This is a genomic window from Streptomyces sp. NBC_00887 (genome assembly GCF_045207585.1).
Map to the genome: position 1 here is coordinate 7,949,500 of NZ_CP108788.1, position 57,671 is coordinate 8,007,170.

The following is a 57,671-nucleotide window of genomic DNA, read 5'->3' on the forward strand; positions in this document are numbered from 1 at the left end:
CACCCACCAATGCGAGCATCGAGGCGAGCCGTGGGTCGTACGCGACGTCCCAGACGTCCGTGTCCTCGCTGAGTGTCCGAGGCTTCGGCGGCGGCACGATCTACTACCCGACGTCCACCTCGGACGGCACGTTCGGTGCGGTCGTGATCTCGCCCGGCTTCACCGCGTACCAGTCGAGCATCGCCTGGCTGGGAACGCGTCTGGCCTCGCAGGGCTTCGTCGTCTTCACCATCGACACCAACACGACGTCGGACCAGCCGGCCAGCCGCGGTGACCAGTTGCTCGCCGCGCTGGACTACCTCACCGAGGACAGTTCGGTCCGCACCCGGGTGGACGCCTCCAGGCTCGGTGTGATGGGCCATTCCATGGGCGGTGGCGGCACGCTGGAGGCTGCGAAGGACCGTCCGTCGCTGCAGGCGGCGATCCCGCTGACCGGCTGGAACACCGACAAGAGCTGGCCCGAGGTGAAGACGCCGACGCTGGTGATCGGTGCGGACGGCGACACGATCGCCCCCGTCGGCACGCACTCGGAACCGTTCTACAACTCGCTGCCGAGCTCGCTGGACAAGGCGTACCTGGAGCTGCGTGGAGCCACCCACTTCACCCCGAACTCGTCGAACACGACGATCGCGAAGTACAGCATCTCGTGGCTGAAGCGCTTCATCGACAACGACACCCGCTACGAGCAGTTCCTCTGCCCGCTGCCGTCGACCAGCCTGACGATCGCGGAGTACAGGGGCAACTGCCCGCACACCTCCTGACCGACAGGACCAGGGGCCGGGCCGCACCATGCGGCCCGGCCCTTCGTGCTGTCGGGCCACGCCGGCCACCGGCCGCCCGGGGCGAAGACCGGTGATATCGCCGATGTGCGCGCAGGGTGCGCACCGCGAAAGTGACGATCGTCAACGCATGACGGCGCTACCCACGCGGTGCACCCCCCGAAGGCCCCCGGACGAGGGGCCGTCGGCAGTCGCGGTGGTTCCGCCACAACCGAGAGGATCCCCAGTGCAGCAGCACCTCCCCTCCGGCGACATCTCCCCGCGCCGCCACCGGATGTCGAAGAGCCGCTCCCGCACCATCAAGCTCGGCCTGGCAGCCGCGGCCGCCACGGCCGGTCTGGTCACCGCGCTCATCCCCGGTGGAGCGCAGGCCGCCGCCAACCCGTACGAGCGCGGTCCGGCACCGAGCAACTCGAGTATCGAGGCGCTCCGCGGCTCGTACGCGACGTCCCAGACGTCCGTGTCCTCACTGAGCGTCAGAGGCTTCGGCGGTGGCACGATCTACTACCCGACGACCACCTCCGACGGCACGTTCGGTGCGGTCGTGATCTCGCCCGGCTTCACCGCCTACGAGTCGAGCATCGCCTGGCTGGGAACGCGCCTGGCCTCGCAGGGTTTCGTCGTCTTCACGATCGACACCAACACCACGGTGGACCAGCCGGCCAGCCGCGGTGACCAGTTGCTCGCCGCGCTGGACTACCTCACCGAGGACAGTTCGGTCCGCACCCGGGTCGATGCCTCCAGGCTCGGTGTGATGGGCCACTCGATGGGCGGTGGCGGCACGCTGGAGGCTGCGAAGGACCGTCCGTCGCTGCAGGCGGCGATCCCGCTGACCGGCTGGAACACCGACAAGAGCTGGCCCGAGGTGAAGACGCCGACGCTGGTGATCGGTGCGGACGGCGACACGATCGCCCCCGTCGGCACGCACTCCAAGCCGTTCTACAACTCGCTGCCGAGCTCGCTGGACAAGGCGTACCTGGAGCTGCGTGGAGCCACCCACTTCACCCCGAACTCGTCGAACACGACGATCGCGAAGTACAGCATCTCGTGGCTGAAGCGCTTCATCGACAACGACACCCGCTACGAGCAGTTCCTCTGCCCGCTGCCGTCGGCCAGCCTGACGATCGCGGAGTACAGGGGCAACTGCCCGCACACCTCGTAGCAGACGGGGGACGACGGGGCCGGGCCGCGCGTACCGCGGTCCGGCCCCGTCGTGCTGCCCGGGCCTCAGTCCTCGGCCAGGAACCGGGCGATGGACCCGGCGAAGCCCGGATCCCGTACGACGGTCAGATGGTCGCCGGGCAGCACGGTCAGCTCCGCCCCGTCGATCGCGTCGGCCAGCACCCCGGGCCGTATCGCGAGAGGATCGCTCTCGCCGGCAAGGACGAGCGTGGGGACCTTGATCCGGTCCAGCGGCAGCGCGCCCCGGTGCACCGAACGGATCTGCGCCGCCAGCGCGAACCGGTCCGAGCCCGACACATCGGCCAGCACCCGGAAACCCCGTGTCCGCTCCGGGGCGTCCGCCGCATCCTCGGCCGTGAGCGCCGCGGACACCAGCTCCGGAGGCATCGCCCGGGTGTCCAGACCACCCACCTCCACCGCGCCCGCACCGATCCCGCCGACCACGAGGCGGCTGATCCGCGTGTCGTCGGCCGCCGCGAGCAGCGCCACCACCGCGCCCATGGAATAGCCCGCGACATGCACCCGTTCCGCGCCGATGCGGTCGATCAGGAGGCGCACGTCACGGGCCATCAGCGACTCGCCGTAGTAGGTGTCGCCGTGCGGCTTGTCCGAGTCGCCGTGACCCCGCGCGTCCAAGGCGTACACCCGGCGGCCCTGCGCGACCAGTGCCCCGACGACCCCGGGGCCCTCCCAGTTCAGCCGGGCATGGGCGGCGAAGCCGTGCAGGAGCACCACCGGGGGCAGTGCGCCGGCCGGGCTCCCGGACCAAGTCCAGTACCGAAGGGTCAGACCGTCGTGTGTACGGAATTCATCAGTCATGCACCGACGTTACGGGCGGGTGCGGCACACCTGCCCGGGACTGTGCCCCCGCACAGCCCGCACCGCGTTCTGTTGGGAGCCCGCACCGCTCCGGGCCGCCCCGGGCGGGGGAGCGGACGCGAACCTTCCGACTCTGTTTACGCGGAAGTAACGTGAGAGCGTGACCCTAACGACGACCGTGCACAGTCCGCTCCGGCTGTACGGCCGCAGCGGTGAACTCGCCATCCTGGAAACTCTCTTGGGGCGGCTGCGGGCAGGGGACGGCGGAGCGCTCGTGCTCACCTCACCCCCCGGCCTCGGCCGCACCGCCCTCCTGCGCCGGGCCGCAGCCGACTACTTCGCACGACGCGAAGGGCCCGTGCTGTACGCCTCCGCCGCCCCCGCCGAGGAACGGCTGCCCTACAGCGGGCTGCACGCCCTGCTCTGCTCCGCGCAGGGCCCCCTGTCCGTCTCCCCCGACCGCGTACTGCGCACCGGGATCACCCCCGGCGGCCTGCTCGGCCTGCTGCGCGGCCTCGGCGCCGAACGGCCGCTGCTGGTCTGCGTGGACGACGCCCACGCCTGGGATCCCGACTCGCGGGCCGCGCTCGGATTCGCGGCCCGCAGACTCGGCGCGGGCAGCCGGGTCGCCGTGGTGATCGGCGCCGCCGACGAGACCGCCTTCGCCGGACTGCCCGCCCTGCGCCTCGGCCCGCTGGACGACGACGCGGCGACCGCACTCCTTGACCGGCTCACCGACGCCACGGGCGACATCGACCCGGTCGTGCGCAGCGAACTCCTGCGGGAGGCGGCCGGGAACCCCCGGCTGCTCGCCGGCCTCGTCGGGCGCCTGACCGCCGACCAGTTGGCCGGGCGCACCGCGCTTCCCTACCCGCTTCCCGGTGGCGAGAGCGTCCTCGACGCACATGCCGCCCATCTCGACGGGCTCGACCCGGACACCCACACCCTCCTCCTGCTGGCCGCGGCCGCGGAGGAACACGAACCCGACGGGGCAGGCGCGGACGCCGCCCTGCTGCTGCGGGCCGGAGCCCGCGCCGGGCTGCTCCCCGCCCACCTGGACCGCGTCCTGTTCGCACCCGCGGGCAGTGCGGGGGCACTCCAACGGGCGGGAAGCCGCGTGCACTTCAGCCACCCGCTGCTGCGCCGCGCGGTCCTGCACAGGGCGCCGACGGCCCGGCGCAGGGCCGTGCACGAACTGCTCGCCACACTGCTCACCGGGCCGGGATCGCCCCCGCTGCCCGCACTCGTCCAGCGGGCCTGCGCCGCACCCGGGCCGGACACCGAACTCGCCGGGCAGCTGGTGGCGGCGGCCGTCGCCCCCCGCCCGCACGCCGAACGGTCGGCCGCGCTCGCGCGCGCCGCCGCGCTCTCCACCGACGACGCACAGCGCGGCGCGCGCTTCGCGGCCGCCGCCGAACAGGCCCGGCTCGCAGGCGACACCGGCCGGGCCCGCGCCATGCTGGCCCGCGTCGGCGCCCACCCCGCCGGGGGTGTCGCACCCTACGTACGCGGCATGCTCGCCCTGCGCGACGGACCGGCGGCCGACGCCCGCGAGGCGCTCCTGAACGCGGCGGCACTGCTCGCGCCGCACGATCCGCGCCGTGCCCTGGACGCCCTGTTCGGTGCCGCGGAGGCCGCCTGGGCCTTGGGGGACGCCATCGCCTATCTGGACGCCATGAACCGTATCCCCGTCGCCCCGGCCGACCGGGCCATGGTCCAGTACCGCGCCGGGATGTGTGCCGTACTCGGCGGGCGCACCGTCGCGGGCCACGCCCTGCTGCGGTGCTGCCTGGACGGGGCCGACCGTGCCGAGGAACCCGACGAGCTGCTGAGGGCCGCGGTCTCGGCCCTGGTGCTCGGCGAGGTCGACGCGGCCTGCCGGACGGGGGCCCGCGCGCTCGCCGCCGTACGCACCCGTGGGCCCGAGGCCCTGCTGCCGCACGCCCTGGAGAACCTCGCGTACGCCGAACTGCGGGCCGGACGGCATGCCAGGGCCCGCGCCCACGCGCTGGAGGGCCTGCATGCCGCGCGGCGCACGGGACAGCCCAACGCGGCCACCCATCTGCACGCCGTACTGGCGCTCGCCGCCTCGGTGGAAGGGCCCGCAGAGGCATGCGCGGCCCATGCCGACGCCGCACTGGCCGGCGCGGGTCCGCACGGCCTGACCCAGGCGGCGACCCTCGCCACCTGGGCGGTGGGCCGTGCCGACCTCGCGGCCGGACGGCCCGGCGAGGCGGCTGCCCGGCTCGGGCCGCTGGTCCGGCCCGGACCGCGGATGGGGCACTTCGCCGTCCGGATGCTCGCCATCCCGTGCTACATCGAGGCGGTGGCCCTCTCCGGCCGTGCCGACGACGGCACGGACGGCCTGGCCGAGGCCGTCGAGGAGTTCGCGCTGTGGACCTCCCGGACCACCGACCCGCAGGCTCCCGCCCTACTGGCGCGCTGCCGGGCCCTCCTGGCACCTCCGGAGGAGGCCGCCGCGCGGTACGAGGAGGCGCTGGCCCACCACGACCGTGCGGGCGGCGACTTCGAGCGCGCCCGCACCCAGCTGCTCCACGGCCAGCTGCTGCGGCGCAGGCGCCGCACCCGTGAGGCCCGCGGCCCGCTGCGCGACGCCCTGGTCGCCTTCGAACGCTGCTCGGCCCGCGCCTGGGCCGACCGGGCGGGCGGGGAGCTGCGGGCGGCCGGGGAAGCGGTGGACGTGCCCGACCAGGGCGGGGCCGGGCCGCTCGCCGGACTGACCCCGCAGCAGCAGCGGATCGCCCGCTGTGTGGCGGAGGGTGCCACGAACCGTGAGGTGGCGGTGCGGCTCTCGGTGAGCCCGCGGACGGTCGACCACCACCTGCGCAACGTGTTCGCGGCGCTGGGGGTCAGGTCCAGGACCGAGCTCGCCAGGCTGCTGGACCGCTAGCGCCTCTCGTTCGGATCGTGCCAGGCCGGTTTCCGGTCCCGTCGCAGGTCCGAGGTGTGCCGCGGGCGGGCGGGACGCTCCGGCGCCGCCCGTGTTACTGCGAGGTTGCAGGACCGTGATGAGAAGAACGACGCAAACCTCTAGGTACCGACCGGGCGGTATGCCATTCTGCGGGCGTCAGGATCATTCGGTGTGCGCCCGCCCAATGGCGGGCCGGGCACGCACCGGGCCGACATATCCGCAGTCGGCCGATTCCCGGTGGAGGCCGCCATGCCACAGGTCGTACGTTCACGGATCAGGGCACTGCACGGGCCGCCCCCCGTAGCACCGCTGCCGCACCGCTTCCGTTCCCTGGCCGACCGTGAGGCCATCGCCGTACTCCACAGGGCCGCCCAGGTGCTGCTGGAGGCGCTGCCCGAGCTCACGGACCGGCTCGTCGAGCAGCTGCGGGAACAGGAGCCCGCCTACCGCACGGCCATCGAGAGCGACCCTGCCGAGATCTGGCAGGAGGTCCACCACTCACTCCGGCACAACGTCGCCTCCCTGATCCAGCCCCGGGAGTTCCGCGAGGCGGCCCACCGCACCTCCCGGTGGATCGGTGAGACCCGGGCCGAACAGGGCGTACCCCTCGACGCGGTCCTGCACGCCTTCCGGATGGGCGGGGCGATGGTCTGGCAGGACCTGGTCGACGAGACGGCGCGACGCCATCCCGAGGACATCCGGCTGCTCGTCCATGTCGCGGCGGACGTCTGGAACTTCGTGGACGAGCACTGCGGCGTGGTGGCCGAGGCGTACCGGCAGGCCGAACGGCGCCTCACCTGGCGCCGCGAGAACCAGCAGCGGCTGATGACGTCGGCCCTGCTGGACGGCACCGCCCGGATAGCCGACCTGCCGGACGCCGCGGTCATGCTGGGGCTGCCGGTGCACGGGCGGTACGCCGTGCTCGCGGTCGCCACCGCGCGCCGCGCCCCGCACGGTACGTCCCAGCCGCCGCTGACCCTCCCCGCGGGGACGCCGGTGCTCTGGCACGCGGGGGCCGACGCCGAACTCGCGATCCTGCCGCTGGGCGCCGGGCCGGTGGCGGCCGTCCCGCGCGAGGGGGACGCGGACACGGCTGTCACGGACAACGCGACGGCCGGGGCCCCGGTGCCGGACGAACTGGCCTCCGTGGCAGCCGAAATGACGGCTCCGCCCGGTACCCGGATCGGGATCAGCTCCGTGGTGGACGGGCTGGCGTCGGTCGGTGACGCGCGGCACCTTGCCGAGACCGCGCTGCGGGCCTGCCCGGCGTCCGGCGGCACCGTCCTGCTCGACGAGCACCTGCCGACCGCCCTGGTCGTCTCCTCGCCCGCGCTCGGCACCGCGCTCGCCGGCCGGGTACTCGGGCCGCTCGACCGGCTCGACCCCGCGGACCGGGACGTGCTCATCGAGACGCTGACCGCATGGCTCGACTCGGACGGTTCGGCTCAGCGTGCGGGGGCGCGGCTGTACTGCCACCGCAACACGGTCCTGAACCGGCTGCGGCGCTTCGAACAGCTGACGGGCCGCTGTCTCACACGGCCCTCCGACGCGGTCGAGGTATCCCTGGCGCTGGCGGCGCGGCGGCTGCTGGGCGGCTGAGATCGGCCCGAGAGGGGCGGGGGCTCCGCACGAGGCCCCCGCCCCTCACCTTGTGCGGGAGCACAGATCAACTCCGCGAGGGCTGTACGGGCGCCGCGCCCCGAACCCGGCGCCTGTCCCGCACCCGCCGCACCTGGTGCCCTGGTGCGCATGTCATCAGTCGCCCCTTTCGAGGCCCTCCCGACGGAGCCACCGCGGTGAGCGGCGCCGTCGACGCCCGGTCCCTGGCCGTGGTCATCTTCCTCGCGTTCGTCGCCGTGTCCCTGCTGCTCTGCGGACTCGCCGCAGCGGACCAGGACGACCCCGAGCACTTCTACGCGGGCGGCGGAGCCTCGCTCGGCCCCGTCGGCGGAGGGCTCGCCATCGCCGGGGACTACGTCAGCGCCGCCACGCTGCTCTCCACCACCGGATCCGTCGCGCTCGCCGGCTTCGACGGTGTGCTCTTCGCCCTGGCGACCGTCGCGTCGCTGGTCCTCGTCATGCGGGTCCTCGCCGAACGCCTGCGCCGAAAGGGTGTGTTCACCCTCGGCGACTTCCTCGCCGACCAGCTCGGCGACGGCTCCGTACGCCGGGCCCTGGGCGTCGCCACCCTCGTCGTACTCGCCCCGCTCCTGCTGGTTCAGCTGACCACCGCCGGACACGTCATGACGGCGATGTTCGGGCTCCCCGAAGGAGCGCTCACCGGCTGCACGGTCGCCAGCGGTGCGCTGATGGTGTGCTACTCCGCCTTCGGCGGCATGCGCGGCACCGGCTACATCCAGATCCTCAAGGTCGCCGTCGTACTGGCCGCAGTCACCCTGCTGGCGGGGCTGGTGCTCGCCCGGTTCGGCTGGTCACCGTTCGCGCTCTTCGACGCGGCCCAGGAAGGCAGCAAGGCGGGCGGCGCCTACGCGCGCCCAGGACTCCAGTTCGGCCACGGGCTCGCCGGCAGCCTCGACCTGATCGGCTTTCAGTTCACCCTCGTCCTCGGCGCGGCCTGCATGCCGCACATCATGATGCGGCTTCACCCGCTGCGCGACGGCTGGACCGCGCGCCGCGCGGGTGTCTGGGCCGTGGCCCCGGTCGCCGTCCTGTGCACCGGGATCGTCGTCGTCGGGCTCGGGGCCTCCGCCCTGCTGGGCCGGGACACCCTGCGCGCCGCCGACCCGGCCGGAGGCACCGCCCTGCTGATGGTGACCGGAGTGCTGGACCCGGGCGCCAGCGGGCCGCGCGACAGCCCGCTGTTCGCCCTCGTCGCCTGCGCCGCCTTCGCCACCACCCTGGCCGCCGTGGCCGGCATCACCCTGGCCGCCGCCTCGACCCTCGCCCGCGACTTCGCGGCGAAGGGCGCCCAGGGCGCCGGAAAGGCCTCCGACAGGGAGATCCGCAGGGCACGCCTGGCGGTGCTCGCGATCGGCTCGCTCGCCGTCCTCCTCTCGGCGTACACCCACGACCGCAACCCCCAGGTGCTGCTCTCGCTCTCGTTCGCCGCAGCGGCCTCGATCCTGCCGCCCGTCCTGCTGTACGCGCTCTTCCGCCCCGGATTCAACGCACGGGGGGTGCGCTGGACCGTGTACGGAACACTTCCGCTGATCGTCGGCCTGATGGTCCTGTCACCCGCGTTCTCCGGCACACCCATCGCGCTGTTCCCCGCATGGGACTTCCACGTGTTCCCGCTCCAGACACCGGGCCTGATCACGATCCCCGCCGGATTCCTCCTCGGCCTGCTGGGATCCAGGCCACGGCCGGACACCCCGCGGGAAGGCCCCCGGCACGGGGCCCGCTGGGTACCCGTACAGGCGGGACGTGACGCCTGACCGGCCGGTGAAAGCCTGTCTCTCCTCAGGCCGGATCAGGGAGCGGGGTCCGGCCTGATCCGGACGAGAGAGGCGCTACAGCCCCAGCTCCGCCGTGTGCAACCGGGCGAGCGCGTCCTTGTCGCCCTCCAGCTCCACCCGCGCGGCGTCCTGCCGGCCCGCGGCGAACAGCAGCAGCTCACCCGGCTCCCCGGTGACCGTCACCACCGGGGTGCCCTTGTGGGCCACCACCGTCTGACCGTCCGGGCGGCGCAGGACCAGACCCACCGGGGCCCTGCGGCCCAGCATCCGGGCCGACTTCTCGGTGCGTGACCACAGCACATCGGCGAAGACCGGGTCCAGGGTCCGCTGCGACCAGTCGGGCTGGGCCCGGCGCACGTCCTCCGCGTGGATGTAGAACTCGACCGTGTTGGCCGCCTCGTCCAACTGCTTCAGCCCGAAGGGTGACATCCGCGGCGGACCCGTACGGATGAGCTGGATCAGTTCCTCGTACGGCTTCCCGGCGAATTCGGCCTGCACCCGCTCCAGCCGGTTCTTCAGCGCACCCAGAACGATCCCGCCCGCCGCGTCCGCGCGGCGCTCACGTACCACCACATGGGCGGCCAGGTCCCGGGTCTTCCAGCCGTTGCACAGGGTCATAGCTTCGGGGCCCGCCGCTTCCAACAGGTCGGCGAGCAGAAGACGTTCACGCTTCGCATGGGTCGACATGCCCGCCAGCGTACGACCGACGCCCATGGTCCGCCCAGTGGACGCACACCCGGACGGCCGTCCCCGGCGCGGCACAATGGGGCGCATGACCAGCACGCCCGGCACCACCCCCGCCAGCAACCTCGACCCGGCCGTCGCGGCCCGCCTCAAGCGCGGACCCGACGGACTGGTCCCGGCCATCGCCCAGCAGTACGACACCGGCGAGGTGCTCATGCTCGGCTGGATGGACGACGAGGCGCTGCACCGCACCCTCACCACGGGCCGCTGCACCTACTGGTCCCGCAGCCGCCAGGAGTACTGGGTCAAGGGCGACACCTCCGGCCACATCCAGCAGGTCCGCTCCGTCGCCCTGGACTGCGACGCCGACACCGTCCTGGTGAAGGTCGACCAGACCGGTGCCGCCTGCCACACCGGTGACCGCACCTGCTTCGACGCGGACGTCCTTCCGCTCGCCCCGTCCCAGTAAGGTCAGCCGCCATGGATCTCGAGACCTTCCGCAAGCTCGCCGTCGACCGGCGCGTCATTCCCGTCAGCCGTCGGCTCCTCGCGGACGGTGACACCCCGGTCGGGCTCTACCGCAAGCTCGCGGACGAGCGCACCGGCACGTTCCTCCTCGAATCCGCGGAGAACGGCCGCACCTGGTCCCGGTACTCCTTCATCGGAGTGCGCAGCGCCGCCACCCTCACCACCCTGGACGGCCGGGCCCACTGGCTCGGCACGCCGCCCGTCGGCGTCCCCGTCGACGGCGACCCGCTGCAGGCCCTGCGCGCCACCGTCGAGACCCTGCACACCCCTCGCGACCTGGTCGGCGACGACGGCCTGCCGCCGTTCACCGGCGGCATGGTCGGCTATCTCGGGTACGACATCGTGCGCCGGCTGGAGAAGATCACCGAGCACGGCGGCGACGACCTGAAACTCCCCGAGCTGACGATGCTCCTCACCTCGGACCTCGCCGTGCTCGACCACGGGGACGGCACGGTCCTCCTGATCGCCAACGCCATCAACCACAACGACCTGGACACGGGGGTCGACGAGGCGTACGCGGACGCCGTCGCCCGGCTCGACGCCATGGAGCGGGACCTGTCCAGGCCGGTGGAGAACGCCCCCGCCGCCCTGCCGCCCTCCGAGCTCCCGCCGTACACCGCGCTGTGGGGCGGCCCCGCCTACCAGGACGCCGTCGACGACATCAAGGAACGCATCAGGGCAGGCGAGGCCTTCCAGGTCGTGCCCTCCCAGCGCTTCGAGACGCCCTGCACGGCAAGCGCCCTGGACGTCTACCGGGTCCTGCGCGCCACCAACCCGTCGCCGTACATGTACCTCCTGCGCTTCGACGGCTTCGACGTCGTCGGCTCCAGCCCGGAAGCGCTCGTCAAGGTCGAGGACGGCCGGGCCATGGTCCACCCCATCGCCGGGACCAGGCACCGCGGCGCCACCCCGCAGGAGGACCAGGCACTCGCCGACGAGCTCCTCGCCGACCCGAAGGAACGCGCCGAGCACCTCATGCTCGTCGACCTCGGCCGCAACGACCTGGGGCGGGTCTGTGAACCCGGCAGCGTCGAGGTCGTCGACTTCATGTCCGTCGAGCGGTACTCGCACGTGATGCACATCGTCTCCACCGTCACCGGACGCGTCGCCGAGGGCCACAAGGCCTTCGACGTCCTCACCGCGTGCTTTCCCGCGGGCACCCTCTCCGGCGCGCCCAAGCCGCGCGCCATGCAGATCATCGAGGAGCTCGAACCGACCCGCCGGGGGCTGTACGGCGGCTGCGTCGGCTACCTCGACTTCGCGGGTGACTCCGACACCGCCATCGCCATCCGGACGGCCCTGCTCCGCGACGGCACCGCGTACGTCCAGGCGGGAGCGGGCGTCGTCGCCGACTCCGACCCGGTCGGCGAGGACACCGAGTGCCGCAACAAGGCCGCAGCGGTGCTCCGCGCCGTGCATACGGCGAACCGGCTCCGGTCCCACTGAGGCGGTAAGGGATAGTGGGGTACGTGAGTGCTGTCCCCGTACCCCAGCCCCGTGCCCGTGCCGCCTCCGCGCCCGACAGCGCAGGCAGCCGCCGCAGCCTGGGCGCCGGCCTGCTCCTCGGGGCCGCCGGCGCCACCGTCGTCCTCCTCGCCTCAGGGCAGAAATGGGCCGAGGGCACGGCAGCCGTCGGAGGCGGAACCCTGCCCCTGACCGCGGACGGCCAGGACGTCACAGGCCTCCCGGCGGCCCTGGCCGTCGTCGGCCTGGCCGCCCTGGTAGCCGTCTTCGCCGTCCGGGGCGGCGGCCGGACGATCGTCGCCGGACTGCTGGCACTCAGCGGTCTCGGCGCCGGCCTGAGCTCCTACGCGGGCGCCTCCGACAGTGCAGCCCTCGACGAGAAGGCCGCCCGCACCACCGGCAACACCTCGGCCACCATCGACGCGCTCAGCCACACCGCCTGGCCGTACGTCACGGCCGCCGGCGGCCTGCTGATCCTGCTCGCCGGACTGCTCGCCCTGCGGTACGGCAGCCGGTGGCCCGCCATGTCGGGGCGGTACGAGCGCGACGGCACCCCGCGCCCCCGCAAGGCCGCTCCCGCAGCCCCGGATCCCGACCGGCCCGAGGACCTGTGGAAGGCCCTGGACCGCGGCGAGGACCCGACGCGCGAGGCATGACCCCCCGGCTCCGGTCCACCCGCACGTACGGGACAATGGCAGCGAGCTTTCTGCACAGCGATACCTTCAGCGCAACACCAACGAGGAGCAACTCATGGCGGGCAGCAGCCACGGACACACCCCGGCCGCCTGGACCGGTGTCATCATCGCCTTCATCGGCTTCTGCATCGCAGGCCTCTTCATGGTCGCGGCGAACCCGCTCGGCTTCTGGGCCGGACTCGCCGTCATCGCCGTCGGCGGACTCGTCGGTCTCGCCATGAAGGCCGCGGGCCTCGGCATGCCGAAGGAGTCGGCGGAGCTGGCGGCGGCCAGGGCCCGTGCGGGAGAGGCCCAGACCACCTCCTGACCGCACACCGGTGCACAGACACGACGCGAGGCGCAGCCCGGACCGGGCTGCGCCTCTCCGTACGAGCGGGGACAATCAGCGCGTGGACGCCTCAGCTTCTCCCGCCGCCCCGGACCCGGCCCCCGTACCGGGCACCCCCGGACCGCCGCACCCCCGCCCTGCCGCGGCCGGACCCGTGCTCCCCCCTGCCGCCGCGCCGGTGACACGGCTCAGGAGGCTCGCCGCCCCGGCCGGTGCGATGGCGGTCGTCGTCGGCGCCTTCGGCTACGTGGCCACGGTCGATCCCAACGAACCGGGCCACTACCCGGTCTGCCCCATGCTCCGCTTCACCGGAGTGTTCTGCCCCGGCTGCGGCGGGCTGCGCAGTGCCCACGCCTTCGCCCACGGCGACATCGCCGCAGCCCTCGGCTCAAATGCCCTGGCCGTCGTCGGCTACGCCGTCTTCGCCGTGGTCTGGCTGCTCTGGATGGTCCGCGCGAGCCGGGGCGAGCCGCTTCGGATCTCACTCTCCCCCGCCTACCTGTGGGGGGCCGGCGCGGTGCTGCTGATCTTCTCCGTCGTCCGGAATATGCCGTTCGGGTCAGGCTTGGCACCCTGAATGCCCAGGTAGTGGGACGTACCGCCGCCGGATGCGAGCCCATCGCCCTCCTGCGGATACCATCGAGATGGCTGATCCTGTTCCCTCATACACCGTTCCGGAAGGGGGCCGCTCGCGTGAGTGTGCTCGACGAGATCATCGATGGCGTTCGCGCCGACCTCGCAGAGCGGCAGGCGCGCGTCAGCCTCGACGAGCTCAAGGAACGCGCAGCCCGCGCTCCTCGGGCCAAGGACGGAGTCGCCGCCCTGCGAGGCGAGGGCGTGACCGTCATCTGCGAGGTCAAGCGCTCCAGCCCTTCCAAGGGGGCCCTTGCCGCAATCGCCGACCCCGCCGCGCTCGCCGCGGACTACGAGGCCGGCGGCGCGTCCGTCATCTCGGTCCTCACCGAGGAGCGCCGCTTCGGCGGCTCCCTCGCAGACCTGGAGGCCGTCCGCGCCAAGGTGGACATCCCGATCCTGCGCAAGGACTTCATCGTCACCTCGTACCAGCTGTGGGAGGCACGCGCCTACGGCGCCGACCTCGCCCTGCTGATCGTCGCCGCCCTCGACCAGGAGGCCCTCGTCTCCCTGATCGAGCGCGCCGAGTCGATCGGCCTGACGCCGCTCGTCGAGGCGCACGACGAGGAGGAGGCGGAGCGTGCCGTGGACGCCGGAGCGAAGATCATCGGTGTCAACGCGCGCAATCTGAAGGACCTCAAGGTCGACCGCTCCACCTTCGAGCGCGTCGCCCCCGAGATCCCCGACCACATCGTCAAGGTCGCCGAGTCCGGCGTCCGGGGCCCGCACGACCTCATCGCCTACGCCAACGCGGGCGCCGATTCGGTGCTCGTCGGAGAGTCCCTGGTCACCGGCCGGGACCCGCGGTCCGCGGTCGCCGACCTGGTCGCCGCGGGCGCCCACCCGGCCCTCCGGCACGGACGGGGCTGACCCGCACCGTGCCCGACTGTCCCGCGCCCCGCGTCCGGCCGGGCCTGCGCCCCGCCGGGGCGACGGCCCGGGACCCCCACGCGCCCCTGGCCCGCGGCTGCAGGCCGCGGGGCTGCCGCGCCCCCGCCCGCCGGGTGCACGGCCGCCGCGTCCGGTACGTGATCGGCGACGAACCGGGACAGGTCAACGGCATGCGATGGCGCACGGGGTCCGCGCCGTAGCGAGCCCCGGCCGTCGCACTCCTCCCCCCACGGGGAGGTCCGCACGCCCTACCGCACCGACCGCTCGACGGCCGGCGCGGTGCTCCGCCCACGGCGCATACGGTGAACCCACCCGTTGCAACGTCGAGGAGCACGTCGCATGTCGTCCGACTTCTTCATTCCGGACCCCGAGGGTCTGATTCCCAGCGCCGAGGGGTACTTCGGTGCGTTCGGTGGCAAGTTCATCCCGGAGGCGCTCGTCGCCGCCGTGGACGAGGTGGCCGTCGAGTACGACAAGGCCAAGGCCGATCCCGCCTTCGCCGCCGAGCTCAACGAGCTCATGGTCAACTACACGGGCAGGCCCAGCGCGCTGACCGAGGTCCCGCGCTTCGCCGAGCACGCCGGCGGCGCCCGGGTCTTCCTCAAGCGGGAGGACCTGAACCACACCGGCTCACACAAGATCAACAACGTGCTGGGCCAGGCGCTGCTCACCAAGCGGATGGGCAAGACGCGTGTGATCGCGGAGACCGGCGCCGGTCAGCACGGTGTCGCGACCGCGACCGCGTGCGCCCTCTTCGGCCTCGAGTGCACCATCTACATGGGCGAGATCGACACACAGCGCCAGGCGCTGAACGTGGCCCGGATGCGGATGCTCGGCGCCGAGGTCATCGCCGTGAAGTCCGGCTCCAGGACCCTCAAGGACGCCATCAACGAGGCCTTCCGCGACTGGGTCGCCAACGTCGACCGCACGCACTACCTCTTCGGCACGGTCGCCGGTCCGCACCCCTTCCCGGCGATGGTCCGCGACTTCCACCGGGTCATCGGCGTCGAAGCCCGCCGCCAGATCCTGGAGCGGGCCGGCCGGCTGCCCGACGCGGCCGTCGCCTGCGTCGGCGGCGGCTCCAACGCCATCGGCCTCTTCCACGCCTTCATCCCGGACGACAGCGTCCGGCTGATCGGCTGCGAGCCCGCCGGACACGGCGTCGAGACCGGCGAGCACGCCGCGACCCTGACCGCGGGTGAGCCGGGAATCCTGCACGGCTCACGCAGTTACGTCCTCCAGGACGACGAAGGCCAGATCACCGAGCCCTACTCGATCTCGGCCGGCCTCGACTACCCGGGCATCGGCCCCGAGCACGCCTACCTCAAGGACGTCGGCCGCGGCGAGTACCGCGCGGTGACGGACGACGCAGCCATGCAGGCGCTGCGCCTCCTCTCCCGCACCGAGGGAATCATCCCGGCCATCGAGAGCGCGCACGCGCTGGCCGGCGCGCTGGAGGTCGGGCAGGAACTCGGCAAGGACGGGCTGATCCTGATCAACCTGTCCGGCCGGGGCGACAAGGACATGGACACGGCCGCACGGTACTTCGGCCTGTACGACTCCGAGGGGGAGAAGTGAGCGGCAACCGAGAGCTTCTCGATTCGGCACTGGCCAGGGCGGCATCCGAGGACAGGGCCGCACTCATCGCGTACCTGCCCGGCGGCTTCCCGACGGTCGACGGCGGCATCGAGGCGGTCAAGGCCGTCGTCGCGGGCGGCGCCGACATCGTCGAGGTGGGCCTCCCGCACAGCGACCCGGTGCTCGACGGGCCGGTCATCCAGACCGCCGACGACATCGCGCTGAAGGGCGGCGTCAAGATCGCCGACATCATGCGCACGGTCCGTGAGGCCTACGAGGCCACCGGCGTCCCGATCCTCGTCATGACGTACTGGAACCCCATCGACCGGTACGGCGTGGACCGCTTCACCGCCGAACTCGCCGCGGCCGGCGGAGCCGGGTGCATCCTGCCCGACCTGCCGGTCCAGGAGTCCGGACTGTGGCGCGAGCACGCCGAGAAGCACGGCCTCGCCACCGTCTTCGTCGTCGCGCCGAGCAGCAAGGACGCCCGCCTCGCCACGATCACGGCAGCGGGCTCGGGCTTCGTGTACGCCTCCTCGCTCATGGGGGTCACCGGCACCCGTGAATCGGTCGGCGAGCAGGCCCAGGAGCTGGTGCGCCGCACCCGCGCCACCACGGACCTGCCGGTCTGCGTCGGGATCGGGGTCTCCACCCGCGAGCACGCCGAACAGGTCGCCGGCTTCGCCGACGGCGTGATCGTCGGCTCGGCCTTCGTCAAGAGGATGCTGGACGCCCCCGACGCGGCAGCAGGACTCGCGGCCGTCCGCGCACTGGCCGGCGAGCTGGCCGAAGGTGTTCGAAAGCGCCGATAGTGATCGTCACCCGTACGGGTGGACATGGGACCGGGGAGGCGCTCACGTGCCTCCCCGGTTCGTTTGCGCGGTGTGAGCGACAAGAACCATGAGCCGAAGAGAGCCGCACGCGAGCGGCTCGTACAGCAGCGTGAGCTGGACCGGGCGCGGGAGCGCCGCAGGCGCACGCTGATCGTCGCGACCGCCGTGGTGGGCGTCCTGGCGCTGGCCGCCGTGATCGGCCTGATCGCCGCCAACGCGGGAAAGAACGACACGGACAGCGAGGCCGGACCCGCGGTCACGCCGTCCGGGGCGACGGGCAAGGACGGTCTGGCCCTCCAGGTCGGGGCGGACGACGCGCCGTCCACGCTCACGATCTGGGAGGACTTCCGCTGCCCCGTCTGCGCCCAGTTCGAGGAAGCCTTCCGGGGCACGATCGCGGAGCTCGCCGACAGCGGCCAGATCAAGGTGGAGTACCACCTGGCCACGATCATCGACGGCAACCTCGGCGGCAGCGGATCACTGCGGGCCGCCAACGCCGCGGCCTGCGCCCAGGACGTCGGCAAGTTCGCCCCGTACCACGACGTGCTCTACCGCAATCAGCCGCCGGAGACCGACGACGCCTTCGGCGAGAACAGCAAGCTGATCGAGCTCGCCGGCACCGTGGACGGACTGGACACGCCCGCCTTCCGCAGCTGCGTGGAGGACGGCACGCACGACAGCTGGGTCGAGAAGTCGAACACCGCCTTCGGTAAGGGCGGGTTCCAGGGGACTCCCACCGCGCTGCTCAACGGTGAGTCGATCTTCCCCAAGAAAGGAACCGAGGAGATCTCCGTGGCGAATCTCAAGAAGTGGGTGGCGGAGGCCAACAAGGGCAAGGAACCGGGCACGGTCGGGGCGACGCCCTCGGGCTCGAAGCCGTCCTGAGGGCCCGGCCCGTTACCCAGAAGTTGCCGGACGGCTTGCCTCACGTCCCGTCCGGCAAGGTAGCGTCGACCCCGTCATGAACCTTGCCTTCATTCCCAGCCCGTCGACCGGCGTGATCGAGCTCGGCCCGATCCCGCTCCGCGGCTACGCGTTCTGCATCATCATCGGTGTCTTCGTCGCCGTCTGGTTCGGCAACAAGCGCTGGATCGCCCGCGGCGGGCGAGCCGGCACCGTTGCCGACATCGCCGTCTGGGCCGTGCCCTTCGGCCTCGTCGGCGGCAGGCTCTACCACGTCGTCACCGACTACCAGCTGTACTTCAGCGACGGTGAGAACTGGGTCGACGCCTTCAAGATCTGGGAAGGCGGCCTCGGCATCTGGGGCGCGATCGCGCTCGGCGCCGTCGGCGCCTGGATCGGCTGCCGCCGCCGCGGGATCCCGCTGCCCGCCTGGGCCGACGCGCTCGCACCCGGTATCGCCCTCGCCCAGGCGATCGGCCGCTGGGGCAACTGGTTCAACCAGGAGCTGTACGGCAAGCAGACGGACCTGCCGTGGGCGGTGAAGATCAGCGAAGGCCCCAACCGGGTGGCGGACACCTACCACCCGACCTTCCTGTACGAGTCGCTCTGGTGCATCGGTGTCGCACTCCTGGTCGTCTGGGCGGACCGCCGGTTCAAGCTCGGACACGGACGGGCGTTCGCGCTGTACGTGGCGGCCTACTGCACGGGCCGTGCCTGGATCGAGTACATGCGCGTCGACGAGGCCCACCACGTGCTGGGACTGCGGCTCAACGTGTGGACCGCGATCATCGTCTTCGTCCTCGCGGTGACGTACTTCGTGATCTCGGCGAAGCTGCGCCCCGGACGCGAGGAGATCGTCGAACCCGCCGCGGTGGACCTGTCGAAGGACAGCGGCAAGGACAGCGGGTCGGCAGACTCCGCCGAGGGCGCAGACAGCCCCGAGGCCGCCGACCCGTCGGACGCCGCCGACGCGCAGGCGAAGGAGCCCGAGGGCGACGACGCCCCGCAGACGGCCGACAAGAGCTGACGCACCCGGAACCACCCGAAGGGGCCGCCGGACCACACAGGTCCGGCGGCCCCTTCGCGTACCCCGGCACCCGGGCCGAACGGGCTCACGCCACGCGTCCCGCCAGCGCCAGAGTCCTCCGCGCGGTCGCCACCACCGCCGCGTCGACGAACCTCCCGTCCGGCAGGGCCATCGCCCCCGCCTGTGCCCGTGACGCCTCCACGATCTGCTCCGCCGCCTCGACCTCCCGCGACGTCGGCCGGAACGCCCGCTCGATGACGGGCAGCTGCCGGGGATGGATCGCCGCACGCCCGAGCAGTCCCAGGCCCCGCCCGTGGGCACAGGACGACCGCAGCCCGGACAGGTCCTTGACGTCCGTGAACACCGACATGGCGGGCGGATCGAGCCCCGCCGCCCGTGCGGCGACCACGAGACGGCTGCGCGGCCAGTCGAGCCCCGCATCGTCCCGCACTCCCAGGTCGGCCTTGAGATCCGCCTCGCCCAGTGCCACACCCCGCACGTCGTGATGGGCGCTGGCGATCGAGTACGCGTGCTCGATGGCCATGGCCGACTCCAGCAGCGGGTACAGCGCGACCCCCGGTGCCAGCGCCGCGACATGGTGCACCGAAGCCGCATGGGTGATCTTGGGGAGCCGCATCCCGGACAGGCCCGGAAGCCCTGCCAGAGCCTTGACGTCATCCTCGCCGTGGACCCGGACATGGACCGCTACGGCCGACGCGTCGGCCGTAGCGGGATCGGTGAGGAGCTCCGCGGTCGCCGCCCGCGCGTACTCCTTGCGGTCCGGCGCGACCGCGTCCTCCAGATCGACGATCACCACGTGCGCACCCGAGCCGAGCGCCTTGCGGACCACCTCCGGGCGGTCCCCGGGCACGTACAGCCAGGTCAGCGCCACCGCCCTGGTGCTCACAGCGCCCCCTCGTCCCGCAGGGCCGCGATGCTCGGGGCCGACAGGCCGAGCCCCTCCAGGATCTCGTCCGTGTCCGCGCCGTGCGGCCGACCGGCCCAGCGGATCTCCCCGGGCGTCTCCGAGAGCCGGAACAGGACGTTCTGCATCCGCAGCGGCCCCAGCTCGGGGTCGTCGACCTCGGTGATCGTGCCCAGCGCCCGGTACTGCGGATCCTCCATCACGTCCCGTACGTCCTGGATCGGAGCGATCGCGGCCTCCGCCTTCTCGAACGCCGACACGGCCTCCTCCCGAGTGCGCCGGGCGATCCAGTGGCCGACCGCCTCGTCGAGTTCGTCGGCGTGCTCGGCGCGCGTGGTCCCGGCGGCGAACCACGGTTCGTCGATCAGGTCCGGGCGTCCCACCAGCCGCATCACGCGCTCGGCGACCGACTGGGCCGAGGTCGAGACGGCGACCCAGTGGCCGTCGGAGGTCCGGTAGGTGTTGCGCGGGGCGTTGTTGCGGGAGCGGTTTCCCGTACGCGGCTGGACGTAGCCCAGCTGGTCGTACCAGAGCGGCTGCGGCCCCAGGACGGTCAGGATCGGCTCGATGATCGCCATGTCGACCACCTGCCCCGCCCCGGTGCGGTCGCGCCCGGCCAGGGCCGTCATCACCGCGTACGCCGTGGCGAGCGCCGCGATCGAGTCGGCGAGCCCGAACGGCGGCAGGGTCGGCGGCCCGTCCGGCTCACCGGTCACGGCGGCGAAGCCGCTCATCGCCTCCGCGAGCGTGCCGAAGCCGGGCCGGTGCGCGTACGGGCCGAACTGGCCGAAGCCGGTGACCCGGGCCAGTACCAGCCGCGGATTGACGGCGCGCAGTTCCTCCCAGCCCAGGCCCCAGCGCTCCAGTGTCCCCGGCCGGAAGTTCTCGATGATCACGTCGGTGTCCGCCGCCAGCCGCAGCAGCACATCCCGGCCGCCCGGGCTGGACAGGTCGAGCGTCAGGGTGCGCTTGTTGCGGCCGAGCAGTTTCCACCACAGGCCCACCCCGTCCTTCGCGGGACCGTGCCCGCGCGAAGGGTCGGGCCTGCGCGGATGCTCGACCTTGATGACCTCGGCGCCGAAGTCGCCGAGCATCGTGGCCGCGAGCGGTCCCGCGAACAGGGTGGCGATGTCCAGGACCCGCAGGCCGACCAGAGGTGCGGTCGTCGTACTCATGCGGCATCGATCTCGCTGCGGTAGGGCATGGACGTGGAGGCACCGGGTCTCTGTACGCAGAGCGCCGCGGCCGAGGACGCCCAGGCCAGCGCCTCGGGGACGGCCCTGCCCTCGCCGAGCGCCACGGCCAGCGTCCCGACGAACGTGTCACCCGCGCCTGTCGTGTCGACGGCGGTCACCTCGGGCGCCGGGAACAGGACGGCTTCGCTTCCCCTCGCCGCGTACAGGCACCCCTTCCGGCCGAGCGTGATCACCACCTCAGGGACCTGCCTGAGCAGGACCTCCGCGGCCGCGTGCGGTTCGTCGCACCCGGACAGCGCCGCCGCCTCGTGCTCATTGGGGATCAGCAGGTCGACGGCGTCCAGGAGTTCGGACGGCAGCAGCTGTACGGGGGAGGGGGTGAGGATCGTCCGTACCCCCCGGGCCTTCGCGGCCCGCGCGGCCTCGGTCACCGCGGAGAGCGGGAGTTCCAGCTGGAGGAGCAGCAGACCCGCGGCGGCGATGGCGGCGTGCTCGCCCGGGCCGAGCGCGGTGACGGTGCCGTTGGCGCCGGGGATCACCACGATCGCGTTCGCCCCCTCGTCGTCGACGACGATGTGGGCGGTGCCGCTGGGACCGGCGGCGGTGTGCAGCAGGTCCGTGTCCACGCCCGCGTGCTCCAGATTCGTCCGCAGCCGCGAGCCGAACTCGTCGGTCCCCACCGCGCCGATCATCACCACCTCGCCGCCGGCGCGGGCCGCTGCGACGGCCTGATTGGCCCCTTTGCCGCCGGGCACGGTCCGCAGCTCCCGCCCGGTGACGGTCTCCCCGAGCGCGGGCGCCCGGGCGACGTAGGTGACTAGGTCCATGTTGGTGCTGCCGAGCACCGCGATCGCTGTCATGGGCGGCATACCTCCTGGTGGGTCAGTTCGGCGAGGGTGTCGAAGCCGATGGAGTCGAAACCGGGGACGGACGTGGCGAGCCGGTTCTTCAGCGGGGCGGTCCAGTGGTCGGGCAGCGCGGCCGGCCGGCCGGCCAGCAGCCCCGCGAGCGAACCGGCCGTCGCACCGTTGGAGTCGGTGTCCCAGCCGCCGGACACGGCGCAGCCGATGGATCGGCCGAAGTCACCGTCGGCGTGGGTGAGCGCTGCGGCGAGCACCGCGGCGTTGGGCAGGACGTGCACCCAGTGGTGGGTCGCCCCGTAGGCGGCGTGGAGCCGGTCCACGACCGTGTCGAAGTCCGGTTCGGCACGGGCGCTCGCGATCCCGAGGCGCACCGCGTGCGCGTACCGGGAACGGGGCGGCACCACGCGCAGTCCCGCCGCGAGACACCCGTGCACATCCGTCTCGCCGCCGGCCGCCTCGGCGAGTGCGGCCGCGGTGAACATGGCCCCGTACACCCCGTTGGCCGTGTGGGTGAGCACCGCGTCCCGGTGTGCCTGCTCGGCGGCGGCGGCCGGGTCGGCCGGGTGCGTCCAGCCGTGCACATCGGCCCGGATCCGGGCGCCGATCCACTCGCGGAAGGGATTGCGGTAACGGGCGGTCTCCGGCGGCTCGATGCCGTCGAGGAGATTGCGGTACGCGACGCGCTCCGCGGTGAAGAGCCGGCCGGCCGGGAGCGCGTCGAGCCAGAGCCGGGCGAGGTCGGCCGTGCTGAAGGCGCGTCCGTGGCGCTGGAGCAACAGCACGGTGAGCAGAGGGTGATTGAGGTCGTCGTCCTCCGGCATCCCGTCGATGTTCTCGGCGAGGGAGGTGCCGGCCGAACGGCGGTTCCAGGGGTAGGCGGCGGTCAGTTCGCCGGACAGGCCACGGGCCGTGAACCAGGTGCCGAGCGGCCAGTTGCCGGTGGCCTGCGCGAGGGAGCGGATGCCGGCGAGGGGCAGCTTCTCCACGGGCTTGCCGAGCAGGCAGCCCGCGGCCCGGCCCAGCCAGGCCGCGTGCAGCCGCTCGGGCCCGAGAGCGACGGGCCGGGTGAGGGGGGCCGGCCAGCGGGGGCAGGCATCCCGGATCGCCGCCAGGTCTGTCGGCTCGACTTCCGACAGCGGGCTCTCCAGCAGGGCGAGTTCGTCGAGCAGCCGGGCGGCCAGGGCGCGCATCCGGGGTGCCGGGGGATGCTTCGAGACGCCCGCGCGCTCCGGGGCGGGGGCGCCGCCGGCCCCGTACCAGCGCTCCTCGATGTCCCGGGCGTCCCGGCCGTCCTGTGCCGCCTGCCGCAGCTCGTGACCGACCAGGTCCTCGGGCTGAACCCACGTCAGCCGTACGGTCATCGCGGGCCGGCCAGCGTCGCGAACGCCGTCTCGTGGGCCCGGCGGCGCGCCGTGTCCCGTACGAACATCTCGCGGGCCACCTCCGTCAGGACCCGTGCCGGGGCGTGCAGATCGAGGCGGCTGGCGTCGGCGACGGTTTTCACCCAGGCGGCGGGGATGGCCCGCTCGCCGTGGAGCGCGCCCGCGATCGCGCCGCTCATCGTCGCGATCGAGTCGCAGTCCCGGCCGTAGTTGACCGAACCGAGCACCGTGCGGCGGTAGTCGCCCCCGCCCACGAGCAGCATGCCGAGCGCGACCGGAAGCTCCTCGATGGAGTGCAGCCGGGAGGGCCGCCGGGCACCGAGCGAGGGGGCGCGGTATTCGGGGCCCACCGTGTCGAAGGGGGCCACGGCCTCGCGCAGGGGCACCAGCGCGGACTCGAAGTCGCTGTACCCGGTGGCCACGTCGCACACCGCCTCGATCGCCGCCCGCGTCCCGTCCTTGGCCAGGGCCAGACAGGTTCCGACGACGGAGGAGGGCGTGGCGTCCGGGGTGCAGGCGGCCGCGACCGCGGCGGCGAGGACGCCGGCCGCCTCCCGTCCGTACGAGGACTGGTGCGCCCCCGCGACATCCAGCGCCTCCGCGTACGCGGCCTCGGGGTGGGCGGCGTTCACCAGGCCGACCGGCGCCATGTACATCGCCGCCCCGCAGTTCACGATGTTCCCCGAGCCCGCCTCGCGCGGGTCGGCGTGGCCGTAGTGCAGCCGCGTGACGATCCACTTCTCCGCGAGGAAGATCCGCTGCAGCGGCAGCGCCTCCGCCTCCAGCTCCGGGATCCAGCGGGGACGGGACATCAGATCCGGTACGAGGTGGTCCGCGACGGCGTACGCGTCCAGGTGGTCGCGCACCGTGCCGTAGACCCGCACCAGCGCATGCGTCATCAGGGTGTCGTCGGTGACGTGCCCGTCGCCCTTGTGGTACGGGGCGATGGGGCGCGCGGTGCGCCATTCGTCGCCGTGCCAAGGGCCGACGACGCCGTTCACCCGGCCGCCGTGGCGCTCGGCGATCTGCTCCGGGGTCCAGCCCTCGACGGGGCCGCCGAGCGCGTCACCGACGGCGGCGCCGACGAGTGCGCCGGTGATCCGTTCATCCAGGGTGAGCGTCGTGGTGGTCGTATCTGCCGAGAACGGTTCGGGTGTTTTGAGTGTCATTCCGGGATTGTCCACCCGTGGTGGCCGGTTCCGTGGCTGCCAGCAGCCCGGCGAGTTCGATGAGATCGGTGCCGGCGAGGCGGGGCAGCGCACACCCCGCGAGCGTGCGGCAGGCCTCGCGCCAGCCCGCGGGGATCGTGCCGGTCCCGCCCAGTGCCCCGGTCAGCGCCCCGGCGAGGGCGGGCGCGGAGTCGGCGACCCGGGACAGGCAGGCGGCCGCGGGCACCGCCTGGGCGATCTCGCCCCGGGCCGCGGTCGCCAGGGCGAGGGCGACCGGCACGGTCTCGGCCGCGGCGATCCCGTAGCTGTAGACGTGGTCGACGATCTGGTGCTCCAGAACGGGGACCAGGGCGAAAGCGCCCGCAGCCTCGTCGGCGAACTCCCGGGCCAGGCGCACGGCGTGGACGGCGTTGCGGGCGATCTCGGTTCCCTCGGGCAGCTGTTCCAGCGCGGCGTTCACCGCGGTGTCGACGTCCGCCCCCGCGAGCGCCTCGGCGATCGCGGCGGCGATGGCACGGGCACCGTGCACCCCGTCGCCGTCCTGCGTGAACCGGGCGTCGAACTCGGCGAGCCCGGCCGCCGCAGTGGGATCGCCCGGGTGCACGACCGCGAGGACGGCGGCCCTGACGCAGGCCGCGTCGTCGAAGTAGTGCGGGTTGTCGTGCCCGGTGGCGGGCGGGCGCAGCCCGGCGGCGAGGTTGCCGAGGCCGGCCCGTACGGAGATGCGGGCCCGGAGCGGAAGAACGGCGGACTCGACCTCCGGCGCCCGGGCACTCGCGGCGGCGACCTTCGCGGCCAGGGCGTTCCAGGACCGGTCGATCGCGTCCCGCATCCGGTGGCCGGGGGAGAGGCCGGGCGCGTGGTCGGCCGCGGCGGCCAGCACGGCCCGGGCGGCGAACGCGGCCCACTCGGCATCGTCGGACGGACCGAGCCTGAGGGGCTCGGGCGGCTGGTTGAGGGCGATGGGCACGGGCAGCGTCGTCGTCGCGTTCTGCTCGGCGAAGGTGTCCAGCTCCCGGGTGAGCCGCCGGGTCCACTCGGGCATCCGCGCCGCCCGGTGCCGCGCGGCGGGCCACCCGGCGGCGTCCCCGGCCGCCAGTCCGAGCAGCAGCCCCTCGATCCGGGCCTGCCGGCCGGGTGCGGTGCACACCCGCGGGCCCCTGGCCGACGGGCTGCCGGAGGAAGGACGGGCGGCCGGATCGGCCGCGATGCGGATGGCGACGCGGTGGGGGGCCGCGTCCGGCGGGGCCGCGTGGCCCGGACCCGCGGGCTCCGGGGCCGTCGGAGCAGCCGCGGCTCGGGGCGCGTGTCCCCGGTCGGCCGTGGGCGCGCCGGAGCGCCTGCCCGGCTCCGGGCGGGAAGAGGACTCCGGGGCGGGTGAGGCGCCCCCGGCGGCCCCGTGCGCGGCGGTCATCGGGTCGCTCCGTGGCCGGTGGCGGCGGGGGCCGCGGGCGTGGCCGCAGGTGCGGAACGCGCAGTGCCGGGCTCGTCCCGTGGAGGCGGTCCGGCCGGCTCGTACCAGGAGGGGGTGGGGCGATCCCGGGCCGGTGTGCCGCCCGCCGCCCCGGGCGGCGCACCCGGCGTGTCCTCCGTGTCGTCCGGGGTCAGCAGCTCCGCGATGTCCAGGACGTGGTACCCGCGCATCGACGGCAGGCAGCTGCCCCGCACCGGGCCGATCTTCGACGCCCACTCCTGGGGGATGGCGGACGCCCCGTGCAGGGCGCCAGCCAGCGCACCCGCCACCGCCGCCGTCGTATCGGCGTCCCGGCCCATGTTCACGGCCGTCAGCACCGCCGTACGGAAGTCGCCCCGCGCCGCGGTGAACGCGCCGAAGGCCAGCCCCACCGCCTCCGGTGCCAGGTCCGTCCACGGGTAGCCGCCGATCACCACCGCGGAGCGCACAGCGCGTTCCCTCGCCAGCCGGTCCGGGTAGGGGCGCTGTGCGGCCGTGACCGCGCGCCGCAGCGAACGGGCGGTCCAGGAGTCCATCGGTACGACCGAGAGCGCGGCGGCGATCACCGAGGCGAGCCCGGCCCCCACCATCGCGGCGGCCACCCCGGCCGCGACCGCCTGGCCGCCGTAGATGCCCTCCCCCTCATGGCTGACCCGGCCGTCGACCGCCACCAGCCGGGCAGCCTCGGTGGGCCGGCCGGCCGCGAACACGCCGAACGGTGCCGCCCGCATCGCGAGGCCGTCGCTCCAGGCATGCCGGTGCTGGGCGGAGATCGGGGCGGCGAGACCGCGCCGCAGGTTCTCCAGCGTGCCGCGCTCACTGAACCCCGCGCCGCGGAACGGACCCTCGTCGAGGTCGGCGATCCAGTGGTGCCAGGCACGCTCGACGTGCGGAACCGTCAGCGCCGAACCGTGTCTGGCCAGCAGCAGTCCCGAGAAGATCGCGTACTCGGTGTCGTCCGTTCCTGCCGGGTCGTCGCTGACGAAACCCTCGATCCGGCCCCACCGGCGTCGGATCTCGGACGGCCGCATGTTCTCCGCCGGGGCACCGAGAGCGTCGCCCACCGCGAGGCCCAGCAGCGCCCCCCTGGCCCGGTCACCCGTACCGCCGGGCGAACCGGGTTCCCCGGCACCCCGGCCCGCCGGCGGCTCCACCGGACTGCCTGCCCTCAGCTCCATCGCGTCGACCCTTCGCTCGCACAGGGCAGTTCACCGCCTGTGCGAACCGCCTGTGCGATCTGTCCCACGCCGAGACCCGCACGAGGCGGATCACCACCACAAAAGGGCCACACGGATGACGCCCCGGAGGAGGTCCCCGAGACAGGTAAGTACGGCCTTCCTTGCTGGCGGGAGCCCCTTTTCGTGCGTACTTTCGAGCTTGTTGAACGGGGGGCGGGACGTGTGGAGTCCGCTCCCGGAGAAAAGGGGAGAGCTGTGTCCATCATCGAGACCGACGCCGTCCTGCACGAGGCGCACCGGGACAACCACACCCACCGAGACGTGAACGGTGGCTGGCTGCGGCCCGCGGTCTTCGGAGCCATGGACGGCCTCGTCTCCAACCTCGCCCTCATGACGGGCGTCGCCGGAGGGGCGGTCTCCCAGCAGACCCTCGTCATCACGGGCCTGGCCGGTCTGGCCGCAGGCGCGTTCTCGATGGCGGCCGGCGAGTACACCTCCGTCGCCTCGCAGCGCGAGCTCGTCGAGGCGGAGCTCGACGTCGAGCGGCGGGAACTGCGTAAGCACCCCAAGGACGAGATGCGGGAGCTCGCCGGGCTGTACGAGTCCCGCGGCGTCGAGCCCGCGCTCGCCCGCGAGGTCGCCCGGCAGCTGTCGAGGGACCCCGAGCAGGCGCTGGAGATCCACGCCCGCGAGGAGCTCGGCATCGACCCCGGCGACCTGCCCTCGCCGCTCGTCGCGGCCGTCTCCTCCTTCGGCGCCTTCGCGCTGGGTGCCCTGCTGCCCGTGCTGCCGTTCCTGCTCGGCGCGACCGCGCTGTGGCCCGCCGTGCTCCTCGCCCTGCTCGGCCTGTTCGGCTGCGGCGCTGTGGTGGCCCGGGTGACGGCCCGTACCTGGTGGTTCAGCGGACTGCGCCAGCTCGTGCTCGGCGGAGCCGCCGCGGCGATCACGTACGTCCTCGGCACCCTGTTCGGCGTGGCCGTCGGCGGCTGACCGGCCGCAACGGTGCCCTGACGCGGTGGGAGCCAAGGCTGCGGTAGGTGCCGCGGCTCAGCACCGGCGGCCGGGTTCCCCGGAGTGCGGCGACGGCACGGACCCGTTCCGGGCCGTGCCGTCGCCGCTCCGCTCCCGTGCGACCGTTACCGGATGCCGGCGAAGTTCTTCCAGCCGGTGCCGATCTTGACTCCTGCGCCGACGGTGCCGATGCCGGTGCCGGCGTAGCGATAGAGGTCGCCGGTCGTGGTGCGGCCCAGGATGTCGTCCTTGCCGTCGCCGGTGAGGTCGCCGATGCCGACGAAGTCGGCCATGCCGCCCCAGCCGGAACCGATCTTCACGCCGGAGGAGATCGTGCCTTTGCCGCTGCCGTAGTAGCGGTAGAGGTCGCCGGTGGTGGTGCGTGCGACGAGGTCGGCGTGCTTGTCGCCGTTGAGGTCGCCGGCGCCGACGATGGTCAGGTTCTTCCAGCTGGTGCCGATCCGGCCGGTGCGGGTGAGGCCCCCGGTCGTGGTGCCCGCGTACAGGTACAGGTCACCGGTCGCGGTCTGCCGGGCCACCAGGTCCGGGATGGAGTCGCCGGTGAGGTCACCGGAATAGGTCAGGCCGTTGAGGGCCGCCCAGCCGTTGCCGATCTTCACCGACGGGGACCGGGGCGCCACGGCGGTGCCCTGCTGCGGACTGTGGCGGTACAGATCGCCCGCCTCGTCCGTGACCAGGGTGTCGTTCGCCCCGTCACCGTTGAGGTCTCCGAAGGGAATCAACGTGGATGTCGTGGGCCAGGTCCCGCCGTCGGCCGTCTCCGAGACCTTCCCGGTGGCGTTGCCCTGGTACACGAGCAGCGAGCCGTTCGTCCCGCGCGCGTAAAGGTCGGGGAAGCCATCGTTGCCGACGTAGTCCCGGCGCGTGGCCGGGACGGCCGGCTTCGCGGCGCCCGTGGCCGCCGTCCAGACCTGTTCGATGGAGTGATACTCAGGCGTCAGCCCGAGCTGCTCGTTCCACACGGCGACGACGCGGCCGTCCTCGCCGACGGCGACCGAGCTCCGCGCGTGGAGGTCGGCCTGGCCCACGTGCACGGGCTCACCCCAGGTGCCGTCGGAGCGCACCAGGGCCCACAGCTCGCCTTCGAGCGTCGTCCACAGAGCCGCGAGCGAGCCGTCGTGGCCGATGCTGGGGCCCCAGAACTCGAACATGGACTTCTCGGCCACCGTGCGGGGCTGTGACCACGTGCCGTTCACCTCGCGGGTCGCCGTCCGGATGAGGGCGATGTCGCTGCGCCACAACGCCGTCACCCGACCGTCGGGTTCCAGTAGCGGCGGTGAGGTGGTGCCCCTTTGCGGGTCGGCGGGGAGGTATTCCGTCCCACCCCACGTCGTGCTGCCGGCCGGACGGTAGGCGAAGGGGCGGGTGAGGCTGATCTCCGACCAGGTGACCATGGCCGCACCGTCGGGAGACGTCTGTACGTCGAGATCCAACACGGAAGAGTCGCTGGTCCTGATGATCTCGGGGGCACTCCAGTCGGCCGAGTCCGCCGCTCGGGTCGACACCCGCAGGGCTTGCGTCCCGAAGTCGGCCTGCCAGGCCACGGTCACGGCGCCGTCGCCCGCCGCCGACGCCGCCAGCTCGTAGACGTCTCCGCCGCCGACCTGGACAGCGTCGGACCAGGCGGCCCCGGGTGCGACCAGATCGGAGGTGTACACCCCCACGTCCGTCTCGTCCTCACCGGGGGTCGGGTTGCCGTTCCAGACGGCGGTGAGCCGGCTGCCGGGCCCGCTGACCAGCTTGAGGTCGTTCGCGAAAGGCGCAGACGTGATCGGTGCGGGCGCCGTCCACGCCCCGGCGCCGGCCAGGAGCGTCGAGGTGCTGTGCCTGTCGAAGCGCTCCGTCGTGAAGCGGTTCCAGGAGACCGTGGCCGAACCGTCCCTGCCGGTGACCAGGTACACGTCGGACAGGTACTTCTGATCGGCGGCTATGCGCACCGGAGCGCTCCAGGCGGTGGCGTCGGCCGGGCGGGTCGCGCCCCACAGTTCCTGCGGGCTCTCCCTGGTGCCACGGGTCCACACCGTGACGGCGGTGCCGTCCGAGGTGACCTTCACACCCGGGCTGGTGCTCGCACTGTTCGTGCCGGTCAGCGCGGCGGGTGTCCCCCACGTCCGCTCGGCCGCCGAAGTCGCCGAAGCCGCCGGAACCCCCACGACGAGCGCCGTGGTGACGCCGGCGCCTACGAGGCCGAGCGTCAGCGTGGGCATGAGTGCGATACCGATGATCTTGGTTCGGCGCATGTGTTCCCCCCTGTTGTCCATTGAACAAACGCCAGAAACCTAACAGGGAGGAACGGCGTCTCACCGGCGAGTGAGGTTCTCCCCGTCGGGTGCGGCCGCACGTCGCCGACCGCCCCTGGCGGTCGGCGATCGCGGTTCCGGTGTGACGTATGTCGTGGCCCACACCTCTTGGGCGGATGGGGGAGTGGCCGTAAAATGAGACACTATGCAGCGCTACACATAAGTAGCCATTACTCGGCGGTTTCAATTCTGTGACCACTGGGAATGAGCCGTAGACACCGCAGGCAACGACGCCTGCTCTCTGCGGTCTCCCGGACGGCGAACTCCAGAACGTCCGCTGATGATCCCCGCCGCCACGGCTCTCCGTGGTGTCCGCATGTTGGAACGGACTATTCGCTTTTTGAGAAGCGTTCCATCATGTAACCTGCACGAAATTTCGCAGAGGGCCAACGTCGTCCCTCGGCACAGCACATGCCACGACGACGACGGGAGAGCCGATGCGTTCCGACGCCTGGTCGCCCATGGACGGTCGCCCCGTTCAGCAGGGGATGTACGACCCCCGTAACGAGCACGACGCCTGTGGCGTCGGGTTCGTGGCCACACTCACCGGTGTGGCCAGCCATGAGCTGGTCGAGCAGGCGCTGACCGTACTGCGCAACCTCGAACACCGCGGCGCCACCGGATCCGAGCCCGACTCGGGCGACGGCGCCGGCATTCTGCTCCAGGTACCGGATGCCTTCCTCCGCGAAGAGGTCGGCTTCGACCTCCCCGAGGCGGGTTCCTACGCTGTCGGAATCGCCTTCCTGTCCGCGGACGACTCCGCCGAGTCCGTCCAGCAGATCGAGAAGATCGCCGGCGAAGAGGGCCTCGACGTCCTCGGCTGGCGCGAGGTACCGGTCACCCCGGACCTCCTGGGCAACGGCGCCCGGGCCACCATGCCCGACTTCCGCCAGATCGTCGTCGCTGACGGTACGAGCACCGGCATCGCCCTCGACCGCAAGGCCTTCGTCCTGCGCAAGCGCGCCGAGCGTGAGGCCGGGGTGTACTTCCCCTCGCTCTCCGCACGCACGATCGTCTACAAGGGCATGCTCACCACCGGGCAGCTGGAGCCGTTCTTCCCGGACCTCTCCGACCGCCGTTTCGCCACCACGGTCGCGCTGGTCCACTCCCGCTTCTCCACCAACACCTTCCCGAGCTGGCCGCTCGCCCACCCGTACCGCTTCGTCGCGCACAACGGCGAGATCAACACGGTCAAGGGCAACCGCAACTGGATGAAGGCCCGCGAGTCCCAGCTCGCCTCGAGCCTCTTCGGTTCCGCGCAGCTCGACCGGATCTTCCCCGTCTGCACCCCGGACGCCTCCGACTCGGCCTCCTTCGACGAGGTCCTGGAACTCCTCCACCTCGGCGGCCGCTCGCTGCCGCACTCGGTGCTGATGATGGTCCCCGAGGCGTGGGAGAACCACGCGTCCATGGACCCCGCCCGCCGCGCGTTCTACCAGTACCACTCCACGATGATGGAGCCCTGGGACGGCCCGGCCTGCGTCACCTTCACCGACGGCACCCAGGTCGGCGCGGTCCTCGACCGCAACGGTCTGCGCCCCGGCCGCTACTGGGTCACCGACGACGGCCTCGTCGTCCTCTCCTCCGAGGTCGGTGTCCTGGACATCGACCCCGCCAAGGTCGTCCGCAAGGGCCGCCTCCAGCCCGGCAAGATGTTCCTCGTCGACACCGCCGAGCACCGCATCATCGAGGACGACGAGATCAAGGCGTCCCTCGCAGCCGAACAGCCCTACGCCGAGTGGCTGGAAACCGGCGAGATCGAGCTCGAGGACCTCCCCGAGCGCGAGCACATCGTCCACACCCACGCCTCGGTCACCCGCCGCCAGCAGACCTTCGGCTACACCGAGGAAGAGCTCCGCGTCCTCCTCGCCCCGATGGCCCGCACCGCCGGCGAACCGCTGGGCTCCATGGGCACGGACTCGCCGATCGCCGCACTGTCCGAGCGCCCCCGGCTGCTCTTCGACTACTTCACCCAGCTGTTCGCGCAGGTCACCAACCCGCCGCTGGACGCCATCCGCGAGGAGCTCGTCACCTCGCTGCGCTCCACGCTCGGCCCCGCGGGCAACCTCCTGGAGCCGACCGCCGCGGCCTGCCGCAGCGTCACGCTGCCCTTCCCGGTGATCGACAACGACGAGCTGGCCAAGCTCATACACATCAACGCCGACGGCGACATGCCGGGCATGAAGGCCGCCACCCTCGCCGGCCTCTACCGGGTCAGCGGCGGCGGCGACGCCCTCGCCGCCCGGATCGAGGAGATCTGCACCGAGGTCGACGCCGCCATAGAGGACGGCGCCCGCCTCGTCGTCCTGTCCGACCGGCACTCCGACGCCGAGCACGCACCGATCCCCTCGTTGCTGCTCACCTCGGCCGTCCACCACCACCTCATCCGCACCAAGCAGCGCACCCAGGTGGGCCTGCTGGTCGAGGCCGGTGACGTGCGCGAGGTCCACCACGTCGCGCTGCTGATCGGCTACGGCGCCGCCGCGGTCAACCCGTACCTCGCGATGGAGTCCGTCGAGGACCTCGTCCGCGCAGGTACGTTCATCGAGGGCATCGAGCCCGAGCAGGCCATCCGCAACCTGATCTACGCCCTCGGCAAGGGCGTCCTGAAGGTCATGTCCAAGATGGGCATCTCGACCGTCGCCTCCTACCGGGGCGCCCAGGTCTTCGAGGCCGTCGGCCTGGACGAGGCCTTCGTCACGCAGTACTTCAACGGCACCGCCACCAAGATCGGCGGCGCCGGACTGGGCATCGTCGCCAAGGAGGTCGCCGCCCGGCACACCAAGGCGTACCCCGCCTCCGGCATCGCCGCGTCGCACCGCGCCCTGGAGATCGGCGGCGAGTACCAGTGGCGCCGCGAGGGCGAGCCGCACCTGTTCGACCCGGAGACGGTCTTCCGCCTCCAGCACGCCACCCGCAACCGCCGGTACGACATCTTCAAGAAGTACACCGGCCGGGTGAACGAGCAGTCCGAGCGCCTCATGACGCTCCGCGGCCTCTTCGGCTTCACGTCGGGCCGCGAGGCGATCCCCATCGACGAGGTCGAGTCCGTCTCCGACATCGTCAAGCGCTTCTCCACCGGCGCCATGTCGTACGGCTCCATCTCGCAGGAGGCGCACGAGACCCTCGCCATCGCCATGAACCAGCTGGGCGGCAAGTCCAACACCGGTGAGGGCGGCGAGGACGCGGACCGGCTGTACGACCCGGCACGCCGCTCGTCCATCAAGCAGGTCGCCTCCGGCCGCTTCGGTGTGACCAGCGAATACCTGGTCAACGCGGACGACATCCAGATCAAGATGGCGCAGGGCGCCAAGCCCGGCGAGGGCGGCCAGCTGCCCGGCCACAAGGTCTACCCGTGGGTCGCCAAGACCCGGCACTCCACCCCGGGTGTCGGACTGATCTCGCCCCCGCCGCACCACGACATCTACTCCATCGAGGACCTGGCTCAGCTGATCCACGACCTCAAGAACGCCAACCCGGCGGCCCGCATCCACGTGAAGCTGGTCTCCGAGGTCGGCGTCGGCACGGTCGCGGCCGGTGTGTCCAAGGCCCACGCGGACGTCGTCCTCATCTCCGGCCACGACGGCGGCACGGGCGCCTCCCCGCTGACCTCCCTCAAGCACGCGGGCGGCCCCTGGGAGCTCGGACTCGCCGAGACCCAGCAGACCCTGCTGCTCAACGGCCTGCGCGACCGCATCGTCGTCCAGACCGACGGCCAGCTCAAGACCGGCCGCGACGTCGTCATCGCCGCGCTGCTCGGCGCCGAGGAGTTCGGTTTCGCGACCGCGCCGCTCGTCGTCTCCGGCTGCGTCATGATGCGCGTCTGCCACCTCGACACCTGCCCGGTCGGCATCGCCACCCAGAACCCGGTCCTGCGCGACCGCTTCTCCGGCAAGGCCGAGTACATCGTCAACTTCTTCGAGTTCATCGCCGAAGAGGTCCGCGAGATCCTCGCCGAGCTGGGCTTCCGCACGATCGAGGAGGCCGTCGGCCACGCCGAGCTCCTCGACACCGACCGTGCGATCACGCACTGGAAGGCGCAGGGCCTCGACCTGGAGCCCCTCTTCTACGTCCCCGAGCTGCCCGAGGGCGCGGTGCGCCACCGCATCAACGAGCAGGACCACGGACTGGCCAAGGCACTCGACAACGAGCTGATCAAGCTCGCCGCCGACGCCCTGGGCGCAGACAGCGCAGAGGCCGCCCAGCCCGTCCGGGCCCAGATCGCGATCCGCAACATCAACCGGACCGTCGGCACCATGCTCGGCCACGAGGTCACCAAGAAGTTCGGCGGGGCGGGCCTGCCCGACGACACCATCGACGTGACCTTCACCGGTTCCGCCGGCCAGTCCTTCGGAGCGTTCGTGCCACGCGGTGTGACGCTGCGCCTGGAGGGCGACGCCAACGACTACGTCGGCAAGGGCCTCTCCGGCGGCCGGGTCGTCGTCCGCCCGGACCGCGGCGCCGACCACCTCGCCGAGTACTCCACCATCGCGGGCAACACCATCGCCTACGGTGCGACCGGCGGCGAACTGTTCCTGCGCGGCCGGACCGGCGAACGCTTCTGCGTCCGTAACTCCGGTGCGACCGTCGTCTCCGAAGGCGTGGGCGACCACGGCTGCGAGTACATGACCGGCGGCCACGCCGTCGTCCTCGGCGAGACCGGACGCAACTTCGCCGCAGGCATGTCGGGCGGGGTCGCGTACGTCATCGACCTGGACCACGACAACGTCAACACCGGCAACCTCGGCGCCGTCGGCCCGCTCGACGACACCGACAAGCAGTGGCTGCACGACGTCGTGCGCCGCCACCAGGAGGAGACCGGCTCCACGGTCGCCGAGAAGCTGCTTGCCGACTGGGACACCGCCGTGGCCCGGTTCAGCAAGATCATCCCGTCCACCTACAAGGCAGTGCTCGCCGCCAAGGACGCCGCTGAGCTCGCCGGTCTCTCCGAGCAGGAGACCACCGAGAAGATGATGGAGGCGGCGACCAATGGCTGACCCCAAGGGCTTCCTGACCACCGGCCGCGAGGTCGCCAAGACCCGCCCCGTCGGCGAGCGCGTCAAGGACTGGAACGAGGTCTACGTTCCGGGCTCGCTGCTCCCGATCATCAGCAAGCAGGCGAGCCGCTGCATGGACTGCGGCATCCCGTTCTGCCACCAGGGCTGTCCCCTCGGAAACCTCATTCCCGAGTGGAACGACTTCGCCTACCGCGAGGACTGGACAGCCGCGTCCGAGCGCCTGCACGCCACGAACAACTTCCCGGAGTTCACCGGGCGGCTGTGCCCCGCACCCTGCGAGGCGGCGTGCGTGCTCGGCATCAACCAGCCGGCCGTCACCATCAAGAACGTCGAAGTCTCCATCATCGACAAGGCCTGGGACAGCGGCGACGTCACCCCGCAGCCGCCCGAGCGCCTCTCCGGCAAGACCGTCGCCGTCATCGGCTCCGGCCCGGCCGGCCTGGCCGCCGCCCAGCAGCTCACCCGAGCCGGCCACACGGTCGTCGTGTACGAGCGCGCCGACCGCATCGGCGGCCTGCTCCGCTACGGCATCCCCGAGTTCAAGATGGAGAAGTCGCACATCAACCGCCGCATCGAGCAGATGCGCGCGGAAGGCACCAAGTTCCGCACCGAGATCGAGATCGGCCGCGACATCGACGCCGCGAAGCTGCGCCGCCGCTACGACTCGGTCGTCATCGCCGCCGGTGCCACCGTCTCCCGCGATCTGCCCGTCCCGGGCCGTGAGCTGAACGGCGTGCACTTCGCGATGGAGTACCTCCCGCTCGCCAACAAGGTGCAGGAGGGCGACCTGACGGTCACCCCGATCACCGCCGAGGGCAAGCACGTCGTCGTCATCGGCGGCGGCGACACCGGCGCCGACTGCGTCGGCACCGCCCACCGGCAGGGCGCGGCCTCCGTCACCCAGCTGGAGATCATGCCGAAGCCGGGCGAGGACCGTAACGCCAACCAGCCCTGGCCGACCTTCCCGATGCTCTACAAGGTCACCTCCGCGCACGAGGAGGGCGGCGAGCGGGTCTACTCCGTCTCCACCACCCACTTCGAGGGCGACGAGGACGGCAACGTCCAGTCCCTGCACCTCATCGAGGTGGAGTTCAAGGACGGCAAGCTGGAGCAGAAGGCCGGCACCGAGCGTGTCATCCCCGCCCAGCTCGTCACCCTGGCCATGGGCTTCACCGGCACCGACCAGGCCAACGGCCTCGTCCAGCAGTTCGGCCTCGACCTCGACGAACGCGGTAACATCGCTCGCGACAAGGACTACGCCACCAACGTCGAAGGCGTCTACGTCGCCGGTGACGCCGGCCGCGGTCAGTCCCTGATCGTCTGGGCCATCGCCGAGGGCCGCTCCGCGGCACGTGGCGTGGACCGCTTCCTCACCGGGACCAGCGCACTGCCGGCCCCGATCCGCCCGACGGACCGCTCCATGATGGTCTGATCACGCGGCACACACACGTCCCGTACAACGGCGTACGGAACTGAACACGGCGCCCGCCTCGTCCCCGACCGGACCATGGCGGGCGCCGTGGCGCGTCCCGGGCTCCCCGGCCCCACCGGGCGCACCCCGGGGAGCGCGCCGACGGGTTGCGGCCGTACGGGCCGTCAGGCCACGCCCGTCAACGACGCCGTCCTCAATGCCACCACCACGGCCAGCAGGGCGACCAGCACCACACCACCGGCCAGCTGCATCGCCGAGGTCCGCAACTTCGCCGGGGCGTACGCGAGCCCGTACGTCACCAGGCCACCGGTCAGCAGTCCGCCGAGGTGCCCCTCCCACGACGTGAACGCGGCCGAGATGACCATCCAGAGCAGGAAACCGGCCATGAAGCGATTGACCGCGTGCATGTCGCTGCGCAGACGCCGGTTGATGACGTAGAACGACGCTGCCAGACCGAAGACCGCCCCCGAGGCGCCGACCGTCGTGTTCTCCGGCGAGACCAGGTACACCAGCACCGAACCCCCCACCGCGGACAGCAGGTACAGCGCCAGATACCGGGCCCGGCCGAGGTGCCCCTCGACGACCCGGCCCAGGTTCCAGAGCGCGAACATGTTGAAGACGAGGTGCATCACACCGAACGACGTGTCGGGCGGCAGATGCAGGAAGGCACCCGTCAGCAACCGGTACCACTCGCCGTCGGCCACTCCGACCAGATCGAATCCCGGGACCTGCTCGCCCCCGTAGTAGTACTGCCTGCCCGCCGGATCGACGAGAATCGCCCCGAGCATCCCGAACCGGTCCACCGTCTCGGAACGGACCACCTCGACGACGTACGCGACGATGTTCAACGCCATCAGCACATACGTCACCACGGGTGCCGCGGTCGCCGGGACCTCACCGCCGAAGAGCGAACGTGCCCGACGGACCGAGCGCTGCCCCTCCTTCACACACTCCACGCAGTGATGGCCCACCGACGCCTCACGCATGCAGTCGGGGCAGATGTACCGGTCGCAGCGCGTGCAGCGCACATACGCCTCGTACGACGGATGGCGGTAACACGAGGTGGCGGCGGCCTCCATGGCCGGCTCCTTCATTCGTGGGCGGAGATTCGTGGGCGGAGAGGTGGGCCGCCGGGGCGGCGGCGCTCAAGATAGCGAACGCCGGGGGAGACGGGCACATCCGGGTACGGGACAGCCCGTAGTCTCAGAAGTCCCGCAGCCGGAACCCCGATCGGAGAGCGACGTGGCCTTGCGCGTACTGAGGGCGGCCGGCCGTGCGGCCGCGCCCTGGCACAACGGCGGGGGAGTCACCCGGGAGATCGCCGCGGCTCCCGAGGGCGCGACGACGGACACCTTCGACTGGCGGATCAGCCTCGCCGAGGTGTCGGCGGACGGCCCGTTCTCCCTGTTCCCCGGCATCGACCGCACCCTGACCGTCGTCGAGGGCGAGGGAATGGACCTGATGGTCGGCGGCGAACACCACATCGTCGACGAGCCGTTGTGGCCCCACGACTTCCCCGGAGACCTGGAGACCGAGGGCCGCCTCCTCGGGGGACCGGTCGTCAACCTCAACGTGATGTACCGCCGCGGCCGTGAGGCGGCATCGACCGCCGTCGTGCGCGGCACCGTACGGCTGACCCCGCCGGACGGCGGCGCGGTCGTCGCCGTCGCGCTCGAGGACGGTGCGGTGGCCGAAGGCGCCACGGAGGACGTCGAACTGGCCTGCTACGACGCGGTGCTCGCCACCGGGGACTCACCGGGCGTCCTGCGCACCCGGGGTTACGCGGTGGTGGTCACCCTGCCGGGCCGGTGAAGGAGCACGCGCCCGGCACGGGTGGCAGCGGGCGGTGAACGGCTACGCGCCGGACATCCAGGAGCGGTGCACCGGGGAGACCGCAGGAGGCCCGGAAGCGGAGGGCATGCCGCGCTTCTCCGCAATGGGCATGATCAGCGCGCCGAACGTGTCCATGGCCTCCTGGGACTCCAAGAGGTCATAGATCTCCAGGCACGCATCGGTCGGCACGCACACATACGACAGGCACCCCGCGAAGGTGTCACCGGGAAGTGCCTGCAGCTCGGCGTCGAGGGCGTCGTACTGCTCGGCCGTGGTGCCGGGCAGGAGGGCCTTCATGAAGACTGCCATCTGAATTCACCTCGGGCGGGGTCCTCCCCTCCGTCGGGGCGACGGCGCACCCCATCCGTCGGGGCGACGGCGCACCCCCTCCAGCACACCACGACTGCAACAAGGCGGCATCCGATCCGGTGACGTCCGGCGAATCCCGACAGGAGGTGTCGGGATTGAAGGGTTCGATGGCCCCATGACATCGAGTTCGTGGCAAGACTTCCGGGCCGCGGAGCCGGCCTTCGCCGACACCGTGCAGAAACGGTTCCAGCAGTACAAGCACCACGTCCTTGCGACCCTCCGCAAGGACGGTTCGCCCCGCGTCACCGGTCTGGAGGCGGAGTTCCGGCTGGACGAGCTGTGGCTCGGCATGATGCCGGGCTCCCGCAAGGCGCTCGACCTGCGGCGCGACCCGCGATTCGCCCTCCAGGCCAACCCGGGACCCGATGCCGAGATGGCCGACGGGGACGTCCGGATCTCCGGCCGGGCCGTGGAGGTGACCGACCCCGCCGTCCTGGCGCGCTTCGTCGAGGCGGTGACCCCGCCGGAGCCGTTCCTCCTCTTCCGCGCCGAGCCGGCGGAAGTGGTCCGCACCGGGCTCGACGGCGACGACCTGGTCGTACAGGTCTGGCGGCCCGGCCACGCGCTGCGCACGATCCGCCGGGGCAACGACGACAGTCCGCCGCGCGAGATGTGAAACCCCGGCCGACGGCCGCACGGTCCCGCGGCGACACCCGCTCGGCGCAACCCGCGCCGGGTTCCTGACGGCGTTCACGCACGGGCCGGCACGGGCCGGACACGAGTCCTGCGGCATTCGGCTGAATGACTTCGCGCCGGGCGGCCCGGCGGACCACGGGGTTCCGCTCGCCGCCGCCCGAGGGCCCGAAACCCTTGGGAGAACGGCTCGGGAAGCATCCGGGAACGATTCCGGAACCCTGGCCGAACGGCTGCCGCGACCCCGCTGGTCAGCCAACCTTTCCATCCGGCGGCGTGGCGGGAGCTGCCGCAGGACGACAGAACGTGCTACGGTTGCCCAGTTGCAGTTTTGGTACCCATGAACTTTATGTGCGCCTGACGGGAACCCTCCTCAGGCGCTTTATTGTTTTCCGGCTTTCTCCGGATGGGGCTCAATGCGGCGACTTGGAATTCGTAAAGTGCGGATTTCCGGCACTGCACCTCTTTTAGGAGAATGACATGGCTACTGGAACCGTGAAGTGGTTCAACTCGGAAAAGGGCTTCGGCTTCATCGAGCAGGACGGCGGCGGCGCCGACGTCTTCGCCCACTACTCGAACATCGCCACCCAGGGCTTCCGTGAGCTCCAGGAGGGCCAGAAGGTCTCCTTCGACGTCACGCAGGGCCAGAAGGGCCCGCAGGCGGAGAACATCGTCCCGGCCTAATTGCCGGACGCGTACCTCGCAGCCGGGGCCCGCACCGTGAAGGTGCGGGCCCCGGTTTGTGCTGTTTCCGGTTTGCTCTGTCTCCGGGGACACCTGCTCTGTGCTTGCATCCTGGGGCGCACATCAAGCAGTCCACAGCAGTCGGCAGTAACCCCAGGAATCCCCCAGGAGGGCAATTCCGTATGACCCGCTCCGAACGCCAGGACCGATCGACCCGCAGCCGCCCGATAAGGGGGCGCGGCACGGACCGGGCACAGGTGAACGCCAGAGGCTCCGCCAAGGCGCCGGCCCGCCGCCGGCCCGCGCCGTCGCAGGGTGGCGAATTCGCCCTGCCGGAAAGCATCACCCCCGCGCTGCCCGCCGTCGAGGCGTTCGCCGAACTCGACATGCCCGCCGCGCTGCAGAAGACCCTCACCGCGCAGGGTGTGACCGAACCCTTCCCCATCCAGGGCGCCACCCTGCCGAACTCGCTGGCCGGCCGGGACATCCTCGGCCGTGGCCGCACCGGCTCCGGCAAGACCCTGGCCTTCGGACTGGCCATGCTCGCGCGCACCGCCGGACGCCGCTCCGAGCCGCACGCCCCGCTGGCGCTCGTCCTCGTCCCCACCCGTGAACTCGCCCAGCAGGTGACCGACGCGCTCACGCCGTACGCGACGTCCGTGAACCTGCGGATGGCGACCGTGGTCGGCGGCATGTCGATCAGCAAGCAGTCCGGCACGCTGCGCCGCGGCGCCGAGGTACTCGTCGCCACGCCGGGACGGCTCAAGGACCTCATCGAGCGCGGCGACTGCCGGCTCGACCAGGTCGCCATCACCGTCCTCGACGAGGCCGACCAGATGGCCGACATGGGCTTCATGCCGCAGGTCGTCGCCCTGCTCAAGCAGGTCGAGGCGGACGGTCAGCGCATGCTGTTCTCCGCGACCCTGGACAAGAACATCGACCGGCTGGTCAAGATGTTCCTCACCGACCCGGTCGTGCACTCGGTCGACCCGTCCGCGGGCGCCGTCACCACCATGGAGCACCACGTGCTCCACGTGGCGGACGAGACCGACAAGAAGGCCGTCGCCACGAAGATCGCCGCCCGCGAGGGCCGGGTGATCATGTTCGTGGACACCAAGCGTGCCGCCGACCGCTTCGCCAAGCGGCTGCTCGCCAGTGGCGTACGGGCTGCCGCACTGCACGGCGGCCGGTCCCAGCCGCAGCGCAACCGGACGCTGGACCAGTTCAAGACCGGCGAGGTCACCGCGCTCGTCGCGACGAACGTCGCGGCCCGCGGCATCCACGTCGACGACCTGGACCTGGTCGTCAACGTGGACCCGCCGACCGACCACAAGGACTACCTCCACCGCGGCGGGCGCACGGCGCGCGCCGGGGAGTCCGGCAGCGTCGTCACGCTGGTGCTGCCCGAGGAGAAGCGGGACATGACCCGGCTGATGGCGGACGCGGGCATCGCGCCGCGGACCACCCGGATCAAGTCCAGCGACGAGGAGCTCAGCCGGATCACCGGTGCGCGTGAGCCGTCCGGCATCGCGATCGTCATCGCCGTGCCGGAGCCGACGCCGCCCAAGCCGCGTACGCGCGGCACGGGTTCGGGTGCGGCGGCCGGCGGGTCCTTCCGCTCGGGAAGCCGCGGCCGGGGTCGTCGCGGCGGTGCGGGCGCGGGTGCCGGCGCCGGTGCGGGTGCCGGCGCGGGCTCGGGTGGTTCGGCCCGTGGCGCGGCTTCGGGTGGTTCGGCCCGTGGTGCGGGCTCGGGTGGTTCGGGCCGTGGTGCCGGGGCCGGGCGGGCCGGGAGTTCCGGCGGGCGCAGCGGTGCGCCTTCACGGGGGCGTCGGGCCGCGTAGCGGTCGTAGCAGGCCGTCGCGGTGTCCGGGTTCCCGGTCATCGCGACGGCCTGTTCTCCATTGCCGACCGGGCTGAGTGTGTGCCCGGCCGGGCTCGATGTTCCGCCCGCCGTGATCCGGACGAGAAGCCCTACGTGGCTGTGACGTCCTCCACAGCGTCCGCGGCCGTCGTGCCCGCGTAGCTGTCCGCCGGTTCTTCGGCCAGAAGGCGTGCCAGAGCCTCTGCCGCACGCGGGTCACCGCGTCGTGCCAGGCCTCGCGCCGCCTCCGCCACCGTGTCGGGATCGGCGTCGTCCAGGCGTACTGCCAGGGCTTCCCGAATCTCCGGGGTGTCGTCGTCCGTGGCGGCCAGCGCCGTCGTCGCCCAGTCGCGGACCCCCTCGTCGGTGTCCCCGCTCAGGGTGATCAGTGCCGCGACGGCTTCCGGCCGGTCCGCCGCCACCGGGCCGAACAGTGCCAGCGTCACCGCGCGCCGCACCATCCGGTCCGGATGCCCGGCGTGGCGCAGGAGGTCCGGCAGTGCGGCAGGGTCCTCATGGTGGCCGAGGCCCAGGACCGCGGACTGGATCAGCTCCGCGTCCACGGCCTCCCGCGCCAGTTCCCGCAGCAGCGGCACCGACCGCGCCGCGAACGGCTTCGCCCCGGTACGGAATCCGAGCTGCGCCAGCACATCCGCTCCGAAGGCCTGCCGCAGCGGATCTCCGCTCGCCGTCCACGCGGCCGCCGCCTGGAACGTCTCCTCGTCGCCGCGCAGCCACAGTGCCTCGACCGCCTCGTGCCAGTCGTCCAGTTCAGGGTCCGCACCCCGCAGCGCACGGGCCGCCAGCTCCTCGAAGGGGGCCCGCAGACCCAGCTCGTTCTCCAGGAGCGTCGCGATCGCTCCGTGTCCCGTCTGCCGGTCCTGTGACGCGAAGAGCTCACCGTCCCGCCGCAGTTCGACCGTGACCGTCACTCCGCCGTCCACCGGGGTGCGGCGTACCACCGTCGTGTAACCGCCGTCGATCCCGCCGCTGCCGGTACCGTCGCCGTAGAGCGCGGACAGGGCGTCGCGCAGTTCCCGCTCGATGTCCAGCCGCAGGCAGAGCCTGGCTTCCTCCAGCGCCCGGGCCAGGTCGGCCGCGCCGTGCCGGAGCAGGGTCCGGACCGTGTGCGCAGATCCCCGCCGGGCCGCGACCACCAGCGGGGACTCACCCTCCGGGCCGGGCAGGCCGGGATCCGCACCGTGGGAGAGCAGGGTCTCCGCGATCCGCGCGTGTCCCAGGCCGACCGCCCACCGCAGTGCGGTGAAGCCGAACTCCTCGCGCAGATCCGGCTCCGCGCCGGCCGCGAGCAGCGCCTCCACGACCTCGCCGTGGCCGCCGCACGCCGCGCCGCACAGCGGCAGGTCTCCCGCTTCGGGCCCGCTCGCCCGGTTGGGATCCGCCCCCGCGGCGAGCAGCAGCCGTACCGCGCCCGGCAGGTCCTCCACCGACGCCAGGTACAGCGCCGTGGTCCCGTCGGTGTCGCTCGACTCGGCGGACGCGCCCGCGCGGAGCGCTCGTACGACGGCGTCCTCACCGTCGTACAACGCCTCGAAGAGGTTGCCTGCGTCCCCGGTCGGATCTTTCGTCATACTTCGACCCTACGGCGCATGCGGGACGAACCTCAGGTGTCGCACTCCAGGACGGTGCGGCACAGTCCGCACCGGGCCCGTACCCGGCCGCGGACCGGGACCCGGATGCGCTGGCTGCAGGTCGGGCAGGCGAAGGAGACACGCAGCCCCGCGTCACCGTGCTCGAAGGCGTAGGGAACGTCCGGGCCGGGCCCGGCACCCGGGTTGTCCATGGCGACACGGCGGTCCTTGGCGTAGCGGCGGCGTCCCGCCCACCCCGCGGCCGTCAGCGGTGGGCGGTCGAGGTCCCGCAGCGCCATGGCCCGGCCCTTGGTGTAGGCCGCGTACGCCTGCGGGCTGGTGAACCACACGGAGGGGTCCTCGCCGAAGACGAGCGCACGCTTGGCGAGCACGTACCCGAACTCCTCGGGCGTGAGGTAGCCGAGCTTCTGGCTCGATGTGGCGTCCTCCCGGAAGGCGTCCAGCAGGAGCCAGCCGGCGCCGAGGTACGCCGTCACCGTGTCGGTGAGGATCTCGTTGTCGCGGGTGCCGGGGAACTCGAGGCCCAGGCGGTGCAGCAGGACATGCGTGATCTCGTGCGCGAGCGCCGCCCCGATGTCCCTGCGGTGCGTCCGGAACCGGTCGTTGAGCTCGATGAAGTACTCCGGACCCGCGGCGAGTTCGACGCTCGCGGCATGTTCCATCTCCCGGAAGCCGACGATCATCCGGGCCTGGGGCAGATGCAGATGCTCCACGAGGGCGTGTGCCACGCGCTGGGAGCCGAGGTGCAGATCGTCCGCGTCGGCGAACGCGGCGTCGGCGGGGACGAGGCTGGTGGCGTAGCCGTGCACGCCGTCGTAGGAGATCCGCCGGTAGAGCGCGGTGATCGAGGACCGGACGGTGTCCAGATGCGGAAACCCGTGGACGACCGGACTGCCACTGCTGCCGTTACTGCCGTCTCTCACGTCCGAACCCCCATCAGTGACGCTCAACGGACCTTCACTGTAGGCCGACCTGCGGGGGAGGGGGCCTGCGGGCAGCCTGATGATCTTGGCTGGAAAGTCCGCCTTGTGGCAGCGGTGATCGCTTCCCGATAATCGGAGCGTTCTTGTCGGGAGCATGCCGAGAACTGGGTCGGCTGTGCCCCTGACCTGGACCTGCACGCCCGCACGCCTGCACAGCACCTCCACCGAACCCCCCACCCGAAAGCAGGCACTCCGTTGAAGCAGCTTCTGCGCACCCTGAAAAGATGCTCCGTCATCGCCGCGGTGGTCCTCGCCGCCATCAGCCTCCAGCCATCCGGCGCCACCGCGGCCCCCAACCCCGTCGTCGGCGGAACCCGTGCCGCGCAGGGTGAATTCCCCTTCATGGTCCGGCTCTCCATGGGCTGCGGCGGCGCGCTCTACACCCAGACCATCGTGCTCACCGCCGCGCACTGCGTGAACGGCTCCGGCAACAACACCTCCATCACCGCCACCGCCGGCGTCGTAGACCTGCAGTCATCGAGCGCCGTCAAGGTCAAGTCCACCAAGGTCCTCCGGGCGCCCGGCTACAACGGCGTGGGCAAGGACTGGGCGCTCATCAAGCTCGCCAAGCCGATCAACCTGCCCACCCTGAAGATCGCCACCACCACCGCGTACGACACGGGCACCTTCACCATCGCCGGCTGGGGAGCCGCCAGGGAAGGCGGCGGCCAGCAGCGCTACCTGCTCAAGGCGACCGTGCCGTACGTCTCCGACTCCGTCTGTCAGCAGGCCTACGGCAGCGACCTCGTCCCCAGCGAGGAGATCTGCGCCGGACTCGTGGACACCGGCGGTGTCGACACCTGCCAGGGCGACTCCGGCGGCCCCATGTTCCGCAAGGACAACGCCGGCGCCTGGATCCAGACAGGCATCGTCAGCTGGGGCGAGGGCTGCGCACGTGCCGGCTACCCCGGTGTGTACACCCAGGTCTCGACCTTCGCCACCGCCATAGCGTCCGCGGCGGCCGGCCTCTGACCCGCAGTCACCGCCGACCGTCCCCGGGGGCGCCCGTCCTGACGGGTGCCCCCGGGCCCAGCTCGACGAACGGCTCCCCGGCCTCCTCCAGCTCCAGCACCCACACCTCGTTGGCGCCCTCGCGGAGCACCGGCCCCGGAACGTACAGCGTCCGCTGCGGCCCCGCCGACCGGTAGCGCCCCAGACAGAAGCCGTTCACCCACACGAACCCCCGTGTCCAGCCCGGCAGTTCGAGCCCCGCATGACCGGTCTCCGCCGCGCCCGCCACCTCGAAGAACCCCCGGAACAGACCCGTCCGCCCGGTCTCCCCGGCACTCCCGAACGGCAGCCCGGCCACCGCACCCGCATCGTCGAACGCGTCCAGCCGCAGCGCCCGGGCCCGCACCCCGTGCAGATACTGCCGCTCATGGACCACCCCGACCGTGATGCCCTTCCGCTCACCCAGCCGCGGACCGTAGTTCACCCGGCCCAGCGACTCCACCCACAACTCGACCTCCGCGGGCCCCGCCACCGGCTCCTCCAGCACGGAGAGCTCCTCCGTGAGCACCCCCGCCCGCACCCCGTCCACGTACACCACCGCACGGTCCCGCAGACCCACCGCACCCAGCGGATACGGCTGCCGCGGCCCCGGAACGCCCACCCGGTAACGCACCAGGCCCCGGTCCACACCGAGATCCTCGAACGTCGGCGGAACACCCGACTCGGCCGTCTCCGGATCGCCCAGCCCCTCCAGCACCCCGGCCAGCGCAACCCCCTGCGTCAGCTCGACCCGCACCGGGGACAGCCCCACCGGCTCCGGCGGCAACTCCGGAAGAGGACCCTCCGCATACTCCGCCAGCACCTCCCGCAACAGCCGGAACTTCTCCGTGGGCCGCCCGTACTCATCGACCGGAGCGTCGTAGTCGTACGACGTCACCGTCGGCAGGAACTCCTGGTCCTGCAACGGACCGCCACGATTGGCACCCGCCCAGCCCGCGAAATTGGTACCGCCGTGCGCCATGTACACATTGACCGAGGCACCGCACTCCAGGATCTCGCGCAGCGCATCCGCCGTCTGTGCCGGATCCCGCACGACAGGCTCGGCACCCCAGTGATCGAACCAGCCGCACCAGAACTCCATGCACATCAGCGGCCCCCGCCGCCGGTGCCGGCGCATCACCTCGAACGCCTCACGCGCCCCCGAACCGAAATTCGCCGTAGCCAGGAGACCCGGCACCGAACCACCCGTCAGCATGTGGTCCTCCGGCCCGTCCGACGTGAACAGCGGCACCGTCACCCCGCACCGGCGCAGCAACCCCACCAGCTCCTCCAGATGCACCCGGTCCGAACCGTAACTCCCGTACTCGTTCTCCGCCTGCACCATGATCACCGGACCGCCGTCAGTGACCTGGCGCCGCACCACCTGCGGAAGCAACTCCCCGAACCAGCGCTCCACCGCCGCCGTGTACCGCGCATCCCGCGTCCGCACCCGCCGGCCGAACCGCCCCGTCACCCAGACCGGCAGCCCACCGTTCTCCCACTCGGCACAGATGTACGGTCCCGGACGCACGATCGCCATCAGCCCCGCCCGCCCCACCGCGTCCAGGAACCGGCCCAGCGCCCCCACATCACGGAACATCCCGGGGCGCGGCTCATGGAGATTCCACGGCACGTACGTCTCGACACAGTTGAGGCCCATCGCCCGCAGCATCGACAGCCGGTGATCCCACTGCGCCTCATGCACCCGGAAATAGTGCAACGCCCCCGACAACAGCCGCACCGGCTTCCCGTCCAGCCGGAAATGGTCGTCCCCCACAGTGAAATCGTTCATGGTGCTCGTACGCTCCTGTGTGCGGATCCTCGCCTGCCACCAGCTTCGGCCTCTGGCGCCCGGCCGGTCCATGGAGAAAGATCACTGCTGATTGGACACAACACCCGTCAGGGAGGTGGAGAGACGATGTACCACACCTGGATGCGCTTCTTCACACCCAGCGCACTGCACCACCGCCTGGGACTGGCCTGCCTCGGCGTCGGCCTCCAGCACGGCGCCCTGCCCACCGTCGGCCCCCGCACCCTCGACCACCACGTCGCCGTCGTCATCACCTCGGGCAGCGGCTGGTACAGCGGAACGGACGGCCGACGCCGGACCGTCGAAGCACCCAGCCTCATCTGGCTCACCCCCGGCACCCCGCACCACTACGGCGCCGACCCCACCGGCTGGGACGAAAGCTTCGTCGACTTCACCGGCCCCGCCACCACCACCTACACCGAACTCGGCTACATCGAAGCGGACCGCCCCCTCGTCCCGCTCTCCGACACCGCAGGACCACGCGCCGCCATCGGCCGCATCGTCCGCGCCGCACGCCGCGGAAACCCCCTCCTCGAAGTCGAGACGGGCGCAGCCGTCCACGAACTCCTCGTAGCCCTGCGCCGAGCCCGCGCAGACATCGGCCCCGACGGCTCCCCGGTACTCCAGGCCCTCGCACGCGACGCGTTCCAGCCGCTCTCCGTCGCCGAACACGCCGCCCGGCACGGCATGACACCCGCGGAACTGCGCACCGCCGTCCGACGCGGAGCAGGATGCAGCCCCAAGGACTACCTCCTGACCATCCGGCTCGGCCGCGCCAAGGAACTCCTCGCCGCCACCGACCTGCCCATCGCCGCAGTCGCCCGCCGCGTCGGATACGACGACCCCGCCTACTTCTCCCGCCTCTTCGCCCGCCGCGTCGGCACAGCCCCCGTCCGCTTCCGCGCACAACAGGGCCGCAGCGTCCCCGGCGGCTGGAGCGACCGCATCCCCGACCCGGACCACCCACCCACGATCACAGGCCGGTAGGAACGTCTAAGCTCGCTGCCCATGACCACGAGCGACATCGACGAGTCCGTACGCGCCGAACTGAACCGGCTGCGCGAAAGCATCGACAACATCGACGCCGCAGTCGTCCACATGCTCGCCGAACGGTTCAAAGCCACCCAGCAGGTCGGCCACCTCAAGGCCGAACACCACCTGCCGCCCGCCGACCCCGCCCGCGAAGGCCGCCAGATCGCCCGGCTGAGGCAACTCGCGGAAAGCGCCAAACTCGACCCCGCGTTCGCCGAGAAGCTGCTGAACTTCATCGTCGCCGAAGTCATCAGGCACCACGAACGCATCGCGGAGGAATCAGCCGGCGAAACCCCGGCCCCCAGCCTCTGACACCCCGCCGTCAGCCCTGCGAGAACCCCACTGCACGCCCCACCGGCCGTACGGCAGCATGGGCGCCATGTCCGTACTGACGCGCAACGAAGCGCAGACCCGAGCCCAGCTCCTCGACGTACAGCGGTACACGGTCGACCTCGACCTCACCACAGGCGAGGACACCTTCGACTCCCGTACCGTCATCCAGTTCACCGCCCACACGGCCGGAGACACCTTCGTCGAGGTCAAGCCCCAGACACTGCGCTCGCTCAGCCTCGACGGACAGCCCCTGGACCCCGAACGCCTCACCGAGAACCGCTACCCCCTCGACCGGCTCACCGCGGGAACCCACGAACTGCGCATCGACGCCACCATGCGCTACTCCCGCACCGGCGAAGGCATGCACCGCTTCACCGACCCCGCCGACGGCGAAACCTACGTCTACACCCAGCTCTTCATGGAAGACGTCCAACGCGTCTTCGCCGCCTTCGACCAACCCGACCTCAAATCCGTCTTCGACATCACCGTCACCGCACCCGACGACTGGACCGTCCTCGGAAACGGCACCGCCCACCAAGCCGCCCGAGGCCGCTGGAGCATCGCCCCCACCCCACCGATCTCCACCTACCTCGTCGCCGTCGCCGCAGGCCCCTGGCACACCGTGACCACCGAACACGCCGGCCTGCCCTTCGGCATCCACTGCCGCCGCTCCCTCGCACCCCACCTCGACGCGGACGCCGACGAGATCCTCTCCATCACCCGCGACTGCTACGACCGCTACCACGAGAAGTTCGACGAGCCCTACCCCTTCGACTCCTACGACCAGGCCTTCGTCCCCGAATTCAACGCCGGCGCCATGGAGAACCCCGGACTCGTCACCTTCCGCGACGAATTCATCTACCGCTCCGCGGTCACCGACGCCGAACGCCAGACCCGCGCCATGGTCATCGCCCACGAAATGGCCCACATGTGGTTCGGCGACCTCGTCACCCTCACCTGGTGGGACGACATCTGGCTCAACGAGTCCTTCGCCGAATACATGGGCTACCAGACCCTCACCGAAGCCACCCGCTTCACCGACACCTGGGTCGACTTCGGCGTCGCCCGCAAGGGCTGGGGCTACGACGCCGACCAACGCCCCTCCACCCACCCCGTCGCACCCGACCCGGACGCCGTCCCCGACACCGCATCCGCCCTGCTCAACTTCGACGGCATCTCCTACGCCAAGGGCGCCTCCGCCCTGCGCCAACTCGTCACCTGGCTCGGCGAAAAAGACTTCCTCGCCGGAATCAACACCCACTTCGCCCGGCACAAATTCGCCAACGCCACCCTCGCCGACTTCATCGACAACCTCGCGTCCGCCACCGACCGCGACGTCCACGCCTGGGCCGACACCTGGCTCCGCACCACCGGCATCGACACCCTCACCGCCCACGTCGAAGACACCGACCGCGCCTGGACCCTCACCGTCGACCACCACGGCAACCGCCCCCACCGCATCGCCGTCGGCACCTACGACCACACCCTCGACACCCGGTCCGGCGCCGCCGAACTCGTCCTGCGCGACCGCTTCGACCTCGACATCCCGCACACCGGCGAACCCACCACCCTGCCCGGCCGACGCCCCGCCCTCGTCGTCCTCAACGACAACGACCTCACCTACGCCAAGATCCGCCTCGACCCCGCCTCCTGGGACACCGTCCTCGGCAGCCTCTCCGGCATCCCCGACGCCCTCACCCGCGCCCTCATCTGGAACACCGCACGCGACATGGTCCGCGACGGCGAACTCCACCCCACCACCTACCTCACCACCGCCCGCACCCACCTCCCCCACGAAACCGACCTCACCCTCGTCAACGGCGTCCTCGGCTTCGCCGCCACCCAGATCGCCGACCGCTACCTCACCCCCCACGACCGCCCCGCCGCACTCGCCACCCTCACCTCCCTCTGCCGCGACCTGCTCCGCCGCACCGAAGGCCTCACCGCCAAGGACTGGGAACACCACCCCGACCACACCCCGCCCGCCGGCGCCGACCCCGGCCTGCGCCTCACCGCCGTACGCCACTTCATCGACGCCGCCACCCAACCCGACACCATCCAGGACTGGCTGGCCGACGGCACCGTCCCCGGCGGACCCGAACTCGACCCCGAACTGCGCTGGCGCATCCTCACCCGCCTCGCCGTCCTCGGCGCCACCGACGAAACCGCCATCGACGCCGAACTCACCCAGGACCCCAGCGCCACCGGACAGGAAGGCGCCGCCCGCTGCCGCGCCGCCCTCCCCACCCCCGAAGCCAAAGCCGCCGCCTGGCACGCCATGTTCACCGACGACACCCTGTCCAACTACCTCTTCACCGCCACCGCCCAAGGCTTCTGGCAACCCGAACAGGGCGAACTCCTCCAGGACTACGTCGCCCGCTACTACCCCGACGCCACCGCACTCGCCGTACGCCGCGGCCCCGCCATCGCCGAAGCCGCAGGCCGCCACGCCTTCCCCGCCCACCACGTCGACACCGACAGCCTCCGCCACGGCACCGACGCCCTCGACGACAAGGCCCTCATCCCCGCACTCCGCCGCAAACTCACCGACCAGCTCGACGACCTGCGCCGCGCCCTCGCCGTACGCGACGCCCACTGACCCACCACCACCCCGTGCCCGGCCCCCGAACCAACAGGGGCCGGGCACAGCCATGCGAACAACGCACTCCTATACCAGCCCCACCCCACACACCCCACCCACACCACAGAGCAATCCCCCTTTCGGGGTCAGATCGTCGGTCTCTTCGGCCGGGGTCCCAAAAACCCGGACAAGCTGGTACGTCCGCCCCCGCGCACCCGAAGGACCACACCGACCATGCCCCTCCCACCCCTCGCCGGAGGCACCGCAGGCCCCACCCACCTGCGCCCCCTCCTCGACACCGTGCTCACCGCACTCCACGACGGCGCCGCCCACCGCAACGGCCCCCTCCCCGCCGGCGGCCCCGACACCGTCACCCACCACACCCACCACACCACCGGCCCACTCATCCCCGACCACGGAACCGGCGCCCACCACGCCCTGCGCACCCTCGTCACCGCACTCACCGAAGGCGCCGCAGACCCCGCACACCCCCACTGCGCCGCCCACCTGCACACCCCGCCCCTCGCAGTCGCCGCCGCAGCCGACCTCGCCGCATCGGCACTCAACCCCTCCATGGACTCCTGGGACCAGGCCCCCGCCGCCTCAGCCCTCGAAACCACCCTCACCAGCACACTCGCCGCCGAGATCTACCCCCACACCCCCCACCCCGACGCCCTCATCACCACCGGCGGCACCGAAGCCAACCAACTCGCCCTCCTCCTCGCCCGCGAACGCCACGGCCCCGTACAGACCATCTGCGCCGCCAACGCCCACCACAGCATCACCCGCGCCGCCTGGCTCCTCGGCCTCCCCGCCCCCGTCGTCATCCCCGCCCCCACCGGCGTCATGGACCTCCCAGCCCTCCACGACGCCCTCACCCGCCACCAGGGCCCCCTCCTCGTCACCGCCACCGCAGGCACCACCGACACCGGCCAGATCGACCCCCTCGACGCCATCGCCGACCTCACCACAGCCCACGGCGCCGAACTCCACATCGACGCCGCCTACGGCGGCCCACTCCTCCTCAGCCCCACCCACCGCCACCTCGTCCACAGCCTCCACCGCGCCCACAGCGTCACCCTCGACCTGCACAAACTCGGCTGGCAACCCGCATCAGCCGGCATCCTCGCCGTCCCCCACCACCACGACCTCGACGCCCTCCACCACCAAGCCCCCTACCTCAACGCCGACGACGACACCGACGCAGGCCTCCCCGACCTCCTCGGCCGCTCCCTGCGCACCACCCGACGCCCCGACGCCCTCAAGATCGCCGTCACCCTCCAGGCACTCGGCCGCGACGGACTCGCCGACCTCATCGACCGCACCCTCGCCGCCGCCCACCACCTCGCCGACATCGTCACCGCACACCCCCACCTCGACCTCTACGCCCGCCCCACCATCAGCACCGTCCTCTTCCGCCCCACCGACGCCCACGACACCACCGTCGCCACCATCCGCCGCACCCTCCTCACCCACGGCCACGCCGTACTCGGCCGCGCCCACGCCGACAACCGCCTCTGGCTCAAAGCCACCCTCCTCAACCCCCACACCACCCCCGACGACCTCCACCGACTCACCGACCTCGTCACCCACGCCGTCACCGGCCTCACGGAAGGCAGCACACCCCGATGACAGACCGGCCCACCCCCGACCAGCCGCACGACCTCATCGGCATCGGCATCGGCCCCTTCAACCTCTCCCTCGCCGCCCTCGCCCACACCATCCCCACCACCCCCGACCACCCCCGCCCCACCACCGCCTTCTACGAACAACGCCCCCGCTTCCACTGGCACCCCGGCCTCCTCATCGACGGCGCCACCCTCCAAGTCCCCTTCCTCGCCGACCTCGTCACCCTCGCCGACCCCACCAACCCCTGGACCTTCCTCAACTACCTCCGCACCCAGAACCGCCTCTACCCCTTCTACTTCGCCGAGCGCTTCCACATCCAACGCACCGAATACGACGCCTACTGCCGATGGGTCAGCGAACAACTCCCCACACTCCACTTCAGCCACCAGGTCGACGCCATCCGCTGGAACCCCGACCAAGCCCTCTTCGAAGTCGACTACACCCACCTCGACAACGACGGCGAAGCAGCAGCACTCGGCCGCGCCCGCACCCGCCACATCGCCCTCGGCGTCGGCACCGAACCCTTCGTCCCCGAACCACTGCGCCCCCTCGCCGAAGCCCCGAACATCCCCGTCATCCACTCCGCCGACTACCTCCACCACCGGCAGAAACTCCTCGACGCCGAGCACGTCACCGTCATCGGATCCGGCCAGTCCGGCGCCGAAATCTTCCTCGACCTCCTCCGCGCCCGCCCCCGAGGAGCCGAAAAACTCCACTGGCTCGCCCGCACCCAGGCCTTCGCCCCCATGGAGTACTCAAAACTCGGCCTCGAACACTTCACCCCCGACTACACCCGCTACTTCCACGCACTCCCCGAAGCCGTACGCGACACACTCGTCCCCAGCCAGTGGCAACTCCACAAAGGCATCGACACCGACACCATCACCGCCATCCACGACGAGCTCTACCGGCGCACCCTCCACGGCGGCTGGCCCGACGCCACCCTCACCCCCGGCGTCCACGTACGCACCGCCGGCCGACTCTCCGGCACCCGCATCGAACTCCACCTCGAACACACCCAGCAACACACCCGCACCAGGCTCACCACCGACGCCGTCGTCCTCGCCACCGGCTACCGCGAACGCCCCCTCGACACCCTCCTCACCGGCCTCACCCCCCACATCCACCGCGACGCCTCCCAACGCCCCCACATCGACGACACCTACCGCCTCGGCCTCGACCCCGCCATCGCCGGCCACATCTACGTACAGAACGCCGAACGCCACACCCACGGAGTCGGCGCCCCCGACCTCGGACTCGCCGCCTGGCGCAGCGCCACGATCCTCAACGACCTCACAGGCACCACCCCCTACCCCCTCCCGCACCGCACCGCCTTCACCACCTTCGGCCTCACCCCCCACCCCGCACCCAAGATCCCCCAACAGGGCCCCGCCCTCACCCCCCTCGCACAGGGCCACTGACCCCCGCAACCGCCCGAACCCGGCCGCCCCCGGACACACGAAGGCGGCCGCCCTCCCGAAGGAGAACGGCCGCCCCACACCCACCCGCAGAAACAACGGGTCAGAACCACCCGGTCAGACACCGGGCCGGAACCACCCGGTCAGAACACCGGGCCGGAACAACCCGGTCAGAACACCGGCACACCGTCCCGCGTCAGACGCCAGCCCACCGAAGCGAACTCCGCCGGATCCACCGAACCCTTCGCCTGCACCCACCCGATGATCGTGTTCCGGATCTCGTCCGAATTCGCCCACAGCTGCTTCGCACCCGGCACATGCGGGAAATTACCCCCACCGCTCGCCCGGTAGTTGTTCACCGCCAGCACGAACTGCGCAGCCGGATCAACCGCCTGCCCCTCGAACGACAACCCCACAATCCGCGAACCCGCAGGCTTCGCGATGTCGATGTCGTACGACACCCCCGACACCGCGTCATAGTTGTAATCCGGTGTACCGCCCGCATTCGTCAGCTTCGACGTGTCCACCGGACCACCCGCCGCCGTCTGCACGTAATACCGCGCCGAATACTCCAGATAATCCTTGAGCTGCGCACCCGTCACCAGACGCGCCTCAAGCGTGTTCTCGAACGGATACAGCCCCGCCGCATCCCTGATCGTCACCTGACCGGCCGGTATCCCCGCCGTACGCGAGAAGCACGACGCCTGCGACAGCACCGGCAACGCCGCATACGCGCCGGAAGCCAACGCCGCCTTCACCGTGTCCGCCTGCACCTGGTTGATCAGATCGATGATCGGCTCGTCCTTCCACGGAGCCTCCACCGTCGTCATCGCCACCACCGACGAACCGATGACCTGATTCACATAGGCCACCACCTTCGTGTGCTCATCCCCGAGCAACGACGTGATCCGCGGGTCCTCCGCCACCGTGTTCGAGTTCAGCACCTCGGCGCCGACCTTCTCCACCGCCCAGCGGCCCTTCTCCCACACCAGGTCGAAGTCGAACAACGTCAACCGCTGCCCCCACTTCAACGGCTCCGAAAGAACGACCTGCTTACCCGTCTCCTTGTTCGTCACGAAGTACTCAGGAATCTCCGAGTGCGCATGACCCACCAGAATCGCGTCAATACCCGGAACCTGCTCCGCCACCAGACCCGCCGCGTTCTCCACGTACGGCAGCTGATCCCCGTACGACGACGTACCCGACGAACCCGAATGCGCCGAAACGATCACCACATCCGCACCCATCGAACGAAGCTTCGGCACCCACTTCGCCGCCTGCTCCTCAAGCCCCGGGAACACCATCTTCCCGCCCACATTCGCCTTGTCCCAGATCGCGATACCAGGATTCGTCAACCCCAGCACCGCCACCCGCACATCCGGCCCGTGCGGCGTACGCAAACGCTTGATCACATACGGGGCGAACGCCGGCCGCAACGTCTTCGCATCCAGCGCGTTCGCACCCAGCAGCGGGAAATCACACTGCTCCTCGAACTTCCGCAGCACCGGAATGCCGTAATTGAACTCATGGTTCCCGAGCGCAGCCGCGTCGTACCCGATCTTGTTCATCGCCTGGGCCATCGGATGCACCGGACCACGCTGCGCAGTGATCGGATCGATCTTCGCGTAGTAGTACGACAGCTGGGTGCCCTGGATCGTGTCACCCGCATCGATCAACAGCGTGTTCCCGCACCCGCGCTCCTCGCGGATCTGCTCCACCAACGTCGAGATCTTCGCCAGGCCCACATCGTTGTGCGCCTTGTCGTCGAACTCCTTGTCCGTGAAGTAGTCCCAGTTGAAGACGTTGCCGTGCAGGTCCGTCGTCCCCATCACGGTGAACGAGTACCGCTTGGCCGGGCGGCCGTGCCCGTGCCCCTTCGACTCCGCAGCCCCGGCAGGACCGGCAACGGCCCCGCCCGCCAGCGCCACACCCGCACCCGCGGCGGCCGACCGGCCCAGAAAGTTCCTACGGTTCAACGGCATTCCTGACTCCTCGTTCAATTGAACAACGCGCGTAGATTCTGGCTCAGCCACCCCGCCCCGCAACACCCCACGCAGGTTTCGATCTGATGACCACGGGGCGCACCCACCCGCACGGACCCGCCCGCACCCCCGACACCGCACCCGCCGCACGCTCATCAGAGCGACCCGCTGCACAATTCAACACTTGTCAATAAGCTTTCACCCAAAGGTTGTTGGGGAGTCATGCAGAGATAAATACCTACCCATAGGTAAGGTCTAGGCTCGAACCATGCGCCGAGCGAAAATCGTTTGTACCCTGGGACCCGCAACCAACACATACGAGCAGATCAAGGCACTCGTCGAAGCGGGAATGGACATCGCCCGCCTCAACCTCAGCCACGGCACCTACACCGAACACGAACAGCGATACCACCACGTACGCAAAGCATCCGAAGAGACCGGACGCAGCGTCGGAATCCTCGCCGACCTTCAAGGCCCGAAGATCCGCCTCGGACGCTTCACCGAAGGCCCCGTACTCCTTGAACGCGGCGACGACTTCACCATCACCGTCGAAACCGTCGAAGGCGACCGCCACACCTGCGGAACCACCTACGACGGCCTCGCCGCCGACGTCACCACAGGCGAACGCATCCTCGTCGACGACGGCCGCGTCACCCTCGAAGTCACCCAGGTCGACGGACCACGCGTCCACACCACCGTCATCGAAGGCGGCATGGTCTCCGACCACAAAGGACTCAACCTCCCCGGCGTCGCCGTCTCCGTCCCCGCACTCTCCGAAAAAGACATCGACGACCTCCGCTGGGCCCTGCGCACCGGCGCGGACATCATCGCCCTCTCCTTCGTACGCAGCGGACGCGACATCGACGACGTCCACCGCATCATGGACGAGGAGGACCGCCGCCTCCCCGTCATCGCCAAGGTCGAAAAGCCCCAAGCCGTCGACAACATCGACGACATCGTCGCCGCCTTCGACGGCATCATGGTCGCCCGCGGAGACCTCGGCGTCGAAATGCCCCTGGAACAGGTCCCGATCGTCCAGAAGCGAGCCATCAAACTCGCCAAGCGCAACGCCAAGCCGGTCATCGTCGCCACCCAGATGCTCGACTCGATGATCGACAACTCACGCCCCACCCGCGCCGAAGCCTCCGACGTCGCCAACGCCGTCATCGACGGCACGGACGCGGTGATGCTCTCCGGCGAGACCAGCGTCGGCAAGTACCCGATCGAAACCGTCCGCACGATGGCCCGCATCGTCGAAGCGGCCGAGGAGGACATCCTCG

46 protein-coding genes (2 of these 46 only partly in view) are annotated in these 57,671 nt (G+C 71.5%); 30 read left to right on the plus strand and 16 right to left on the minus strand.

Annotated features, from left to right (window positions below):
* Both OG844_RS36250 and OG844_RS36255 read left to right on the plus strand, forming a co-directional pair.
* A protein-coding gene (locus tag OG844_RS36250; RefSeq protein ID WP_406396060.1) for an alpha/beta hydrolase family protein crosses the window boundary here: on the plus strand, positions 1–761 show its 3' portion. Its footprint begins 127 nt before the window's first position; the window shows 761 of its 888 coding nt (coding positions 128–888); its start codon lies beyond the left edge, outside the window; it ends in the stop codon at positions 759–761.
* Positions 762–1,005: 244 nt separating this feature from the next.
* Positions 1,006–1,941 (plus strand): alpha/beta hydrolase family protein, encoded by a 936-nt coding sequence (locus OG844_RS36255; protein WP_406389413.1) that lies wholly within the window; start codon positions 1,006–1,008, stop codon positions 1,939–1,941.
* 65 nt (positions 1,942–2,006) lie between these two features.
* Here the strand turns inward: OG844_RS36255 and OG844_RS36260 are convergent, their stop codons facing one another.
* The gene (locus OG844_RS36260) at positions 2,007–2,780 is read right to left on the minus strand and encodes an alpha/beta fold hydrolase (RefSeq protein ID WP_406389412.1); all 774 of its coding nucleotides are present in this window, start codon (positions 2,778–2,780) and stop codon (positions 2,007–2,009) included.
* A gap of 160 nt (positions 2,781–2,940) precedes the next feature.
* On the opposite strand from OG844_RS36260, the gene OG844_RS36265 reads away from it, so the two are divergent.
* The 3 genes from OG844_RS36265 (at position 2,941) to OG844_RS36275 (ending at position 9,107) form a co-directional block, all read left to right on the plus strand.
* A complete protein-coding gene (locus tag OG844_RS36265) occupies positions 2,941–5,691 on the plus strand; it encodes a LuxR C-terminal-related transcriptional regulator (protein ID WP_406389411.1) in 2,751 nt (916 codons plus the stop codon).
* A gap of 270 nt (positions 5,692–5,961) precedes the next feature.
* Positions 5,962–7,311 carry a PucR family transcriptional regulator gene (locus tag OG844_RS36270; RefSeq protein WP_406389410.1) on the plus strand — a complete coding sequence of 450 codons (1,350 nt, stop codon included), beginning with the start codon at positions 5,962–5,964 and terminating at the stop codon, positions 7,309–7,311.
* 197 nt (positions 7,312–7,508) lie between these two features.
* Positions 7,509–9,107 (plus strand): cation acetate symporter, encoded by a 1,599-nt coding sequence (locus OG844_RS36275; protein ID WP_406389409.1) that lies wholly within the window; start codon positions 7,509–7,511, stop codon positions 9,105–9,107.
* 75 nt (positions 9,108–9,182) lie between these two features.
* Here OG844_RS36275 and OG844_RS36280 read toward each other — a convergent pair whose 3' ends face one another.
* The gene (locus OG844_RS36280; RefSeq protein ID WP_406389408.1) at positions 9,183–9,815 is read right to left on the minus strand and encodes a TIGR03085 family metal-binding protein; all 633 of its coding nucleotides are present in this window, start codon (positions 9,813–9,815) and stop codon (positions 9,183–9,185) included.
* Between the two features lie 85 nt (positions 9,816–9,900).
* On the opposite strand from OG844_RS36280, the gene hisI reads away from it, so the two are divergent.
* The 11 genes from hisI to lgt all read left to right on the plus strand — a co-directional run bounded on the left by hisI (position 9,901) and on the right by lgt (position 18,692).
* Positions 9,901–10,281, plus strand: coding sequence for a phosphoribosyl-AMP cyclohydrolase (hisI, locus tag OG844_RS36285; protein WP_351170796.1), 381 nt, complete (start codon positions 9,901–9,903; stop codon positions 10,279–10,281).
* An 11-nt stretch (positions 10,282–10,292) separates the two neighbouring features.
* A complete protein-coding gene (locus OG844_RS36290) occupies positions 10,293–11,786 on the plus strand; it encodes an anthranilate synthase component I (RefSeq protein ID WP_406389407.1) in 1,494 nt (497 codons plus the stop codon).
* Between the two features lie 14 nt (positions 11,787–11,800).
* Positions 11,801–12,460 carry a TIGR02234 family membrane protein gene (locus OG844_RS36295; RefSeq protein ID WP_406389406.1) on the plus strand — a complete coding sequence of 220 codons (660 nt, stop codon included), beginning with the start codon at positions 11,801–11,803 and terminating at the stop codon, positions 12,458–12,460.
* Between the two features lie 94 nt (positions 12,461–12,554).
* Positions 12,555–12,806 carry an HGxxPAAW family protein gene (locus OG844_RS36300; RefSeq protein WP_406389405.1) on the plus strand — a complete coding sequence of 84 codons (252 nt, stop codon included), beginning with the start codon at positions 12,555–12,557 and terminating at the stop codon, positions 12,804–12,806.
* An 82-nt stretch (positions 12,807–12,888) separates the two neighbouring features.
* On the plus strand, positions 12,889–13,404 hold the full coding sequence (locus tag OG844_RS36305; protein WP_406389403.1) for a DUF2752 domain-containing protein: 516 nt from the start codon (positions 12,889–12,891) through the stop codon (positions 13,402–13,404).
* Between the two features lie 116 nt (positions 13,405–13,520).
* The gene (gene trpC, locus OG844_RS36310; protein ID WP_329212096.1) at positions 13,521–14,330 is read left to right on the plus strand and encodes an indole-3-glycerol phosphate synthase TrpC; all 810 of its coding nucleotides are present in this window, start codon (positions 13,521–13,523) and stop codon (positions 14,328–14,330) included.
* Between the two features lie 8 nt (positions 14,331–14,338).
* Positions 14,339–14,551: a tryptophan biosynthesis modulator TrpM gene (trpM, locus tag OG844_RS36315; RefSeq protein ID WP_406389401.1), complete on the plus strand. Its 213-nt coding sequence runs from the start codon at positions 14,339–14,341 to the stop codon at positions 14,549–14,551.
* A gap of 139 nt (positions 14,552–14,690) precedes the next feature.
* On the plus strand, positions 14,691–15,929 hold the full coding sequence (trpB, locus tag OG844_RS36320; protein ID WP_406389400.1) for a tryptophan synthase subunit beta: 1,239 nt from the start codon (positions 14,691–14,693) through the stop codon (positions 15,927–15,929).
* Positions 15,926–16,741 carry a tryptophan synthase subunit alpha gene (gene trpA / locus OG844_RS36325; RefSeq protein WP_406389399.1) on the plus strand — a complete coding sequence of 272 codons (816 nt, stop codon included), beginning with the start codon at positions 15,926–15,928 and terminating at the stop codon, positions 16,739–16,741. The genes trpB and trpA overlap by 4 nt, the downstream gene beginning before the upstream one ends.
* 72 nt (positions 16,742–16,813) lie before the next feature.
* Complete coding sequence (locus tag OG844_RS36330) at positions 16,814–17,647, plus strand: thioredoxin domain-containing protein (RefSeq protein ID WP_406389397.1); 834 nt, start codon at positions 16,814–16,816, stop codon at positions 17,645–17,647.
* Between the two features lie 76 nt (positions 17,648–17,723).
* On the plus strand, positions 17,724–18,692 hold the full coding sequence (lgt, locus tag OG844_RS36335) for a prolipoprotein diacylglyceryl transferase (RefSeq protein WP_406389396.1): 969 nt from the start codon (positions 17,724–17,726) through the stop codon (positions 18,690–18,692).
* 85 nt (positions 18,693–18,777) lie between these two features.
* On the opposite strand, the gene OG844_RS36340 is transcribed toward lgt, so the two are convergent.
* From OG844_RS36340 to OG844_RS36370, 7 genes are read right to left on the minus strand one after another with little or no spacing between them, the layout of a single operon-like run.
* A complete protein-coding gene (locus OG844_RS36340) occupies positions 18,778–19,599 on the minus strand; it encodes an HpcH/HpaI aldolase/citrate lyase family protein (RefSeq protein WP_406389395.1) in 822 nt (273 codons plus the stop codon).
* A complete protein-coding gene (locus tag OG844_RS36345) occupies positions 19,596–20,792 on the minus strand; it encodes a CaiB/BaiF CoA transferase family protein (RefSeq protein ID WP_406389394.1) in 1,197 nt (398 codons plus the stop codon). Before OG844_RS36345 ends, OG844_RS36340 begins: the two co-directional genes overlap by 4 nt.
* Complete coding sequence (gene rbsK, locus OG844_RS36350; protein ID WP_406389393.1) at positions 20,789–21,673, minus strand: ribokinase; 885 nt, start codon at positions 21,671–21,673, stop codon at positions 20,789–20,791. Before rbsK ends, OG844_RS36345 begins: the two co-directional genes overlap by 4 nt.
* Positions 21,670–23,037 carry an ADP-ribosylglycohydrolase family protein gene (locus OG844_RS36355; protein WP_406389392.1) on the minus strand — a complete coding sequence of 456 codons (1,368 nt, stop codon included), beginning with the start codon at positions 23,035–23,037 and terminating at the stop codon, positions 21,670–21,672. The genes rbsK and OG844_RS36355 overlap by 4 nt, the downstream gene beginning before the upstream one ends.
* The gene (locus tag OG844_RS36360; protein WP_406389391.1) at positions 23,034–24,227 is read right to left on the minus strand and encodes an ADP-ribosylglycohydrolase family protein; all 1,194 of its coding nucleotides are present in this window, start codon (positions 24,225–24,227) and stop codon (positions 23,034–23,036) included. The genes OG844_RS36355 and OG844_RS36360 overlap by 4 nt, the downstream gene beginning before the upstream one ends.
* Complete coding sequence (locus tag OG844_RS36365) at positions 24,163–25,641, minus strand: ADP-ribosylglycohydrolase family protein (RefSeq protein WP_406389390.1); 1,479 nt, start codon at positions 25,639–25,641, stop codon at positions 24,163–24,165. Before OG844_RS36365 ends, OG844_RS36360 begins: the two co-directional genes overlap by 65 nt.
* The gene (locus tag OG844_RS36370; RefSeq protein WP_406389389.1) at positions 25,638–26,858 is read right to left on the minus strand and encodes an ADP-ribosylglycohydrolase family protein; all 1,221 of its coding nucleotides are present in this window, start codon (positions 26,856–26,858) and stop codon (positions 25,638–25,640) included. Before OG844_RS36370 ends, OG844_RS36365 begins: the two co-directional genes overlap by 4 nt.
* Positions 26,859–27,113: 255 nt before the next feature.
* Between OG844_RS36370 and OG844_RS36375 the strand changes: the two genes are divergently transcribed.
* Complete coding sequence (locus OG844_RS36375) at positions 27,114–27,848, plus strand: VIT1/CCC1 transporter family protein (RefSeq protein ID WP_406389388.1); 735 nt, start codon at positions 27,114–27,116, stop codon at positions 27,846–27,848.
* 146 nt (positions 27,849–27,994) lie between these two features.
* Here OG844_RS36375 and OG844_RS36380 read toward each other — a convergent pair whose 3' ends face one another.
* On the minus strand, positions 27,995–30,130 hold the full coding sequence (locus OG844_RS36380; protein WP_406389387.1) for an FG-GAP repeat domain-containing protein: 2,136 nt from the start codon (positions 30,128–30,130) through the stop codon (positions 27,995–27,997).
* 497 nt (positions 30,131–30,627) lie between these two features.
* On the opposite strand from OG844_RS36380, the gene gltB reads away from it, so the two are divergent.
* The gene (gene gltB, locus OG844_RS36385) at positions 30,628–35,187 is read left to right on the plus strand and encodes a glutamate synthase large subunit (protein ID WP_406389386.1); all 4,560 of its coding nucleotides are present in this window, start codon (positions 30,628–30,630) and stop codon (positions 35,185–35,187) included.
* A complete protein-coding gene (locus tag OG844_RS36390) occupies positions 35,180–36,640 on the plus strand; it encodes a glutamate synthase subunit beta (RefSeq protein ID WP_406389385.1) in 1,461 nt (486 codons plus the stop codon). Before gltB ends, OG844_RS36390 begins: the two co-directional genes overlap by 8 nt.
* Before the next feature lie 164 nt (positions 36,641–36,804).
* Here OG844_RS36390 and OG844_RS36395 read toward each other — a convergent pair whose 3' ends face one another.
* Positions 36,805–37,719, minus strand: coding sequence for a rhomboid family intramembrane serine protease (locus OG844_RS36395; protein WP_406389384.1), 915 nt, complete (start codon positions 37,717–37,719; stop codon positions 36,805–36,807).
* Between the two features lie 163 nt (positions 37,720–37,882).
* On the opposite strand from OG844_RS36395, the gene OG844_RS36400 reads away from it, so the two are divergent.
* A complete protein-coding gene (locus tag OG844_RS36400) occupies positions 37,883–38,452 on the plus strand; it encodes a HutD family protein (RefSeq protein ID WP_406389383.1) in 570 nt (189 codons plus the stop codon).
* A 42-nt stretch (positions 38,453–38,494) separates the two neighbouring features.
* Here the strand turns inward: OG844_RS36400 and OG844_RS36405 are convergent, their stop codons facing one another.
* The gene (locus OG844_RS36405) at positions 38,495–38,782 is read right to left on the minus strand and encodes a hypothetical protein (RefSeq protein ID WP_406389382.1); all 288 of its coding nucleotides are present in this window, start codon (positions 38,780–38,782) and stop codon (positions 38,495–38,497) included.
* Between the two features lie 175 nt (positions 38,783–38,957).
* Here OG844_RS36405 and OG844_RS36410 point away from each other — a divergent pair, with 175 nt between their 5' ends.
* The 3 genes from OG844_RS36410 to OG844_RS36420 all read left to right on the plus strand — a co-directional run bounded on the left by OG844_RS36410 (position 38,958) and on the right by OG844_RS36420 (position 42,000).
* The gene (locus OG844_RS36410; protein ID WP_406389381.1) at positions 38,958–39,458 is read left to right on the plus strand and encodes a pyridoxamine 5'-phosphate oxidase family protein; all 501 of its coding nucleotides are present in this window, start codon (positions 38,958–38,960) and stop codon (positions 39,456–39,458) included.
* 497 nt (positions 39,459–39,955) lie between these two features.
* Positions 39,956–40,159 (plus strand): cold-shock protein, encoded by a 204-nt coding sequence (locus OG844_RS36415; RefSeq protein ID WP_015607926.1) that lies wholly within the window; start codon positions 39,956–39,958, stop codon positions 40,157–40,159.
* 182 nt (positions 40,160–40,341) lie between these two features.
* Complete coding sequence (locus OG844_RS36420) at positions 40,342–42,000, plus strand: DEAD/DEAH box helicase (RefSeq protein ID WP_406389379.1); 1,659 nt, start codon at positions 40,342–40,344, stop codon at positions 41,998–42,000.
* Positions 42,001–42,130: 130 nt separating this feature from the next.
* On the opposite strand, the gene OG844_RS36425 is transcribed toward OG844_RS36420, so the two are convergent.
* A complete protein-coding gene (locus OG844_RS36425) occupies positions 42,131–43,612 on the minus strand; it encodes an ankyrin repeat domain-containing protein (RefSeq protein ID WP_406389378.1) in 1,482 nt (493 codons plus the stop codon).
* A gap of 32 nt (positions 43,613–43,644) precedes the next feature.
* A complete protein-coding gene (locus OG844_RS36430; protein WP_406389377.1) occupies positions 43,645–44,556 on the minus strand; it encodes a hypothetical protein in 912 nt (303 codons plus the stop codon).
* A 255-nt stretch (positions 44,557–44,811) separates the two neighbouring features.
* Between OG844_RS36430 and OG844_RS36435 the strand changes: the two genes are divergently transcribed.
* On the plus strand, positions 44,812–45,588 hold the full coding sequence (locus OG844_RS36435; protein WP_406389376.1) for a S1 family peptidase: 777 nt from the start codon (positions 44,812–44,814) through the stop codon (positions 45,586–45,588).
* Positions 45,589–45,595: 7 nt separating this feature from the next.
* On the opposite strand, the gene OG844_RS36440 is transcribed toward OG844_RS36435, so the two are convergent.
* Positions 45,596–47,398: a glycoside hydrolase family 35 protein gene (locus OG844_RS36440; RefSeq protein WP_406389375.1), complete on the minus strand. Its 1,803-nt coding sequence runs from the start codon at positions 47,396–47,398 to the stop codon at positions 45,596–45,598.
* 126 nt (positions 47,399–47,524) lie between these two features.
* On the opposite strand from OG844_RS36440, the gene OG844_RS36445 reads away from it, so the two are divergent.
* From OG844_RS36445 to OG844_RS36465, 5 genes are all read left to right on the plus strand, one after another.
* Positions 47,525–48,403, plus strand: coding sequence for an AraC family transcriptional regulator (locus OG844_RS36445; protein WP_406389374.1), 879 nt, complete (start codon positions 47,525–47,527; stop codon positions 48,401–48,403).
* 21 nt (positions 48,404–48,424) lie between these two features.
* A complete protein-coding gene (locus OG844_RS36450; RefSeq protein WP_351177110.1) occupies positions 48,425–48,760 on the plus strand; it encodes a chorismate mutase in 336 nt (111 codons plus the stop codon).
* Positions 48,761–48,827: 67 nt separating this feature from the next.
* On the plus strand, positions 48,828–51,380 hold the full coding sequence (pepN, locus tag OG844_RS36455; protein ID WP_406389373.1) for an aminopeptidase N: 2,553 nt from the start codon (positions 48,828–48,830) through the stop codon (positions 51,378–51,380).
* A 216-nt stretch (positions 51,381–51,596) separates the two neighbouring features.
* Positions 51,597–52,994 (plus strand): pyridoxal phosphate-dependent decarboxylase family protein, encoded by a 1,398-nt coding sequence (locus OG844_RS36460; RefSeq protein WP_406389372.1) that lies wholly within the window; start codon positions 51,597–51,599, stop codon positions 52,992–52,994.
* Complete coding sequence (locus OG844_RS36465; protein ID WP_406389371.1) at positions 52,991–54,412, plus strand: lysine N(6)-hydroxylase/L-ornithine N(5)-oxygenase family protein; 1,422 nt, start codon at positions 52,991–52,993, stop codon at positions 54,410–54,412. The genes OG844_RS36460 and OG844_RS36465 overlap by 4 nt, the downstream gene beginning before the upstream one ends.
* A 167-nt stretch (positions 54,413–54,579) precedes the next feature.
* On the opposite strand, the gene OG844_RS36470 is transcribed toward OG844_RS36465, so the two are convergent.
* Positions 54,580–56,391 carry a bifunctional metallophosphatase/5'-nucleotidase gene (locus OG844_RS36470; RefSeq protein ID WP_406389370.1) on the minus strand — a complete coding sequence of 604 codons (1,812 nt, stop codon included), beginning with the start codon at positions 56,389–56,391 and terminating at the stop codon, positions 54,580–54,582.
* Between the two features lie 268 nt (positions 56,392–56,659).
* On the opposite strand from OG844_RS36470, the gene pyk reads away from it, so the two are divergent.
* A protein-coding gene (gene pyk / locus OG844_RS36475; protein ID WP_406389368.1) for a pyruvate kinase crosses the window boundary here: on the plus strand, positions 56,660–57,671 show its 5' portion. Its footprint extends 422 nt past the window's final position; the window shows 1,012 of its 1,434 coding nt (coding positions 1–1,012); it begins with the start codon at positions 56,660–56,662; its stop codon lies off the right edge, out of view.

Bases quoted from the DNA above. Each gene is read 5' to 3' on its own strand.
- OG844_RS36260 (WP_406389412.1), bottom strand. From the start codon at position 2,780: ATGACTGATGAATTCCGTACACACGACGGTCTGACCCTTCGGTACTGG.
- OG844_RS36270 (WP_406389410.1), top strand. From the start codon at position 5,962: ATGCCACAGGTCGTACGTTCACGGATCAGGGCACTGCACGGGCCGCCC.
- OG844_RS36280 (WP_406389408.1), bottom strand. From the start codon at position 9,815: ATGTCGACCCATGCGAAGCGTGAACGTCTTCTGCTCGCCGACCTGTTG.
- hisI (WP_351170796.1), top strand. From the start codon at position 9,901: ATGACCAGCACGCCCGGCACCACCCCCGCCAGCAACCTCGACCCGGCC.
- OG844_RS36290 (WP_406389407.1), top strand. From the start codon at position 10,293: ATGGATCTCGAGACCTTCCGCAAGCTCGCCGTCGACCGGCGCGTCATT.
- OG844_RS36300 (WP_406389405.1), top strand. From the start codon at position 12,555: ATGGCGGGCAGCAGCCACGGACACACCCCGGCCGCCTGGACCGGTGTC.
- trpB (WP_406389400.1), top strand. From the start codon at position 14,691: ATGTCGTCCGACTTCTTCATTCCGGACCCCGAGGGTCTGATTCCCAGC.
- lgt (WP_406389396.1), top strand. From the start codon at position 17,724: ATGAACCTTGCCTTCATTCCCAGCCCGTCGACCGGCGTGATCGAGCTC.
- OG844_RS36345 (WP_406389394.1), bottom strand. From the start codon at position 20,792: ATGAGTACGACGACCGCACCTCTGGTCGGCCTGCGGGTCCTGGACATC.
- rbsK (WP_406389393.1), bottom strand. From the start codon at position 21,673: ATGACAGCGATCGCGGTGCTCGGCAGCACCAACATGGACCTAGTCACC.
- OG844_RS36355 (WP_406389392.1), bottom strand. From the start codon at position 23,037: ATGACCGTACGGCTGACGTGGGTTCAGCCCGAGGACCTGGTCGGTCAC.
- OG844_RS36360 (WP_406389391.1), bottom strand. From the start codon at position 24,227: ATGACACTCAAAACACCCGAACCGTTCTCGGCAGATACGACCACCACG.
- OG844_RS36365 (WP_406389390.1), bottom strand. From the start codon at position 25,641: ATGACCGCCGCGCACGGGGCCGCCGGGGGCGCCTCACCCGCCCCGGAG.
- OG844_RS36370 (WP_406389389.1), bottom strand. From the start codon at position 26,858: ATGGAGCTGAGGGCAGGCAGTCCGGTGGAGCCGCCGGCGGGCCGGGGT.
- OG844_RS36380 (WP_406389387.1), bottom strand. From the start codon at position 30,130: ATGCGCCGAACCAAGATCATCGGTATCGCACTCATGCCCACGCTGACG.
- gltB (WP_406389386.1), top strand. From the start codon at position 30,628: ATGCGTTCCGACGCCTGGTCGCCCATGGACGGTCGCCCCGTTCAGCAG.
- OG844_RS36390 (WP_406389385.1), top strand. From the start codon at position 35,180: ATGGCTGACCCCAAGGGCTTCCTGACCACCGGCCGCGAGGTCGCCAAG.
- OG844_RS36395 (WP_406389384.1), bottom strand. From the start codon at position 37,719: ATGGAGGCCGCCGCCACCTCGTGTTACCGCCATCCGTCGTACGAGGCG.
- OG844_RS36405 (WP_406389382.1), bottom strand. From the start codon at position 38,782: ATGGCAGTCTTCATGAAGGCCCTCCTGCCCGGCACCACGGCCGAGCAG.
- OG844_RS36410 (WP_406389381.1), top strand. From the start codon at position 38,958: ATGACATCGAGTTCGTGGCAAGACTTCCGGGCCGCGGAGCCGGCCTTC.
- OG844_RS36415 (WP_015607926.1), top strand. From the start codon at position 39,956: ATGGCTACTGGAACCGTGAAGTGGTTCAACTCGGAAAAGGGCTTCGGC.
- OG844_RS36420 (WP_406389379.1), top strand. From the start codon at position 40,342: ATGACCCGCTCCGAACGCCAGGACCGATCGACCCGCAGCCGCCCGATA.
- OG844_RS36425 (WP_406389378.1), bottom strand. From the start codon at position 43,612: ATGACGAAAGATCCGACCGGGGACGCAGGCAACCTCTTCGAGGCGTTG.
- OG844_RS36440 (WP_406389375.1), bottom strand. From the start codon at position 47,398: ATGAACGATTTCACTGTGGGGGACGACCATTTCCGGCTGGACGGGAAG.
- OG844_RS36445 (WP_406389374.1), top strand. From the start codon at position 47,525: ATGTACCACACCTGGATGCGCTTCTTCACACCCAGCGCACTGCACCAC.
- OG844_RS36450 (WP_351177110.1), top strand. From the start codon at position 48,425: ATGACCACGAGCGACATCGACGAGTCCGTACGCGCCGAACTGAACCGG.
- pepN (WP_406389373.1), top strand. From the start codon at position 48,828: ATGTCCGTACTGACGCGCAACGAAGCGCAGACCCGAGCCCAGCTCCTC.
- OG844_RS36460 (WP_406389372.1), top strand. From the start codon at position 51,597: ATGCCCCTCCCACCCCTCGCCGGAGGCACCGCAGGCCCCACCCACCTG.
- OG844_RS36465 (WP_406389371.1), top strand. From the start codon at position 52,991: ATGACAGACCGGCCCACCCCCGACCAGCCGCACGACCTCATCGGCATC.
- OG844_RS36470 (WP_406389370.1), bottom strand. From the start codon at position 56,391: ATGCCGTTGAACCGTAGGAACTTTCTGGGCCGGTCGGCCGCCGCGGGT.